Source organism: Collinsella sp. AF08-23 (assembly GCF_003479805.1).
Classification (GTDB): domain Bacteria; phylum Actinomycetota; class Coriobacteriia; order Coriobacteriales; family Coriobacteriaceae; genus Collinsella.
The window spans coordinates 67,113-124,783 of the sequence record NZ_QUHV01000004.1 but is presented as its reverse complement, the minus strand read 5'-3'; the positions used below and the strand labels follow the sequence as shown (position 1 = coordinate 124,783).

53 protein-coding genes, 1 tRNA gene and 1 pseudogene (2 of these 55 cut by a window edge) are annotated in these 57,671 nt (G+C 59.6%); 4 read left to right on the top strand and 51 right to left on the bottom strand.

Features of this window, described 5'->3' with window-relative positions; all coding sequences use genetic code 11:
• Together DWV48_RS03665 and hisS are read right to left on the bottom strand one after the other, a co-directional pair.
• Positions 1-820, bottom strand: the 5' end (the start) of a protein-coding gene (locus DWV48_RS03665; protein WP_369834775.1) for a phosphoenolpyruvate carboxylase. 1,952 nt of this gene lie to the left of the window's left edge; 820 of the gene's 2,772 nt are visible here — the first part of the coding sequence; it begins with the start codon at positions 818-820; its stop codon lies off the left edge, out of view.
• Positions 821-1,126: 306 nt separating this feature from the next.
• Positions 1,127-2,437: a histidine--tRNA ligase gene (hisS, locus tag DWV48_RS03660; protein ID WP_118653499.1), complete on the bottom strand. Its 1,311-nt coding sequence runs from the start codon at positions 2,435-2,437 to the stop codon at positions 1,127-1,129.
• A gap of 287 nt (positions 2,438-2,724) precedes the next feature.
• On the opposite strand from hisS, the gene DWV48_RS03655 reads away from it, so the two are divergent.
• Positions 2,725-3,801 carry a low specificity L-threonine aldolase gene (locus DWV48_RS03655; protein ID WP_118653498.1) on the top strand — a complete coding sequence of 359 codons (1,077 nt, stop codon included), beginning with the start codon at positions 2,725-2,727 and terminating at the stop codon, positions 3,799-3,801.
• 72 nt (positions 3,802-3,873) lie between these two features.
• On the opposite strand, the gene DWV48_RS03650 is transcribed toward DWV48_RS03655, so the two are convergent.
• Both DWV48_RS03650 and DWV48_RS03645 read right to left on the bottom strand, forming a co-directional pair.
• Positions 3,874-4,965, bottom strand: coding sequence for a DMT family transporter (locus DWV48_RS03650; protein WP_118653497.1), 1,092 nt, complete (start codon positions 4,963-4,965; stop codon positions 3,874-3,876).
• Positions 4,966-5,437: 472 nt separating this feature from the next.
• Entirely contained in the window at positions 5,438-6,025 is a 588-nt protein-coding gene (locus DWV48_RS03645; protein WP_233546111.1) for a GNAT family N-acetyltransferase, read from the bottom strand.
• Between the two features lie 437 nt (positions 6,026-6,462).
• Here DWV48_RS03645 and DWV48_RS03640 point away from each other — a divergent pair, with 437 nt between their 5' ends.
• On the top strand, positions 6,463-6,684 hold the full coding sequence (locus tag DWV48_RS03640; RefSeq protein ID WP_118653495.1) for a hypothetical protein: 222 nt from the start codon (positions 6,463-6,465) through the stop codon (positions 6,682-6,684).
• Here the strand turns inward: DWV48_RS03640 and gatB are convergent.
• From gatB to purH, 21 genes are all read right to left on the bottom strand, one after another.
• On the bottom strand, positions 6,681-8,360 hold the full coding sequence (gene gatB, locus DWV48_RS03635; protein ID WP_118653494.1) for an Asp-tRNA(Asn)/Glu-tRNA(Gln) amidotransferase subunit GatB: 1,680 nt from the start codon (positions 8,358-8,360) through the stop codon (positions 6,681-6,683). The genes DWV48_RS03640 and gatB overlap by 4 nt on opposite strands.
• Positions 8,357-9,871: an Asp-tRNA(Asn)/Glu-tRNA(Gln) amidotransferase subunit GatA gene (gene gatA / locus DWV48_RS03630; protein ID WP_118653493.1), complete on the bottom strand. Its 1,515-nt coding sequence runs from the start codon at positions 9,869-9,871 to the stop codon at positions 8,357-8,359. Before gatA ends, gatB begins: the two co-directional genes overlap by 4 nt.
• Positions 9,871-10,179, bottom strand: coding sequence for an Asp-tRNA(Asn)/Glu-tRNA(Gln) amidotransferase subunit GatC (gene gatC, locus DWV48_RS03625; RefSeq protein ID WP_118653492.1), 309 nt, complete (start codon positions 10,177-10,179; stop codon positions 9,871-9,873). Before gatC ends, gatA begins: the two co-directional genes overlap by 1 nt.
• Positions 10,180-10,303: 124 nt before the next feature.
• Complete coding sequence (locus DWV48_RS03620; protein WP_118653491.1) at positions 10,304-10,555, bottom strand: HPr family phosphocarrier protein; 252 nt, start codon at positions 10,553-10,555, stop codon at positions 10,304-10,306.
• Positions 10,556-10,695: 140 nt separating this feature from the next.
• The gene (locus DWV48_RS03615; protein ID WP_118653490.1) at positions 10,696-11,232 is read right to left on the bottom strand and encodes a PTS glucose transporter subunit IIA; all 537 of its coding nucleotides are present in this window, start codon (positions 11,230-11,232) and stop codon (positions 10,696-10,698) included.
• A gap of 59 nt (positions 11,233-11,291) precedes the next feature.
• Entirely contained in the window at positions 11,292-12,746 is a 1,455-nt protein-coding gene (locus DWV48_RS03610; RefSeq protein WP_118653489.1) for a glycoside hydrolase family 1 protein, read from the bottom strand.
• A 111-nt stretch (positions 12,747-12,857) separates the two neighbouring features.
• Positions 12,858-14,207 carry a PTS transporter subunit EIIC gene (locus DWV48_RS03605; protein WP_118653488.1) on the bottom strand — a complete coding sequence of 450 codons (1,350 nt, stop codon included), beginning with the start codon at positions 14,205-14,207 and terminating at the stop codon, positions 12,858-12,860.
• A gap of 97 nt (positions 14,208-14,304) precedes the next feature.
• Complete coding sequence (locus DWV48_RS03600; protein ID WP_118653487.1) at positions 14,305-15,138, bottom strand: PRD domain-containing protein; 834 nt, start codon at positions 15,136-15,138, stop codon at positions 14,305-14,307.
• Positions 15,139-15,344: 206 nt separating this feature from the next.
• A complete protein-coding gene (locus DWV48_RS03595) occupies positions 15,345-15,917 on the bottom strand; it encodes a histidine phosphatase family protein (RefSeq protein ID WP_118653486.1) in 573 nt (190 codons plus the stop codon).
• Positions 15,918-16,100: 183 nt separating this feature from the next.
• Positions 16,101-17,216, bottom strand: a complete 1,116-nt coding sequence (locus DWV48_RS03590) for an AAA family ATPase (RefSeq protein ID WP_118653485.1) — start codon at positions 17,214-17,216, stop codon at positions 16,101-16,103.
• A 159-nt stretch (positions 17,217-17,375) separates the two neighbouring features.
• Positions 17,376-19,346, bottom strand: coding sequence for a LuxR C-terminal-related transcriptional regulator (locus tag DWV48_RS03585; RefSeq protein WP_158574810.1), 1,971 nt, complete (start codon positions 19,344-19,346; stop codon positions 17,376-17,378).
• Entirely contained in the window at positions 19,310-19,843 is a 534-nt protein-coding gene (locus tag DWV48_RS03580) for an ATP-binding cassette domain-containing protein (protein WP_118653516.1), read from the bottom strand. The genes DWV48_RS03585 and DWV48_RS03580 overlap by 37 nt, the downstream gene beginning before the upstream one ends.
• A gap of 75 nt (positions 19,844-19,918) precedes the next feature.
• Positions 19,919-20,911, bottom strand: coding sequence for a hypothetical protein (locus DWV48_RS03575; protein ID WP_118653483.1), 993 nt, complete (start codon positions 20,909-20,911; stop codon positions 19,919-19,921).
• A gap of 9 nt (positions 20,912-20,920) precedes the next feature.
• The gene (locus DWV48_RS03570) at positions 20,921-21,787 is read right to left on the bottom strand and encodes a hypothetical protein (protein ID WP_147352837.1); all 867 of its coding nucleotides are present in this window, start codon (positions 21,785-21,787) and stop codon (positions 20,921-20,923) included.
• A 227-nt stretch (positions 21,788-22,014) separates the two neighbouring features.
• Positions 22,015-22,857 carry a Cof-type HAD-IIB family hydrolase gene (locus tag DWV48_RS03565; protein ID WP_118653481.1) on the bottom strand — a complete coding sequence of 281 codons (843 nt, stop codon included), beginning with the start codon at positions 22,855-22,857 and terminating at the stop codon, positions 22,015-22,017.
• Positions 22,857-24,293 carry a glycoside hydrolase family 1 protein gene (locus tag DWV48_RS03560; protein ID WP_118653480.1) on the bottom strand — a complete coding sequence of 479 codons (1,437 nt, stop codon included), beginning with the start codon at positions 24,291-24,293 and terminating at the stop codon, positions 22,857-22,859. Before DWV48_RS03560 ends, DWV48_RS03565 begins: the two co-directional genes overlap by 1 nt.
• A gap of 126 nt (positions 24,294-24,419) precedes the next feature.
• Positions 24,420-25,847, bottom strand: a complete 1,428-nt coding sequence (locus DWV48_RS03555) for a 6-phospho-beta-glucosidase (protein ID WP_118653479.1) — start codon at positions 25,845-25,847, stop codon at positions 24,420-24,422.
• A 230-nt stretch (positions 25,848-26,077) separates the two neighbouring features.
• The gene (locus DWV48_RS03550) at positions 26,078-27,142 is read right to left on the bottom strand and encodes a sensor histidine kinase (RefSeq protein WP_118653478.1); all 1,065 of its coding nucleotides are present in this window, start codon (positions 27,140-27,142) and stop codon (positions 26,078-26,080) included.
• Positions 27,143-27,151: 9 nt separating this feature from the next.
• Positions 27,152-27,826 carry a response regulator transcription factor gene (locus DWV48_RS03545; protein WP_118653477.1) on the bottom strand — a complete coding sequence of 225 codons (675 nt, stop codon included), beginning with the start codon at positions 27,824-27,826 and terminating at the stop codon, positions 27,152-27,154.
• A 331-nt stretch (positions 27,827-28,157) separates the two neighbouring features.
• Complete coding sequence (locus tag DWV48_RS03540) at positions 28,158-28,874, bottom strand: hypothetical protein (protein ID WP_118653476.1); 717 nt, start codon at positions 28,872-28,874, stop codon at positions 28,158-28,160.
• Between the two features lie 279 nt (positions 28,875-29,153).
• The gene (purH, locus tag DWV48_RS03535; RefSeq protein WP_118653475.1) at positions 29,154-30,791 is read right to left on the bottom strand and encodes a bifunctional phosphoribosylaminoimidazolecarboxamide formyltransferase/IMP cyclohydrolase; all 1,638 of its coding nucleotides are present in this window, start codon (positions 30,789-30,791) and stop codon (positions 29,154-29,156) included.
• 235 nt (positions 30,792-31,026) lie between these two features.
• Here purH and DWV48_RS03530 point away from each other — a divergent pair, with 235 nt between their 5' ends.
• Positions 31,027-31,662 (top strand): GNAT family N-acetyltransferase, encoded by a 636-nt coding sequence (locus DWV48_RS03530; protein WP_118653474.1) that lies wholly within the window; start codon positions 31,027-31,029, stop codon positions 31,660-31,662.
• A 320-nt stretch (positions 31,663-31,982) separates the two neighbouring features.
• Here the strand turns inward: DWV48_RS03530 and DWV48_RS03525 are convergent, their stop codons facing one another.
• Positions 31,983-33,986 carry a DUF2207 domain-containing protein gene (locus DWV48_RS03525; protein ID WP_118653473.1) on the bottom strand — a complete coding sequence of 668 codons (2,004 nt, stop codon included), beginning with the start codon at positions 33,984-33,986 and terminating at the stop codon, positions 31,983-31,985.
• 455 nt (positions 33,987-34,441) lie between these two features.
• Between DWV48_RS03525 and DWV48_RS03520 the strand changes: the two genes are divergently transcribed.
• On the top strand, positions 34,442-34,960 hold the full coding sequence (locus DWV48_RS03520) for a ferritin (RefSeq protein ID WP_118653472.1): 519 nt from the start codon (positions 34,442-34,444) through the stop codon (positions 34,958-34,960).
• Between the two features lie 363 nt (positions 34,961-35,323).
• On the opposite strand, the gene DWV48_RS03515 is transcribed toward DWV48_RS03520, so the two are convergent.
• The 25 genes and pseudogenes from DWV48_RS03515 to gluQRS form a co-directional block, all read right to left on the bottom strand.
• Positions 35,324-36,505, bottom strand: coding sequence for an ATP-binding protein (locus DWV48_RS03515; protein WP_233546106.1), 1,182 nt, complete (start codon positions 36,503-36,505; stop codon positions 35,324-35,326).
• A gap of 144 nt (positions 36,506-36,649) precedes the next feature.
• Positions 36,650-36,973: pseudogene (locus tag DWV48_RS09490) on the bottom strand (helix-turn-helix domain-containing protein); the annotation flags it as partial.
• Positions 36,974-37,120: 147 nt separating this feature from the next.
• Positions 37,121-37,321, bottom strand: coding sequence for a hypothetical protein (locus DWV48_RS03510; RefSeq protein WP_118653470.1), 201 nt, complete (start codon positions 37,319-37,321; stop codon positions 37,121-37,123).
• Between the two features lie 5 nt (positions 37,322-37,326).
• Complete coding sequence (locus DWV48_RS03505) at positions 37,327-37,716, bottom strand: hypothetical protein (RefSeq protein WP_233546103.1); 390 nt, start codon at positions 37,714-37,716, stop codon at positions 37,327-37,329.
• A 294-nt stretch (positions 37,717-38,010) separates the two neighbouring features.
• Entirely contained in the window at positions 38,011-39,444 is a 1,434-nt protein-coding gene (locus DWV48_RS03500; protein WP_118653468.1) for a lipopolysaccharide biosynthesis protein, read from the bottom strand.
• Between the two features lie 6 nt (positions 39,445-39,450).
• Positions 39,451-40,536, bottom strand: a complete 1,086-nt coding sequence (locus tag DWV48_RS03495) for an NAD-dependent epimerase/dehydratase family protein (protein WP_118653467.1) — start codon at positions 40,534-40,536, stop codon at positions 39,451-39,453.
• Positions 40,533-42,263 carry a thiamine pyrophosphate-binding protein gene (locus tag DWV48_RS03490; RefSeq protein WP_199588886.1) on the bottom strand — a complete coding sequence of 577 codons (1,731 nt, stop codon included), beginning with the start codon at positions 42,261-42,263 and terminating at the stop codon, positions 40,533-40,535. The genes DWV48_RS03495 and DWV48_RS03490 overlap by 4 nt, the downstream gene beginning before the upstream one ends.
• 44 nt (positions 42,264-42,307) lie before the next feature.
• Positions 42,308-42,859 carry a serine acetyltransferase gene (locus tag DWV48_RS03485; RefSeq protein WP_118653466.1) on the bottom strand — a complete coding sequence of 184 codons (552 nt, stop codon included), beginning with the start codon at positions 42,857-42,859 and terminating at the stop codon, positions 42,308-42,310.
• A gap of 3 nt (positions 42,860-42,862) precedes the next feature.
• On the bottom strand, positions 42,863-44,023 hold the full coding sequence (locus tag DWV48_RS03480) for a polysaccharide pyruvyl transferase family protein (RefSeq protein WP_118653465.1): 1,161 nt from the start codon (positions 44,021-44,023) through the stop codon (positions 42,863-42,865).
• Complete coding sequence (locus DWV48_RS03475; RefSeq protein ID WP_147352836.1) at positions 44,013-45,203, bottom strand: hypothetical protein; 1,191 nt, start codon at positions 45,201-45,203, stop codon at positions 44,013-44,015. The genes DWV48_RS03480 and DWV48_RS03475 overlap by 11 nt, the downstream gene beginning before the upstream one ends.
• Entirely contained in the window at positions 45,193-46,263 is a 1,071-nt protein-coding gene (locus DWV48_RS03470; protein WP_158574809.1) for a glycosyltransferase family 4 protein, read from the bottom strand. The genes DWV48_RS03475 and DWV48_RS03470 overlap by 11 nt, the downstream gene beginning before the upstream one ends.
• Complete coding sequence (locus DWV48_RS03465) at positions 46,250-46,816, bottom strand: DapH/DapD/GlmU-related protein (RefSeq protein WP_118653462.1); 567 nt, start codon at positions 46,814-46,816, stop codon at positions 46,250-46,252. The genes DWV48_RS03470 and DWV48_RS03465 overlap by 14 nt, the downstream gene beginning before the upstream one ends.
• Positions 46,803-47,999, bottom strand: coding sequence for a glycosyltransferase (locus DWV48_RS03460; protein ID WP_118653461.1), 1,197 nt, complete (start codon positions 47,997-47,999; stop codon positions 46,803-46,805). Before DWV48_RS03460 ends, DWV48_RS03465 begins: the two co-directional genes overlap by 14 nt.
• Positions 47,999-49,183 (bottom strand): UDP-N-acetyl glucosamine 2-epimerase, encoded by a 1,185-nt coding sequence (locus tag DWV48_RS03455; protein ID WP_118653460.1) that lies wholly within the window; start codon positions 49,181-49,183, stop codon positions 47,999-48,001. The genes DWV48_RS03460 and DWV48_RS03455 overlap by 1 nt, the downstream gene beginning before the upstream one ends.
• A 4-nt stretch (positions 49,184-49,187) precedes the next feature.
• Complete coding sequence (locus tag DWV48_RS03450; protein ID WP_118653459.1) at positions 49,188-50,405, bottom strand: NAD-dependent epimerase/dehydratase family protein; 1,218 nt, start codon at positions 50,403-50,405, stop codon at positions 49,188-49,190.
• 1 nt (position 50,406) lies between these two features.
• Complete coding sequence (locus DWV48_RS03445) at positions 50,407-51,456, bottom strand: polysaccharide biosynthesis protein (RefSeq protein ID WP_118653458.1); 1,050 nt, start codon at positions 51,454-51,456, stop codon at positions 50,407-50,409.
• On the bottom strand, positions 51,457-52,230 hold the full coding sequence (locus DWV48_RS03440; protein WP_118653457.1) for a WecB/TagA/CpsF family glycosyltransferase: 774 nt from the start codon (positions 52,228-52,230) through the stop codon (positions 51,457-51,459). It abuts the gene before it with no gap.
• Positions 52,231-53,055, bottom strand: coding sequence for a sugar transferase (locus DWV48_RS03435; RefSeq protein ID WP_233546101.1), 825 nt, complete (start codon positions 53,053-53,055; stop codon positions 52,231-52,233). It abuts the gene before it with no gap.
• Positions 53,056-53,155: 100 nt separating this feature from the next.
• Positions 53,156-53,668 carry a transcription termination/antitermination NusG family protein gene (locus tag DWV48_RS03430; protein ID WP_118653456.1) on the bottom strand — a complete coding sequence of 171 codons (513 nt, stop codon included), beginning with the start codon at positions 53,666-53,668 and terminating at the stop codon, positions 53,156-53,158.
• A 243-nt stretch (positions 53,669-53,911) separates the two neighbouring features.
• Entirely contained in the window at positions 53,912-54,541 is a 630-nt protein-coding gene (locus tag DWV48_RS03425) for a recombinase family protein (protein WP_233546099.1), read from the bottom strand.
• Positions 54,542-54,799: 258 nt separating this feature from the next.
• Positions 54,800-55,822 (bottom strand): hypothetical protein, encoded by a 1,023-nt coding sequence (locus DWV48_RS03420; RefSeq protein WP_118653455.1) that lies wholly within the window; start codon positions 55,820-55,822, stop codon positions 54,800-54,802.
• Positions 55,823-56,074: 252 nt separating this feature from the next.
• Positions 56,075-56,938 carry a KilA-N domain-containing protein gene (locus tag DWV48_RS03415; protein WP_118653454.1) on the bottom strand — a complete coding sequence of 288 codons (864 nt, stop codon included), beginning with the start codon at positions 56,936-56,938 and terminating at the stop codon, positions 56,075-56,077.
• Between the two features lie 27 nt (positions 56,939-56,965).
• Positions 56,966-57,157: a hypothetical protein gene (locus tag DWV48_RS09155; RefSeq protein ID WP_118653453.1), complete on the bottom strand. Its 192-nt coding sequence runs from the start codon at positions 57,155-57,157 to the stop codon at positions 56,966-56,968.
• Positions 57,158-57,452: 295 nt separating this feature from the next.
• A tRNA-Ser gene (locus DWV48_RS03405) sits at positions 57,453-57,543 on the bottom strand.
• 67 nt (positions 57,544-57,610) lie between these two features.
• Positions 57,611-57,671: the 3' portion of a tRNA glutamyl-Q(34) synthetase GluQRS gene (gene gluQRS / locus DWV48_RS03400; protein WP_118653512.1), read on the bottom strand. Its footprint extends 992 nt past the window's final position; only the last 61 of its 1,053 coding nucleotides appear in the window; its start codon lies off the right edge, out of view — the gene reads right to left on this strand; it ends in the stop codon at positions 57,611-57,613.

The window sequence follows — 57,671 nt, the reverse complement described above, 5'->3', positions numbered from 1 at the left end:
GGCGGTACACCACGGGGATGGTATCGAACAGCGTGCTGTCGAAGATGTCGATGATGGTGTCGGCTTCCTCGACGGGCGTGGGCTTCTTGAGGGCAATGGGGCTCGTGCGCACGAGCGCATCGATCTCCTGGAGCATGTGGCGCTCGTTCTCAACGAGGTCGGAGCCGCCCAGGCGCCCACGTTCCTCGAGCAGGCCGGCGATGCGGCGGATCTTACCCTCAACGGCCTTGCGGCGCGCCTCGGTAGGATGCGCGGTGAAAACCGGATGGAACTCCAGGCGAGAGAGCAGCTCGGTTGCTTTGGCTCCGCCCACCTCATCGGTGAGCTGATGGAACGCCACGGTGAGGGCGTTCGCCGGGTCGACGGCGTCCTCGGTGGAGACGCTGCGCTCACGCTCGCGCAGGATACCCACGCGATAGCTCTCCTCGGAGAGGTTCGCCAGGTGGAAAAACGCCGTGAAGGCGCGTACGATGACCTGAGCTTGGTCGATGGGCAGTGCGTCGATGAGGGAGACGGCGTCGCGGAAGGCGCGGGCGGAGGACGTCTCCCCCGCGGGCATGCCCTGCTCGTCAACATCCTCGCCATCGGCCTCGGCACCGGGATCGCCGGCGTTCGCGCGAATGACGCTCACCATGAGCTCATCGAATACATCGAGCACTTGAGCGTCGTACTCGCGCAGGATGCGGCGCTCGAGGCGCAGGAACAGCGCCAGGTTGTCGCGGAGCTCGGCGGGGATGTCGATGTCGGACAGAACCTCGACCGCCGCCTCAAGGTCGGTCAGGTCGATACGACGGGTGCCCGACATGACATCAGCGATCATGTCGCCGGTGAGCGCTTCGCTCAGGCGCTGGCCAGCTTGCGTATTCTCTGCCACACTACCTCCTTCATTGCTTAGCACGAGGCGCATAAACCTCGCAGACTGCATTATTATAGGCAGGCTCTCCCGTATCTACCACATACTTTAGTGAAGTGGAGTACATCTCCTACGTTTCAACAAATTATCGGTAGACGGCTCGCGCACTTCGGCGGGCGGCATGAGCTTCTCGGCGGGCAGCGCAGCCGCCCCAAACGGAAAGGGCGGCGGGACACTTGTTCCCACCGCCCTGGGTTTCCATCGTCGAATGCGCTACAGAGCTGCAATGATTTCAGCGGCCCCAACGCGATCGATTAAACGTTCCTCATGCGTTGCCATGTTGCGCAGCTTGACCTTGCCCGCGGCGAGCTCGTCGCCGCCGATGATCACGATGTGGGACGCGCCCAACTTATCCGCCAGCTTGAACTGGGCCTTAAGCGACTTGCCCTGGTAGTCGCACTCGGTGCGGACGCCACGGGCGCGTAGATCGAGTGCCAACGCGAACACCTCGTCGCGAAGGTCGGCACCGGCATTCGCCACGAAGACGCAGCCCTCATCGTCGCATGCCATCTCCTTGCCGAACGCCTCAAGGGCGAGCATGGCGCGCTCAAAGCCCACGGCGAATCCGACACCCGGCGTGGGCTTACCGCCCTCAAGCTCGACCAACCCATCGTAACGGCCACCGCCGCCGATGGAGCCCACGCCCGCACCCGGCGCCTCGACCTCAAAAACCGTGCGGGTGTAGTAGTCCAGGCCGCGCACGAGGGTCGGATCCTCAACATACTCGATGCCCGCCGCGTCGAGATGGCGCTTGACCTGCTCGTAATGCTCGCGGCAATCGTCGCACAGGTTGTCGCCCATAAGCGGGGCACCCTTCATGACCTCGCGACAGTGCTCGTTTTTGCAGTCGAAGGCGCGCAGCGGGTTGATCTCGGCGCGCTCGCGGCACTCATCGCACATCTCGTCGGCATGGTCGAGGATGAACTGGCGCACGGTCTCGCGATACGCGGGACGACACGCCGGGTCGCCCATGGAGTTGATGAGCAGGCGGAGCTTGGAGAGGTCGAAGCCCAGGCGCTCGTAAAAGCGCATGAGCATGATGATGCACTCGGCATCGGCGGCGGCGTCGGGAGCGCCCAGCCACTCAATGCCCACCTGGTGGAACTGACGCAGGCGGCCCTTCTGCGGGCGCTCGCCGCGGAACATCGCCTCCGCGTACCACGCCTTGAACGGAGCGGAGCCCTGGGGAACCAGGTTGTTCTCCACCACGGCGCGCACCACGCCGGCCGTGCCCTCGGGACGAAGCGCCAGGCGCTGCTTGGCCTTGAGCTTGGCGTCGGTACCCTCGGTGAGGACGCGCTCGAAATTCGCGCCGGAGAAAACGCGGAACATCTCCTTGCGCACCACGTCGGTGGATTGGCCGATGCCGTGGACGAATACGTCGAGCTGCTCGATCGCCGGAGTCTCGATGGGCTCGAACCCAAACGGGCCGAACACCTCCGCCGCGACTTCCTGCATCTTGAGCCAAGAGCGCATCTCGCGCCCGATGAGGTCCTTGGTGCCTTCGGCCTTCTGTGCCTGCATATGGTGTCTCCTTCGCGTGCGCCCACGAGCGCCGATGCGCTCCCGGGTGGTGCCGGAATTGGTGAATTCAATCAAGACAGTATACCTGCAAACAAAAGGAACCGCCCGTAAAGAGCGGCTCCGAAATACCATAGGCGGACGAGCGAGGCGGACGTCCCCGCCCATCGTAACGGTACCCCACCATGCAACGAACCTTGGCGAAGCCAAGCGGAAGCGCGTACCATTGAGGCATACTCGATCGTCCGCAGGCCCCTGACTGTCAGGGCATATTCAAAATGGAGCCGACCATGCACCAATTCCGCAACGACTATTCCGAGGGCGCTTGCCCCGAGGTCCTCGAGGCGCTCATTCAAACCAATGCCGAGCAAACGCCCGGTTACGGCACCGACGAACATTGCGAGCGAGCCGCCGCGCTGCTGCGCGAGGTTTGCGGACAGCCGGACGCCTACGTGCGCTTTATCCCCGGCGGCACCGCGGCGAATGCCGTCTGCATCTCCGCGTTCACCGACGACTTCGAGGGACCGATTCTCGCCGCCGACGCGCATCCCACCGCGCACGAGACCGGTGCCATCGAGGCCTGCGGACGCCGCATCCTCGCCACAGCCGACGCCTTCGGCGTGCTCACCCCCGCTGAGGTCGAGCGCGTGTACCACGCGTCCATCGCCGGCGGCTGCCATACCACGCGCCCCGCGATGCTCTACTTCTCCAACACCAGCGAGCTCGGGCACGTCTACACGCGCGCCGAGTTCGATTCGCTGTGCGATGTCGCCGAGAAGCTCGACCTCGCCGTGTACGTGGACGGTGCCCGCATGGCGAGCGCGCTGACCGCCGCGGACGGCGACCTCACGCTCGAGCACCTCGATTCGCGCGCCGATGCCTTCACGCTCGGCGGCACCAAAGCGGGTATGCTGTTCGGCGAAGCCCTCGTGGTGAGCCCGCGCACCGCACGTGGGCGGCGCGCAATCGAGCGCATCCCCTACCTCACCAAACGCAGCGGGCACATGACCGCCAAGGGCCGCCTCATGGGCATCCAGTATGAGGCAGTGTTTGACCCCGAGCTCCGCGACGCCGAGGGGCTTCTCCCCTACTTTACCCACGCCAAACGCTCAAACGAATGCGCCGTCATGCTCGCCAATGGCCTCGAGGCCGCCGGTTACGAGCCATATGTGCGTACAACCGGCAACCAGCAGTTCTTCTGGTTCGATTCCGATACGGCCGTCCGCATCGTCGAAGCCAGCGGTGCCGAAGTCACGCCCGCCAAGGACCCCACGGGGCGCGACCGAGTCGTCCTGCGCTTTGTGACGAGCTGGGCCTGCCAGCCCGAGCACGTCGAGGAGCTTTTGGGGTTCATCTCCGCCCTCTAGCGCACCGATGGGCCACGGACCGGAACCATACACCGCTCATAGAAAAGCGCCCTGTGACGGGCGCCTTTCCTTTTATCGTTTGGGAAACCATTTCCGCAAGAAGCTGAAGTGCGTCTCGGACAGCACAATCGACAGGAAGATCAGCGCGAATCCGAAGATCAACTTGCCGGTGAGGACCTCGCCCGCCATGAGGACGGAGAAGAGCACACCCGAGGGGCTCTCGAGCGAAAGAAGTAGCGAGCCGGTCGCCGGCGGCACGTGCGAAAGCGCCTGATTCTGCAGGAGCAGGCCGATAGTGGTGCACACTACGGCGAGAAACACAAGCTGACCGATGATCTCGGGCGTCCACTGCTCGGCAGGAACGCGCGGCTCGACCGCGATGGTCGCGATAAGCGAGAACGTGCCCACGAATAGGAACATCCACGAGGTGAGGACGCTCACGTCGCGCGTGCGGCCGATGTGGCCCACCACCGCCATGTCCACAGCGAAAAAGACTGCACCCACCAACGTCATGAGGTCGCCTATCTGGATGCTGAAGTTGTCGAGTGCAACAAAGCCCACGCCCACTAGGCACAATAGCGCCGAACCGATATGCCACTTGGTGACGCGCTCGCGGAACAGCACAAGCGCGATGAAGGGCACCAGGATGCAGTACGTGCCGGTGAGGAAGGCGTTCTTGCCGGGTGTCGTGTCCACCAAGCCGAGGGTCTGCGCGGCATACGCCGACCAGATGACGCAGCCCATGAGCACGCCGAACCCCAGGTACTCGCGGTTGAAGTGCGCCTTAATACGCTTATGGAAGACAACGAACATGATGGCAGCCGACAGAAGGAAGCGGCACGCAAGCAGCATGAACGTAGGCACGGTGTCGAGCACCGTCTTCATGGTGAGAAACGAATAACCCCAAACCAAGGCCATGGCGACGAGCATGAACTTCCAGAACAGCGGTGACCGTGCGCCGGCGCCACGAAGTTTGCCGGGCGCTCGGTCCTCTGACGGTACGGGAACGGGATCCTTGCTCGCAAAGGGATCACCGAGCTCAGTGCCGGTGGTGGCTTTGCGGCCCCCGGCCAGCACAGACTTTGCGGCAACCTTGGTCTGCCCGGCCTCTTCGGCGGCATTTGCCTGTCCGACCTCGGTCCTGCCCAGTTCCTCCTTGATCATGGCCTTCAATTAAGCCCACGCCTCGCTTTCCCCCTCGTATCGCACACCGGACCTGCAGGCGCAGGAATACTTCCGGGTGCCCCCTTTGCATGCACGTTTCATGGCGCGTACGTCCCCTATGGTGCAGACGGTATTGATGTCATCCGCACACTCGCGATCGTCGCTGGCCATTCAGGCTTCCTCGCGCACCCGAGCGTGGTGTCCGCGCCACCCGGGCGCCGCTCGGCATCACTTGTTCATCGTGTCGGCCCCCCGACGCGAAAACCTTACCATAGGGCCAACATGCAGCCAACGCACCACGCTAAAGCGCATGCTCAGCAAAAGCAAAATGTCGCATGGCGTGCGCGCCGTGCTTGCAATGCCTCAGCCTCAAGCAAATACCCGGCCGGCCTTTGGCAATCCGAAGTACACTGGGCGCATCAACTACAACAGGCACCCCGGGCACACCAGGCGCACCGGGCGCACTGGTGCGCTAGACACGCTGCTGCGCTTCAACCTGCAGAAACGGTGTCACGGGCGGCTGGTCGGGGCGGTGCTCCCCCAACATCTTCTCCATCCAGACCATGCTGTACCATCGACCGCCCTTATAGCCGCACCGCTCGAACTCGCCCACCAAACGGTATCCCAAATGGGCGTGGAACTGCTCGCTGTTGCGGGTGAGGGTCTCGTCGTCTGCACCGCATGGGACCGCAATGCACGCGTACATGTTCAGGATGCCCTGCACCTTGAGGGCTCGCGCCAATGCGTCGTGCAACGCACGGCCAATACCGCGCCCTGAGTAGCCCTGCGCCACGTAAATGGAGGTCTCGACCGCCCAGTCGTACGCGGGCCTTCCTTTGAACGTGCTTGCGTAGGCATACCCCACCGGACGACCGTCCAGCTCCGCTACCAGATAGGGAAAGAACGCGAGGGTCGCGCGCATGCGCTCGGCGAACTCCTCCGCAGTCGGCGGCTCGTACTCAAACGTGATGGCCGTCTCCAGCACATAGGGCGCGTATATCGCCGCAAGCGCCGGAGCGTCCGCCTCGGTGGCCAATCGAATGACAAGCTGATCGCTCATGGTGTCTCCCATCTTTAAGCAGTCAACCCCTTCTCGAAGGGCTGCGTCAACACTGGACAGCGTCGAACAGCATCATAATGACATGCGCCCATCTCGCCCGAGGCTTAATGATCATTTTGCAAAAACCGAGTTTGCGCACTCCTACATCGAGCGCAGATGAGCTCACACAATCGCCCCGGGCAAGGCTCCTCGAACTCGCCATCTCACTATGGCATAATCGCTTACCACCAGCTCCGAATTATCGACTCAAGGTTTTCCGAATGTTTCGTTATTGATGTTCCGAATTATCCGTTCGTGATTTTCCGAATCTTGAAACGAATATCACGGGCTCGGGAGCTGCTTGCCCATCGGCATTCTCTTCGCGCGCAGGCCTCTTGTTGTGCGGGGTCACGCTTCCACACCAAAGAACTCTCGGGTCGCGGCGATGAATTGACGAGGTGCGGCGCAATCCCCTCATCGAGGTCGTCTCGCCCGCGCAGATGGCCATGGTCAACTTCCGGTACAGCCCCGAGGGCATGGATGAGACCGCGAGGGACGCCCTCAACGCGCGCATCTGCGCCCCGCACCCGGAGGCGACCGAGCACGACATGTGGGAGACGGTGCGCCGCCTCACCGCGATCTGCCGCGAGGAGATCGAGGCGGGCGGCACGTCGAGTTAGCTCAGCGCCTGGCGCAGGAGCTCGTTGAAGAGCTTGGGGTTGCCCGTGCCGCGACTGGCCTTCATGCACTGGCCCACCAAAAAGCCGATGACCTTCTGGTTGCCGTCGCGGTACTGCTGCGCCTGGTCGGAGCAGGCGGCGAGGACCTCGTCCACGATCGGCTGGAGCGCCGACGTGTCGCTCACCTGGCGCATGCCGCGCTCGTCCACGATCTTGGCCGGGTCGTCGCCGCTTTCGGCCATCGCCTCGAAGACCTCGTGAGCTTGGTTGCTCGAGATCGCGTCCTCGGCGAGCAGCTTCGCCAGGGACGCCACCTGCGCGGGCGCGATACCGCTGGCGGCGAGCGCCACACCGACGCCCTTGAGGTAGGCAGCCAGCTCGTTCACGACGAGGTTGGCGACCGTCTGCGCCGCCTTGCCGGAAAGACCCGCCGCTGCCGCCTCGAAGAATTCGGCCGTCTCCGGGTCGCCCGCCAGCTGTTCGGCGTCGGCGCGCTTGATGCCAAAGTCCGCCTCGAAGCGATCGCGCTTGGCGTCGGGCAGCTCGGGCAGCTCGGCGCGGCAATGCTCGATGAACTCGTCAGAAAGGTCGAACGGCGCCAGATCCGGGTCGGGGAACAGGCGGTAGTCGTCGGCCGTCTCCTTCACGCGCATCACCACGGTGCGCTTGCGACTGGGCTCCCAGTGGCGCGTCTCCTGGTAGATGGTGCCGCCCTCTTCCAAGACCTCAGCTTGGCGGCAGATCTCGTATGCAAGGCCGTCGTGCAGCGCCTTGAAGGAGTTGAGGTTCTTGAGCTCGGTCTTGGTGCCCAGGCCCGTCTCGCCGCGACGGCGGATGGAGACGTTGCCGTCGCAGCGCATGGAGCCCTTCTCCATCGAGCAATCGGAAATGCCGATGGTGAGGAAGATGCGGCGGAGCTTCTCCATGAACAGGCGTGCCTCTTCGGGAGTGCGCAGGTCGGGCTCGGTCACGAGCTCGATGAGGGGCGTACCGCAGCGGTTGTAGTCGATGAGGCTCTCTGCCGCGCCGCCAATGCGACCCTCCTCGCCGCCCACATGGACCATCTTGGCGGCGTCCTCCTCCATGTGGATGCGCAGGATGCGGATGGGCACGGTATAGGAGCCGTCCTCATGGCGCTCAGCCACCGCGAGATCGGCCGTGTCGTAGGCGGCCATGCCGGCGAGCGCGCCCCCCGCCCGCTCGGGAAGCCCCTCGGCCATCTGGCGCGACAGCCCCTCGGCGTTCGCGCTGGCACTCGCCAGGCTCGCGGCCTCTCCATCGCCGAACGCACACAAGGGGCGCTCCGCGGCCCCGCGACCCGTCACCTCGAGATTCAGCTTGCCGTGCATGCAAAACGCGACCGGGCCCTGCGTGGTCTGGAAGTTCTTGGCCATGTCGGGATAGAAATAGTGCTTGCGATAGAACATCGAGTGCTTTTGGATCTCGCAGTTGGTGGCGAGACCCGCCTTGACGATGCTCTCGATGGCCCGGCGGTTGGGCACCGGCAAAGCACCCGGCATGCCCAGACACACCGGGCATACGTTGGTGTTGGGCGCGTCGTCGTGGCTGAGCTTGCAGCCGCAGAACATTTTGGTGTCGAGCGCGGTCAGCTCGGTATGGATCTCCAGACCGATGACGGCCTCCCAGTCCTTAAGGACCTCGGTTAGCTCCCTCATGCGAGCTCGCCTCCCTTCCCGGCGAAATCAGGTGCCACAACGCACCCCGGCACACCGGCGGCCTGTGCGTGGCCGCGCTCCACGGCGCGCGCGAACGTGAGCAGACGGCGGTCGTCGAATGCGCGACCCACCAACTGCACGGCAACCGGCAAGCCTGAATCCGCGCCCACACCGCACGGCACGGTGATGCCGCCGTTGCCCGCGATGTTGATGGAGATGGTGAACATGTCCGAGAGGTACATCTGCGTGGGGTCCGACAGCTCGCCGAACTTGAACGCCGTGGTGGGGCTCGCCGGCATGAGGATCACGTCCACCTGCTCGTAGGCGCGCGCGTAGTCCTCGGTGATGAGCGAGCGGGCCTTTTGCGCCGCGTAGTAATACTTGTCATACACGCCGGACGACAGCAAATAGGCACCGAGCATCTGACGGCGCTTGGCCTCCGCGCCAAAACCATGGGCACGGCTCTTGGAGCTCTGCTCGGCCAAATTGGTGCAACCGGCCTCCTGATAACCGTAACGAACGCCGTCAAAACGAGCGAGGTTGGAGAACGCCTCGGCGGGACCGATCACGTAATACGCGGCGATGGCGGCATCGAGGTGTGGCAGGTCGACCTCGACCAGCTTGGCACCTTGGGCCTCGAGCGTACGCAAAGCGCCCTCAACGGCGGCCTTGACCTCGGGGGCCAGCCCTTCTGCTTCCATGAACGCCGGGATAACGCCCACGCGCAGGCCGGCGATGTCGTCATCGATGTGCGCGGCGAACCCGCCCTCGGCCTCCTGGCTCGTACCGTCGAACGGGTCGCGCCCGCCCGCCGTGAGCGCGTCGAGCGCGAGCGCGACGTCCTCGACCGTACGGCCGAACGGACCCACCTGGTCGAGCGAGGATCCAAAGGCCACCACGCCGTAACGCGACACCACGCCGTACGTGGGCTTCATGCCAACCACGCCGCACAGGGCGGCGGGCTGGCGAATCGATCCGCCGGTATCGGAGCCCAAGGCGAGCGCTGTCATGCCCGCAGCGACCGCAGCGGCAGAACCACCGGAGGATCCGCCGGGGACGCGCTCGAGGTCCCACGGGTTATTCGTGCGATGGAAGGCGGAGGACTCCGTTGAGGAACCGAACGCGAACTCATCCATATTCGCCTTGCCCACAGGCAGGCAACCCGCATCGAGCATGCGGCGCACGCACGTCGCGGTGTACGGGGACTCGTAATTCTCGAGCATGCGCGACGCGCAGGTGGTGCGCGTGCCTGCCAGATTCATGTTGTCTTTGATTGCCAGCGGCACGCCGGCGAGCGGCGGCAGAGACTCGCCGGCCGCACGCAGGGCATCGACACGAGCGGCCGCCTCGAGGGCGAGCTCGGGAGTCACCTGCAAAAAGGCCTGGACATCGGCCTCACGCGTTTCGATTGCGGAGAGGGCGGCGCGAGCGACTTCCGTTGCCGTGAACTTGCCTGCGGCGACACCGGCGGCAATCTGAGCGGCGGTGAGTGTATCGAGCGAAATACCCATTATCGATCGCCCCCGCCCAAAATCGAGGGAACGCGGAACTGCCCATCGCGCGCGGCGCCGGCGTTCGCCAGGGCGTCCTCGGTCGCAAGTGCGCGATCCGCGTCCACGGCGTCGGAACGCATCACGTTCGACAAATCGCCGATGGGATGGAACGTAGGCTCCACATCCTCGGCGGCGTATTGGAGAATCGGCTCGAGCATCTCGACCGCGTCGTTGAGGTACGCGGTCATCTCCGTGAGCTCCGACTCATCGAGCGCGATGGTCGCGTATTCCGCGATCCCGCGCACGTCATCCTCAGTGAGTGCCATGTGGCGCCCCTTTCGATGGTGAACATGCAATTGTTCCATTATAGACACGGCGGGGCACTCCACCTTTATGGAGTGCCCCATATACACGAGATTGAAACGGCGTTCGCCGCATGCGCCGCGTGAGCTAGAACGTGAACACCTCGCGGAGCGCGGCGGCGCAAGCCTCCTCGTCTGGCCCCTCAACACGCACCGCAAGCTCGTCACCACGGCGGGCGCACAACCCCATCAGCCCCATGAGGTCGCGCGCAGAGGTCGACGCGCCCCGACATGTCACGGTCACGGAGCTCTCCCATGGGTGAACGGCGGACGCCACAAGCGCCACAGGCCGGGCATGCAACCCCTCGGCATCGGAGATGACGTGCGAAAACTCGATCATGGCACCTGCTCTCTTCCATGCCGGCGGCCGGGCGGACGACGGAGCGAACAACAAAAGCGCCGGGCGGCATGCTCACCACCCGGCGCCCTCTTTCATGTGGCGACGCAAGCACCTCACGGACATGCGCCTCGTGCGGCAACTTACTTGCGAACGACCTTGACCACGGCGGCACCGGCGGCGACGGACGCCTCGGGCTCGACGGTCATCTCGACTGCCTCGAACTCGGCACTGTTGGAAACGGCGAGCACCACACAGTCCTTGTAGCCAGCCTCGGCGATGACGGCACGGTCCATCTTGAGCACGGGCTGGCCGGCAACGACCTGGTCGCCCTGGCCAACGTAGCCGGTAAAGCCCTTGCCCTGCAGGTTGACGGTGTCGACACCCACGTGCACGAGGACCTCGATGCCGGAATCGGACATGATGCCAACGGCGTGACCCATGGTGACGGTGACCTTGCCGGAAACCGGGGCGTAGACGATATCGCCCTCAGGCCACACGGCGCAGCCCTTGCCGAGAACCTCACCGGAGAACACCGGGTCGGGCACATCGACCATCTTGATGGCCTTGCCGGAAACCGGCGCGCAAAGCACGTCGGCACCTGCCTGGGCGTCAATGGCGGCGGGAGCTGCCGGAGCAGCGGGGGCTTCCTTCTTCTTGAATATGTCGAACAGGCCCATGAGATTCTCCTTGTTGTTCCGTGCGTGCGCTCGACAGCGCTCATGCAATGTAACTTATTTTACGCCAAATCCTCGCCGTTGCTGGCGATGACCTTCTTGTACCAATGGAACGAGTCCTTGCGGCTGCGCGCAAGCGTGCCGTTGCCGTCATTGTCCTTGTCGACGTAAATGAAGCCGTAGCGCTTCTTCATCTCACCGGTCGAGGCGGACACAAGGTCAATGCAGCCCCACATGGTGTAACCCATGAGATCGACGCCGTCCGCGATGGCCTCGTCCATCTGCTCGATGTGGCGGCGCAGGTAGTCGATGCGATACGGGTCGTGAATGGAGCCGTCCGCCTCGACCTCGTCCACGGCTCCCAGCCCGTTCTCCACGATCATAAGAGGAATCTGGTAGCGGTCGTAGACCTCCTCCAGGTAATACTTGAGGCCCTCGGGGTCGATCGCCCAGCCCCAGTCGCTCTTCTCGAGGTACGGGTTGCCGGCGCCGCCGAAGATATTGCCGCCCTCGCTTGCCTTGGGGTCGGCGGAGGCGGTGGCGCTCATGTAATAACTGAAGGAGTAGAAGTCCACGGTGCCCGCCTTGAGCGTGGCGGCGTCCTCATCGCTTACCTCAATCTTCACGCCCTCGCGCTTCCACAGGGACGGCGCCCACGAGGGGTACGCGCCGCGCACCTGGACGTCGCCGCAGTAAAAGTTGTGCTCGCGCTGCTCGCGCTGGGCCTTCAGGACATCTGCGGGGTTGCAGGTGCGCGGATAGGTGGCGTTGCCGGCGATCATGCAGCCCACCTTGTTCTCAGGGTCGATCTCATGCGCCATGACCACGCACTTCGCGCTCGCCAGGAACTGGTTGTGCAGGGCGTCGAAACGCGCCTGCGGGTCGTCCCAGTCGCATGCGCCGAAGGTCATGGGCACGTCCTCGAGCCCCTCGGGCACCATGCCGCCGCCCATCACGCCGCCAAATCCGCCCATGAGCAGGCAGTTGATCTCGTTGAAGGTGAGCCAGTACTTCACCAGGCCGCGGTACTCGGTCATGACGGTGCGGGCGTAATTGAGGTAGAACTCGATGAGCGCGGGGTTCTTCCACCCGCCATAATTCTTGGAAAGGCCGTAGGGCAGCTCGTAGTGCGACAGCGTCACCATGGGCTCGATGCCCTGCTCGCGGCAGGCCTCGAATACCCGACGGTAAAACTCCACACCCGCCTGATTGGGCTCCGCCTCATCGCCCATGGGGAAGATGCGGCTCCAGTTGATGGACATGCGGTAGCACTTGAAGCCCATTTCGCCGAAGAGCTTGATGTCATCGAGGTAGTGATGGTACATGTCAACGGCCTCGTGGCTGGGGTAATGACGCCCGGGCAGGATGCCGTCGGTGATGTGGCGCGGCTCGCTCACCGTACCGCCGGTCATGATGTCCGGCACGCCGAGGCCCTTGCCGCCCTCGTTGTAACCGCCCTCGCACTGGTTGGCGGCGGTAGCGCCACCCCAGAGGAAGCCTTTCGGGAAGTTCGCCATGATGATCTCCTTTCGCATGGGCCCGGCGCGCCCGGGATGAGCCGAACGCGCCGGGCTGTTATTCGCCATTCGCTATACGGTACGTGCAGACGCACAGCCGGGAGCGGACGCCTACTTGGCGGCCTCCGGCTTATAGGTCGCGTACTCGATCACGAAGCCCACGGCGGCACCGGCGAGGGAGGCGACGATCGCCCAGACCATGTGCATGATGCCCACGGTGCTCGCAGGGTCGGTCGGGAGGAAGGACAGCCAGTTGAAGACACCCAGACCACCGGAGATGTACACCATGGCACCCGTGAGGCCGATGATGAGACCGCCCACGGCGGAGCCGATGCTCGCAACCACGAAGGCCTTCTTGTCGGGAAGGGCGACGCCGTAGATGGCGGGCTCGGTCACGCCGAAGAAGAAGGAGTGGGCGATCACGGCACCAAGAATGTAGTCATAACCCAGCGTGGTGAGGTTCACGAGCGCGATGGGCACGAGGCTCCAGTGGAATCCGAAGATCACGAGACACATCCAGAACGCGCCGACGATGGTGCAGCCGAGCACGGAGCCGATAACGGGCAGGCCAAACAGGGCGGAGAAGATCAGGGACAGAAGGTTGGTGATCAGCGTGGCGATGGGGCCGATGACCAAATAGCCGAGCACAATCGAGGCGGTCATGGTGACGAGGGGCGTGAAGAACATCTTGACGGACGCGGGCATCCACTTCTTGCACCAGTGCTCCACGGTGGAGCCGAACCAGATCATGAGGATGATCGGAATAACCGAACTCGTATAACCGGAGGCGGGCATGATGATAGGGATGCCCAGGAACGTGGCGTACCAAGAGAAGGTTCCAGCGAAGCCGAGATCGATGCTGCCCACGACCTCGCCGCCGGTAAGGGCGACCATCGTGGGATACACGAGCGCAAGGCCGATTGCCATGCCCGTGAACTCGTTCATCCTGAACTTCTTGGAGGCGGTGTACGCCAAAATGACCGGCAGGAAATAGAACATGCCGTCGGCGATGGTGTACAGAATGGTGTAAGCGCCATCGTTGGCGAACTCAGGGACGAACTGAGTGATGGCGGCAAGGATGCCCTTCATGATACCGGCGGCCGCGAAGGTGCCGAGCATGGGGGCGAAGATACCCGAGATGAGGTCAATGGCCTTGGCGGCAATTCCCTTGGGTGCGTCGTCCTCGGCGTCGATCTCCCCGCCCGCGACAAGACCGCCCACAGCGACGACGGCATCGTATACGTCCTCAACCTTATTGCCCACCACGACCTGGTACTGGCCGTTGGCCTGCATGACCTTGATTACGCCCTCGAGCTTCTCGATGGCCTCGGTGTTAGCCTTGCCCTCGTCCTTGAGCTTGAAGCGCACGCGGGTGATGCAATGCGCGACGCTGTTGACGTTCTCCTTGCCGCCCACATTCTCAAGAATGGCGCGCGCGAGGTCGTCGTACTTTCCTGCCATGTCTCAGTCCTTTCTCTCCAAAGAATCTGATCAAACCTATTTGTCCATCGCCTGGCCGGGCCCTGGCATGTGCGATATGACGACTGGATGTGCGTGATCAACCCTGTCGCAGGCGGTTGACGTGCATCATGAGGTAGAGCATCTCCTCATCGGAGCAGCTCCAGTTATATTCACGTTTGAGGTATTCGTTAAAACCCGCCGCGCAACGATAGGCGTCGGGGAAATCGCGAGCCGCCTGGCGGAACAGACCCGAGTTCTCGGTCTCCTTGCAGCTACCCCGCATAAGACGGCGGATGAGAAAGCGCAGGTGCGCCACAAAGCGCACGTACGCATAAGAGGTGCGGTCGAGCGTTTGGCCAAGCTGGCCCTCAATGATCTGCGTGGCGCGCTCGAGGATGACGGTGCTCTTCATAACGAGGTCCATGTCCTGGGCGCTGCCCATGCCGTCAACCTCGGCGTTGACAAGGTGCAAGGCGATGGAGGTCACTTCGCTCTCCGGAAGCTCCACGCCCAAGCGCTCGCGCACGACTTCAATGCCGCGACGGCCAAGCTCGGTCTCGCGCGGATACACGAAGGCGACCTCGTGGGACAGGGGATTTTCGATGGCCACACCCTCACCCGCGCGCTCGACCGCATATTGGAGATGGTCCGCGAGACTTATGACGAGATTGCCGGCGAGTTTGCAGTCGAGAGCCTTGTCCGCCAATGCGACGATGTCGGACGCAACGAGGAGGACCTCATCGGAGATGCCCTCGAACCCGTCGATTGACTTCTCGTCCACATCGCGGAAGACGCGCTGGATAACGGACTCGTCCTCAAGTTCGTAGGGCATCTCGTGGAAACCCACGCCCTTGCCGAAAACAACGACCTCTTCGCCCGCGTCGGTCGACGCGAGGGCGACGTTGTTGTTGATCTTCTTGAGGATAAGCATGAAAAAACTCCCCGAACCATCTCTGCGCACGAACGGCGACCACAAGGCCCCCGGACTTGAGTGCGCAAGTGATGCCTCCCGGAGAGTAACAACCTTGCTGCTGTTCTCCTATTGTATAAGTCACTGCTGCATAATTCTAACAGCGAGTCGCAAACGGTAGCTATTCGGCGGCAAACGGTAGACGTCAATCTCCGCCTTGCGAGCCGCTACTCGTTCGGATTGATCGCGTCGAGCAGCTCGAACCCAGAGTCGCCATCGAACTCGTAGATGAATATCCCGCAGTTGCCGATCCGCCTACCGAGCCTTTCCGTCAACTCGACGCCGAACGCACGAGGAAATTGCGCGCACGCGGCGCCGTGGCTCACCATGAGGACGCTCTCGTGGTCGGGGCGACGCATAAGCTCGGTGATGGTGGTGAACAGGCGGTTACGGAACTCCATCTCGTCCTCCCCGCCAAACTGCACGTAAAAGTCGCCGAACGGCGGCGTAAGGTTCAGGTCCTCGGTAATGCCCTCAAACTTGCCGAAGTTCCACTCCTTAAGACCCTTCACACGCTCGTAAGGCATGCCCGGCACCACGAGCTCGAGGGTATCGCACGCACGCTCCGAAGTGCTCGAATACGCATGGTCGAACGTAATCCCGCGCTCGCGCAGCTCCTCGCCCGCGCGCTTTGCCTGCTCAATCCCAAGCTCGGTGAGCGGCGAATCACACCAACCCTGCTTGCGTTTGAGCACGTTGAACAGCGTCTGTCCGTGCCTCATCATGTACAGCTTTGACATCGTCATCTCCTCCTCGCGGTTGAACGTTACCTCGTCATCCTAGGCCTTGGAGCGTACTCAAAGGCAAGTGCGGCCTTGCTATTGAGGAAGCCACGCATCGCGTGCCTCGATTGCGTAGAGCGGGATGTCGTGAATCGCCCGTCGGCCTGCAGTCGGTTGCTGCGTCCATATGGACTCACGGCATCACGACAAATACTCAGGCAGATATTCCCGCACTCCGGGAAGCGCGATACGGAGCTTGGAACGGCCTTGGAGCTCTATAATCCCCTGTTCCAAAAGACGCTTTCGATAGGTCGCGATATAGCTCGGAGATTTTCCCAAACGCTTCGCGATGTCCTCCGACGTGCTCAACTCGTCATCTTCGAGCATGGCCTCAAGAAACGCGATATCCATATCGGAGAGCTCATCGAGAGTTGGACGCAGAATGCGGTTTTCCAAATCCGCCTTTGCCATCGCAATGCCCTCTTCCACCGAATCGAGCGTCATCGCATTTGAGGCATCGCGATTTTCCCAGGAGCGGAAGCCGACGAGCTGCATCATAAAGGGGAATCCATTCGTCGCATCAACAGCGGCGAGCAGCGCGCATTCGTCCACAACTCCCCCGGCCGCCTCGACCGTTGATTTGAACGCCGTGGAGATCTCCGGGTCGGCGATTCTGCCCAACCGGTATTGGCTGGCTCGCCTGAGGAACGAAACTGACTTGTCTCTCAGCAAGGCAGAAACTTTGTAGGGCAAACCCGCCATAAGCAGACCGACGTTTCGCCCCTCACGAATGAACAGCTGATAAACCGCCGCAAGCTCAATCATTTCATCCAATTCTGGATCGACTTCGTCGACGGTGATATAGAGGCCGACATCATGAGCAGCAAGTTCTTCCAAAATGTCCGTCATGAGACTCCGCCAATTTTGAGTAGGCGGTTCCTGACGCTCCCATTCAATGCCCCCAAGCTGCCCAATAGAAATTGCACTCAGCTTTTTATCGTGTGCAGGCTCGACAAACTCAACCGTGCGGCGCTTCGTCTGTTCCAAGATGTCCTGCAGCATTCCGGGAAGGCAGGAAACGTTGACGGCAATCCATCCATGACCCTCTGCATACGATCCGAGGTGCGACAGAAGAGCGGTCTTGCCTGTTCCGCGGGGACCAACAAGGATTGACGCAAGCGCAGGGTCGCCCAACCCGCGATCGAGCGCCCGTTCAATTTCACCGGTCAGAAAAGAGCGGCCCGCTATGTACAAAGGTGCTTGACCGAAATTCGGTGTAAAGGGGTTGTTCACGATGCCTCCGATCACAATGCTCATTCGCCTACACTATACCCATTCCTTGATTTGTTTTGCGCGCTTGATTTCCTTGATTTGTTTTGCAGCTTTGATTTGCTTTGCGCCAAGACCGCAAGGACGACCCATCGCATGTTTCCATATAAGTTTTGCGAATGCGCCGAGGCCCACTATAGAAAACCACTATCGAATGTGCTCGCGCACAAGCGCAGCAACCGCGACCTCGAGCTCCGCCCTCGTATGCACCGCTAATTTCGCGTACACACTCCTCAAATGCGATCGCACCGTACTACACTCGACGCATAGCACTCCTGCCGCCTCTCGGGCAGCGAGGCCGCTACACACCAGCAGCGCTACCCGCGCCTCAGACGGCGTGAGCCCTGCCCCTATCAGGACATCAATAACTGCCTCAGAACTTGTAGAGCTCAATGCTGTCCGTTTATGCAGCGTACGCCCTGTGTCCACAAGGCCCACGAACCCCATAGCTCCCCCGGCGACAATGCATACCGTAGATATTTCCTGCGATGCAAAGGCTTTCGCCGCGTCCGCAACAACGATACCTCCACACCATATCGCCAGCCCAACGAGAAGCACCACCGGATAGGCAAATCTAAACGATTTGCAGCTATGTTGTTCCTGGAAGGACAGGAGTGCGTCAACGGACATGCCAGCGAGCACCATGCACGGAAAACCGATCATCATGTGCCCCATCGGAGAGGCATCGTTATGACAGCCCAAATACTGCAGTCCGATAATCACCATGGCCGAAGCAAACCAGATGATCGCAATAAAACTCGCCAGGAGCACTTCTCGATTCCTCACATAGCGATTCCAGATGAAGAAGAGCGCACTCGTGTACAGGAGGGTCGAACACGCAAAGAAGATCGGTGGCAAGCTTGCTATGGCATCGACGTTTAAAACAGCGACTTCGTTAATCTGGTAGAAACCCCACCCCACCATTGAAAAGCCCGCAATGATGCAAAACGCCTGCTCTCTGCGCGGAAAGAAACCGACGGTCTGAGTCATTGTCTTCGAGTCACCCGTACGCACATCCTCAGGCATCGAGGTCTCGTCGCCTCGCTTCTCAGTGCGCACAACCCACGCTAACAACGTGCACAGAATTGCCGCGGACGTTGCGATCGCAACCGTATACCACACAGCCGTTGCAGATGAAACGGAAAGAACCATGGCAGCCACCGCGGCGCATTCCACAATCCCGCAATGAGCACGTCGCGCAAGATTAACCACGCTTTCAAAACCCACCACGAGCGCGGACAACGCCAACGAGCTGAAAAGAACTGGGAGAATCCCAGTGGTAGCTATACGGCCAGACAGCGCACATGACACAGGAACAATCAGTGCGGAACACACCGCGGCATACCGAAGCATACCGCGTCGCATCTTTCTCGAATCTACTTGATTGCTGAAAATGAGATAGCAAGATGCCAGCATAAGCAGAAGCGACGGCAATGTCGACCACACCTCGTCGCACAACCACGCACGTGACCCGCTCCACGGTAGTAAGAGTGACCCAGCCAGCGCGAACCATGCCACCAAACCCAAAGCAGCGACGCTCCGACGCACTGGGCAAGGACCCCTCCCCATCACCTCGGCCGTCTGTACCGACTTGGGCGTGGTGAACTTGGCGCGCGCCTCATCAAGCGACTCGACGCCTGCCTTTGCATACGCTCGCAAACGGTACGTTCCCGCCGTTGATCGTGATACGCCGAGTTCCTTGGCTATGGAGGCCAAAGATCTACCTCGGAGGCTTTCCATCAACACGAACAGCTCGCGTTCAGACAGGTTGAAAGGACCCAATTGTTCCGCAAGCGATTCAGGGGAAACCAAAACACACTTCTCCTCGCGCGATTCTTCCACATATCGACCCCGCGTGACGAAAGCACGCAAGAACAAAGCGAGGACGGAACATCCATCCAATGCTGCAAGCAAAACAACTTCTGGCATGCCGTACGCAGAGGTTCCGTCAACCAGAAGACCGGCCATTTGCTCCCCCACAGAAGCAACGAGCGTAAGCACAGGCACCAATTCAACGCAGGCAAGCACTCGAAGCGCGCGCGGCTCATCTCCCCACACAGAGAAGACCGCCCCGATCATGTTCAGCCCAAACAGAAGCGAAAACAAAAGGGGCAACATGCCGGGCGAGCAGTCAAACGCGCAAAAAGCAATGACTGAGCCAAAGCGAGGCGCTTTCTCATTCCCTGCGAATAGGACTTGACTGGGACATTGAGCTTGGGATCCAGACCAACCGTCCTCATGCATGCATCGCAGTACTTTTGAATATCTCCGCTTGCGACGCCCCTGAGCTTCGCAAGGAGAACAAGGTTCTCCCTCCCCGTCTTCTCTTCAATGAACGGAGGGGTTTCCAGCATGATGCCAAAAGGAACATGACGATGTTCTCCCAGCGCATGACCGAGCACCTGCCCGCTTCCCTGGCGGGGAACAACAAGACCTGCCAGCACGCGCAGCATCGTGCTTTTTCCCGCGCCGTTGGGTCCCATAAACCCGATAACGTCTCCCCTTTTCGCCTCAAGAGAAGCATTGGAGAAAACAATTCGATCCCTGTACGAAACGCTCACGTTTCTCAGGGAAATCGCCGGTCCACCACCGATGACAGACGTGGAGGCCCCCATCTCTCTACCACCTCATCCCTCTATCGCCCCAATACGTTCAAAACCATCTATCTACAATTCCGCGTATGCGAGGCGTCACGCTCGCCCGTGAAGCCTTCTTTCGTGGACAAGAAGCAGCACCATCGAAATGGCCGATAGAACCGCAAGCATCGACAGCAAACTCGCCCAGTTGTTAATCGGATACGTGCCCGCTGCAACATCCGAAGCGACCGCGATATACCCCTGATATGCGCCACCGGCAAACTCCTGAAAAAATGAAGCCCCCAATCGGTAGTTCACCAGACACAGGCGATCGACAATCCAGCCTATCGTTTTGATCCAAGAGGTAATCCCCAGCAACATCCCCAAACTTGTGACCAGTGACTCGAACTGCGAGGCAATCACATAAAACAGAGCAACAACCAACGGAGCCGCGCTTGGAGATTTCAAAAAAGAGCATACCGCCATGGCAGTCCACGACAATACAGTTTCAAGCGCCCCAAAACCCAAGACAAGCGCAACAATGAGTGCGGCGTAATTCCAGCCCATGGGAATTGGCCCGTATTGAGCCCAAATACTGTCCTGCGGCCCACTCGATGCCAGCCATGCAGAAGGTTCAATCGCAATGGGGAGATCGAGCAAGAGGCATGACACCAGGATGCATGCGGCAATGAAGAGTAGTACGACGCCCTGACACACAACTGCCGCGGTAACAAGTTTTGCCGCTACATACGTCGAAGCGCCCCGCGTCTCGCACGCAATCAGAGTGCGCATCCCACCCGAATAATCTCGCGCTACAAGATCGGAGCACAGAATGCCGCACACAATCGGAAGGATAATCCCCGTTATCAACTGGTTGTTGAGGGCCAGATATGCCATATCAAAAGCAGTCGGCGAAACGCTCATGCCATCGTCGGCGAGTTGAGGCGCCGCGATCGCCATCTGCTGCAGCAAGTTGCCCCGCGCAAGCACAACCATCGCAACGAGGGAAACCATCGCCAATACCATACGGAACGGTGTCACGAACCTCCGCAGCTCGAAACTGACAAGCCGTCGGAACGCTGAAGACGCACTATGGACACTGCGCATGACCCCTCCTCATCTCATCAAATCGTTTTTTTGGGTCACACCTGCGGCTTTCACTCGGAGAGAACGCGGTGCCTTGACCGCAACCAACACCGATGCCGCAAGCACGACAAGGCAGAAGGAAATTTCGGAGCAAAGAAACACATGCAGCGCGGCGCTTGTCTCCGTATACGCCATCAGGCTATATACGGGTTTCGCCAGCCTCTCCGGCGGCATACCTAGAGTTCCCAATACTCCAGCGATAACCGTCATTGCGGGGGTATAAGACAGCGTGAGCCATATCATGGGAATAGCGAGCACCCCGGCGTGCTTCCAGCGGGCAATCAAGGCAAAGCCCATGGATGCGGCGCCGATCGCTACCACCCGAAGCATGCCGACCAAGATCGCACCGGCATAATTGATCGCCATGGAATCTGTTAGAACTCGGACCCCTGCACTCGCAAGACTCGTCATGTACGCGGCATCAAGCGTACCGCGACAGAGCAACGCGCATACCAACAGGATACATACGCTCATCGCAACAGCGGTGCATAACGAGAGGGCAGTTGCCACTAATATGAATTTCAGCGCCAGAACCTTGGCGTCTTCACCGTTCGATTGAATCATCACAACGTAGCCGTTTGCCAAGTGCTCTTCGGCATAGGCGCACACGACGAACGGCACGATGAGCCACGGGGCGGCGGAGCGCCCAAAGGCCTCCGCCGCCAGAACGAGAGGTGGCAAATCGATGCCCATGATCTCAACTTGACCTGCATTTCCGTACGCAGTCAGCATCAGCTGAACGAGCTCATAGAACAACAGCGCGAAACAGGCGAGAAACGCCCAAACCAGCTTCCGCCCTGTGCATAGGCGCAACAGCGTAAAAAAAGATCGAGACATCCTAGCATCCATCCGCTTGCCACGTGCGGCTTCCCCTTATGGAGCCATCACACCGTCGAAGACACTTCAAGTCTTAACCCGTTATGCCTGTTCTGTCTGTCGTACACCCCTGATGAAATGCATGTTTCCTGTCGTACAGCCTTACGTAAAAACGGAACGGCCCCGTACTTCGGAGCCGTTCCGCAATGCAATGTATATAGATTCGCGTGGTCTACTTTGGAGCTTTCTTAGATTAGTCCCAAGTGCACAAAGGCGTTCCACATGCCGTCGTCGTCCACATCCGTGGTGACCCAATCGGCAGCGGCCTTGGCCTCGTCGCCGCCACTGCCCATGCACACGCTCGCGCCGCAGCACGCGAACATGGGGATGTCGACCTTGGCGTCGCCCACGGCGATGGTGTCTGCCATGTTCGCGCCCAAGTGTTCCACGAGCACACGGATGGCGTGCGCCTTGTCGAGCCCCTTCACGCCCAGGTCGCCAAACAGGGCATGTTCGCCCTTGCCGCCCCAGGTGCGCGCCACCAGATCGGGGAACTCCTCGACGGAGTCCAAATGATCCTGGTAGCTCGACAGGATAAAGCTCACCTTGTTGAGGTCGTCGCGGTACAGCTCGCCACCGTAGATGAGCGCGTCCATGAACGCATGGGCCGAAGTCTCGGCATCCTCGTCGCTGGCGCCCTTGCCCTTGGCGTAGAGCCTCATGACCGGGCCGGCCTCCTCGCGAAAACGTTCGCTCGCGAACAGGCCGTTGTTGGATTCGAGGTAGAACTCGAGCCCGCGCGCATGCAGCCAGTCCACAATGTGGCGGCACTGCTCCGCCGTAATGAGCTGATGCATCACCACCTCACCCTCGGACTCCACATAGCAGCCGTTGCCGCCGATCATGCCGTCGAAGCCGATCTCCCAGATCTCGGGCGGGTTCTCGGCCTTGCTGCGGCCGGTGCACATGTACACGCGGTGCCCGTTGGCGCGGGCCGCCTTGATGGCGTCCTTCGCAGACTGCGGCACGTTGTTCTCGTAGTCGGTGATTGTGCCGTCCACATCGAGGAAGACGATCTTGGATTGCGCCATTACTCGAGCCCCTCGGCGCCGTTGGACTTGATGATCTTCTGATACGCGAAGAAGCTGTCCTTGCGGCGACGCTCGTAGGTGCCGGTGCCGTCGTCGTACTTGTCCACATGGATGAAGCCGTAGCGCTTGCGCATCTCGCCGGTGCCGGCGGAGACGAGGTCGATGGGGCCCCACCAGGTGTAGGCGATGAGGTCAACACCATCGGCGACGGCCTCGGCCATGGCCTTCACGTGGCTCTTGAGGTAGTCAATGCGGTACTGGTCGTGGATCGAACCGTCCTCCTCGACCGTATCGTAGGCGCCCATGCCGTTCTCGACCACCATCAGCGGAATCTCGTAGCGGGCGTAAATCATGTTGAGAGCGATGCGCAGACCCTCGGGGTCGATCTGCCAGCCCCAGTCGGTGCTCTTGAGGTAGGGGTTCTTGCCGCCGAAGGTCATGTTGCCTTCGGTCATCTCATGGTCGGCATGCGTGCTCACGGTGCCGGACATGTAGTAGGAGAAGGTGTAGAAGTCCACCTTGCCGGCGGCGATATCCTCGAGGTCACCGGGCTCCATCGCGAGCTCGATGTCGTTTTCGGCCCAGAAACGCTTGGCGTAGAACGGGTAGGCACCGCGCACCTGGACGTCGGAGCAGTACCAGTTCATACGGTTCATCTCGAGCTCGTTGGCGAGCACGTCGGCGGGATCGCACGTACCAGGGTAGCTCAGGATGAAGCAGTCCATATTGCCCATCTTGAACTGCGGGTACTTCTCGTGAGCGAGCTTGACCACGCGGCCATGCGCCACGAACTGATGGTGCAGGGCCTGGTAGCGCTGCTGCGGCGTGGTCTTGATGGCGGACGCCGGACCCTCAAAGCCCTGGATGAGGCCGGTCTCCATCATGGCACCCATGTCCATGGTGCCGCAGTTGATCTCGTTGAAAGTGAGCCAGAACTTCACCTTGTCCTGGTAGCGCTCGAACACAGTGGCGCAGTAGTTCACAAAGAAGCCGATGAGCTCACGGGAGGCCCAACCGTTGTATTTCTCGACCAGGTGGTAGGGCATCTCGTAGTGCGACAGGGTCACGAGCGGCTCGATGCCGTGCTCGCGGCAGCAGTCGAAGACGCGGTCGTAGAACGCGAGGCCGGCCTCGTTGGGCTCGGCGTCGTCGCCGTTGGGGAAGACGCGGCTCCAGGAGATGGACATGCGGAACATGTTGAAGCCCATCTCAGCGAACAGCGCGATGTCCTCCTCGTAATGATGGTAGAAGTCGATGCCGTCGTGATTGGGATAGAGCACGTCGGGCTTGATGTCGACCGTGATCTCACGCGGCTTCTCGTAGCTACCGCCGGTGAAGTGGTCGTCGACGGAGGGGCCTCGCCCATCGACGTTCCACGCGCCCTCGAACTGATTGGCCGCAGTGGCGCCACCCCAATAGAAATTCTTAGGGAACATTACATCCTCCTTTGTCCCGGCTTTCTCAGGTGCCCCAGATCGGCGTGAACGCAAAGGCGCGGTGTACTGGCGTACATAAGCCTTTGGGTTCGCGCCGAGGTGGGGTGCCTGGGAAAGCCGGGCGAGTTAGGAAAGGTCCTCGCCGTTGGTGGCGATAACCTTCTTGTACCAGTCGAAGCTCTTCTTCTTGGAACGGGCCAGGGTGCCGTTGCCCGCGTCATCGCGATCGACGTAGATGAAGCCGTAGCGCTTGGACATCTCGCCCGTGGAGGCCGAGACCAAGTCGATGGGGCCCCATGTGGTGTAGCCGAGCAGGTCGACACCGTCCTCAGTCACCGCATCGCGCATGGCCTCGATGTGCTGGCTCAGGTAGTCGATGCGGTAATCGTCGTTGATGGAGCCGTCTTCCTCGACCACGTCCTTGGCACCCAGGCCGTTCTCCACCACGAACAGCGGCTTCTGATAGCGGTCGTAGAGGTCGTTGAGGGTGATGCGGAACCCGAGCGGGTCGATGGCCCAGCCCCACTGGCTCTCCTTGAGGTAGGGATTCTTGGTGCCCGCGAAGGCGTTGCCCTCGGTCTTGGGGGCGTCGGAGCCCTCACCCGCGGAGCAGCGCGTGGAGTAGTAGCTAAAGGAGATGAAGTCGACCGTGTTCTCAGCCAGGATCTGCTTATCCTCGTCGGTCATGCCCACATCGATGCCCTCGTGCTCGAGCTTCTTGAGCGCGTAGGACGGATAGTACCCGCGGCTCTGGACGTCGACAAAGAAGTAGTTGTCCTGGTTGGCGAGCTGGGCGGCGCGCACGTCCTCGGGGCGGCAGCTGTAGGGGTAGTAGCTGCCCGCGGCGAGCATGCAGCCGATCTTCACGTCGGGGTCGATCTCATGCGCGATCTTGGTGGCCCAGGCGCTGGCAACCAGCTCATTATGGGCAGCCAGGTACTCGACGGCCTTCTTGTCCTCGCCCTCCTCGAACACCAGGCCGGCGCCCATGAACGGCAGGTGCAGGATCATGTTGATCTCGTTGAAGGTGAGCCAGTACTTCACCAGGCCCTTGTAGCGGGTGAACAGCACGCGGGCGAGGTTCTTGTAGAAGTCGATGAGCTTGCGGTTGCGCCAGCCACCGTACTCCTTGATGAGGTGGATGGGGCAGTCGAAGTGCGTGATGGTGACGAGCGGCTCTATGCCGTGCTTTTGGCACTCGCGGAACACGCCCTCATAGAAGGCGAGGCCGGCCTCATTGGGCTCCGTCTCGTCTCCGTTGGGGAAGATACGGGTCCAAGCGAGGCTCATGCGGAAGGTCTTGAAGCCCATCTCCGCGAACAGCGCGATGTCCTCCTTGTAGTGGTGGTAGAAGTCGATGCCGGTCTGCGCCGGATAGAAGTACCCGTCCTCGAAATCGAGCATCTTGCGGACGCCCATACCCACCGCGAAGCGATCCTTGCCGTGCGGCATCACATCGACGTTGGCCAAGCCACGGCCGTCAACGTTGTACGCGCCCTCGCACTGATTGGCAGCGGTGGCTCCACCCCACAGGAAGTCGTCACGAAAACCCATCTTGCACCCCTTCTCGCGCGCCGGGCCCGCTGCCCCATGCAGCAAGCGCTCGACGAACCATGGCCCCAGTATGCCGAGCGCAAGGACGTGCCACAATGCCCCGGGCAGATGCTGATACTTCTTTTCTATGCCGTTTTACGAACTACACAACGTGATTGATACATCCTGATACCTTTTGCGAAATCCCCAGATCGTCATCGGGACCACATGGATTCAGGCTCCGCGCACGCCTATTCGAAGTAATGCATCTTATTGGTGGGAAACCCGATGGTCACGGCGAAAAACTCCCCCGGGCGCGCGTCCGCCCGCACGGAAAGGCCCATTTTGCCGCATAGGCGCTTGACCAAGTACAAGCCGATGCCCGTGGCACGCTTGCCTGTACGTCCGTTGTCGCCCGTGAACCCACGATCAAAGACGCGCGGCAGCTCCGCTTGCTCAACCCCGCAGCCGTTGTCACGGACCTCAAGCTCCACGCGCTCCGTCGCGCGCCCCTCGTCGACCAACCTGCTGGTAAACACGATTTCGGCGCCATCACCCTGGGCGTACTTCGCGCTGTTCTGGATAAGCTGGCCCAGGATGAACGTCATCCACTTCTCGTCGGTAAACACCGTGTGGTCAAGCCCTCTACGAAACGGCGACACGTGGGCGCCGATGAGCACGCGCGCGTTCGCGCGAACTGCGTCGCCCACGAGCTTCTGGAGGTCATAGGCGCGAATGAGGTAATCGCGATCAAGAGACTCGGAGCGCGCAAAGAACAGAGCCTGTTCGATGTAGCCCTCAACGCGATCGAGCTCCTCGCCGAGCGCCTCGGTCTTAACAAGGAGCTTCTCTCCCGTCTCGTCGGCGGGCGCCGCCTCCATAAGGTTTTCCAACATCAAGTGGGAGGCGGCCAAGGGCGACTTAGCCTCATGTACCCACGTTTCGACGTACTCGCGATAATCCTGAGTCTGACGACGATACTCCGCCACGTCATCATTGGCCGCTTTGGAAACGCGGCAAAGTGCCTCGTACGCCAGGCGCCCTTCCAAAAACTCGGGTCTATCCATCATCTCGGTGATCCACAGGGGATGCTCGACATCATCGATGCATGCAGCCAAGTCGGCGTAAAATGAGCGCTTTCGGCGGTAATCGACAACGAGCGCCACCAGTGCCGACCCCACGATCAGCAAGGCCATCAGCGCACTCACTGCAAACCCCGCGCCGCCCACCGCGGAAATGAACGCGCAAAGCGCCGCCGCGATGCAGGCAGGCGCCATGTGAGGCCATGACGAAGCAAGGAACTCGGATAGCTTCATGGCGCACCCCTACACCGAGTAGCCGCGACCGCGATGCGTGGTGAGATACCCCGTGATCCCGATTTTTTCCAGCGTCGTGCGCAAACGGTTGATGTTCACGGTAAGCGTGTTGTCGTCCACAAAGGCATCGGAGTCCCATAGGTCGCGCATGATCGCCTCTCGGCTCACGATCGTTCCCGCATGAGCGATAAGCAACGAGAGGATGCGCATCTCGTTTTTGGTGAGCTCGATGGAGCGGCCGGTCTGCGTTGCGGTTGCCGTGGAGCGCGACAGATCGAGGGCCACGCCATTGTGCTCGAGCGCGCGGCTGGAATCCGATGCGCCCTTGACGCGACGCAGCAGCGCCTGCACACGCGCAACGAGCACGCGCGCACTGTAGGGCTTGGGTATGAAGTCGTCCGCGCCCATGGTCATGCTCATGACCTCGTCGACCTCGGTCACGCGCGACGTGAGCACGATGACGGGGATGTCAGACTGCTGGCGCAGCTCGCGGCAGACAAGTTGCCCGTCCGTGCCCGGCAACGTGAGGTCGAGCAGCACAAGGTCGGGGCGGGCGGCCAGGATATCCTCGACCACGTGATCGAAGGTAAGGCAGTACGAAGCCTCGTAGCCCTGACGCTCGAGCACTTCGATGACCTCGTTGCGAATGGGGGCGTCATCCTCGACCACGAATATGCGCGCCATGCCACCACTTCCCTTCCACCGCCTCGTGCGCGAGGGCGTGTTCGCCGCGCGCGTGCAGCCGATTGACGTTTTGTCGTGCTTTCATTATGCCCCGCCTAGCCTCGCAACGAGAACGGCAAGCAAAGAGCTTTCATCAATGTAAGGAGCCGGCACAGGCGCGCGGGTGGGCGATTGCCTCCGCATGAGGGGCAACTTCTTCCGCGAGAGTTAACTTTCGCGGAACGATACACACGAATCGCGGCAAAACGGGCTGCGAGAGTTAACTTTCGCGGCAGGAATGCGGCTGAGGGAGACCGGCGGCGCGGGTAAGGGCCCGGTTGCGCGTAGCACATCAGGCAAAGAGCTTGCGGACGTCAGCCGAGAGCTGCGCCGCGTCACCGCTGGTCGCTCCGCGCTCGACCACCACGCCGTGCTCGTCGGAGATGAGGAACACGGCATCGCCCTCACCCGCAGCGCCCGCAACCTGCTCGGCCGTCACGCCGTCCACCAGCGAGCGTTCAACCGCATGACCGCGAACAGCGGCAAGCTGCTCTACCAGCGTTGCGGCACCGCAAAGAGCCTCGCCGGGCGTAGCGGCGAGCAACACACGGCCATCGGCGGTAAGCACGCCAAGAAGTTCGGGCGCCACCCCGGTGCCCGCCGCCTCCGCACGCGCGATGGAGGCACGGGACACAAGCGCGGCACGCGACGTATCCGCCAGCGGCTCATACGGCCCAACGCTCATAAGGGCATCGCCGTTCACATCGATCACCAGCATGAGCACGCCGTTCGGATCCTCATACTCCCCTGCCGCAAGCGACCATTCGACATGTTGTTTGGCCCATGAAAGCATGTTCGTGGTGAGGGGCGCACCGTTGACCACGCGCTGCGACAACGCTCGAATGTGGCGGTTGATGAGCGGAACCTGTCGGCGGTTCATGCGCCAACGGCACACCAAGGCGGGGTCGGCCAGCTCGAACTTCTCAAGACCGCGCTCCTGCTCGGCGCAAAACATCTCGTACGCGGCGCATTCCTCAGCCGAATTGAAGAACGGTTCGATGTCGCTCACGGCGAATCCTCCTAAGCAAAAACGTACCGGGAAAACAATTCCCCGGCACGTTCAAATCACATACAACACCCTCGGGCAAAGGAAAGTCGAGGTACACCACCCAGCTCGATCCAGGTCGGCGAGGTCTTTCCAGGTTCCCTAAAAACCCTCCAAACCGGCGAGGGCTTTCCAGGTACCGCAGATTGGGGTGAAAGAGGAGGGCGCACGCCTAACGTACGGCGCCCGACGATTGAACCCCAAGGTGCGGTGTCTGGGAAGCCCGCAGCAGCCCGTTGCTGCTTAGTGACGGAAGTGACGGGTGCCGGTGAACACCATCGCGATGCCATGCTCGTTGCAGGCGTCGATGGACTCCTCGTCACGCACGGAGCCGCCAGGCTGGATGATGGCGGTCACGCCGTGCGCAGCCAACGTGTCCACGTTGTCGCGGAACGGGAAGAAGGCGTCGGACGCGCACGCGTAGCCGCCGGCCTCCCAGCCCAGGCGCTCGCAAACCTCTTCGGCGCGCTGGCAGGCCAGCAGCGCGGAATCGACGCGGTTGGGCTGACCGGGGCCCATGCCGATACCCATCTCGTCCTTGGCGATGAGAATGGCGTTGGACTTGACGGTCTTGCAGACCTTCCAGGCAAACATGAGGTCGCGCATCTCGGCATCCGTGGGCTTGCGCTCCGTGGGGAACGTGAAGGTGGCCGGGTCCTCGTCGACCGTGTCGACGCGCTGGACGAGCATGCCGCCGTCGACGGTGCGCATCTCGAGCTTGGCATGGCCGGAGGCCGCACCCGTGGCGAGGACGCGCAGGTTGGGGCGCTTGGCAAGACGCTCGAGGGCCTCAGGCGTAAAGCTCGGGGCAATGAGAACCTCGACGAACAGCTTGTCGCGGTCGGCAAAGTGCTCGACGAGCGACAGCGGCACCTCGCGGTTGACGGCAACGATGCCGCCGAAGGCGCTCTTGGGGTCGCACGCGAAGGCGCGGTCGTAGGCCTCGGTCACGTCGCCCGCCACGGCGGAGCCGCAGGGGTTCTGATGCTTGAGGATGATCACGCCGGGCTCGTCGAACTCGCGGACGGCGTTCCAAGCCGCCTCGGCGTCGAGGAAGTTGTTGTAGGAGAGCGGCTTGCCCTGGAGCTGCTCGGCGCCCACGAGGGGGGCGTCGGAGGAGAAGAGCGGGGCGTTGGCGGCGTCGAAACGGTAGACCGCGGCGGCCTGCTGCGGGTTCTCGCCGTAGCGCAGGTCCTGGGCCTTCTCGAGCTTCATGCCCATGGACGCGGGGGCGGCGAACTCGCCCTCGGCGGTGAGCGGCGCGGCGGTGGCACCCTCGACCTGGGCGGCGAGCCAAGTGGAGATGGCGGTGTCGTACGCGGCGGTGGTGGTGTAGACCTTGACCTGCAGGCGGCGGCGCGTCTCGAGCGTGGTGGCGCCGTCATTGGCGCGCATCTCGGCAAGGACGGCGTCGTAATCGGCGGGGTCGGACACCACGGTCACGGCGGCAGCGTTCTTCGCGGCGGAGCGCAGCATGGAGGGGCCGCCGATGTCGATGTGCTCGATGGCGTCGGCAAAGGTGACATCCGGCTTGGCCACGGTCTTCTCGAACTCGTAGAGGTTCACGCAGACGAGGTCGATCATGCCGATGCCGTGCTCGGCCGCCTCGGCCATGTGCTGCTCGGAATCGCGGCGGGCAAGCAGGCCACCGTGAACCTTGGGGTGCAGCGTCTTGACGCGGCCCTCCATCATCTCGGGGAACCCGGTGTACTCCTCAATCGGGACGACGGGGACGCCGGCCTCGACGAGAACCTTGGCGGTGCCGCCGGTGGAGATGATCTCGACACCGAACTCCTCTGCCAGCGCCTTCGCGAACTCAACCACGCCGGTCTTGTCCGTAACCGAAATCAACGCGCGCGAAACCTTTCCAAGGTCTGCCATGTGCCCTCCTTCGCAGGGGTGACGCGCCGCAAGCAGCGTGCGCATCTCTATCCAACATGCACCTACTGTACCGCAGGCGGCAAACACTCACATCGCTCAACGCGCGCGATTTGGAGAACTTGCCGAGAAACCATGGCGTTTGCGCGAAAAATATGAGGTGAACGACGGGTTCCACGAACGCACCACAACACGTGCACGCTGCGGTGGTAGAAACGAGAGGACGACAGGAGGATCCATGGTCTCGCGCGTAACGTATAGGCCTTTTGACGAAGGCGACTTCGAGGATATTGCCGCCATCATTCAGGAGGCGTGGCACACCGAAGTCCCCTCGCCCGAATACGGATTTCTCGAGGCCTGCAACGACCTCTCATACTCGCTCTCCATTTCCCCCTTCTCGCAGGTGGCCCTTATCGACGATAAGCCGTGCGGCATTGTGCTCGCTTGCCCGAGCGCCACACGCGTCCGCGCCCACAAGCGCTGGTTCGTCATGTCCAAAGACTACTTCCGCCGCATGCGCGAACTTGAGCCCGAGGCTGCCGCCAATTACTGGAAGGGCGTCCAGCTCACCGAGTCTAAGAATGACAAGCTGCTGAGCGACAGCGGTTTTGCCGGGTCGACGGAGATCACCCTGCTCGCGGTGGGCGAATCGGCGCGCGGCATGGGCATTGGCAGCGTGCTTATCGATGCGGCGACCACGTATTTGGCCGAAGAGGGCGCACAGCGGGCGTTCCTCTACACCGACACCGACTGCACCTGGCAGTTCTATGAACACCACGGTTTCAAACGCGCCGGCACGTATCGCAGCACGCGCGAAGAGCGTCGCCTGCTCCCCAAAGAGATGTACGTGTACGGACTGGACCTCTCCGCTTAGAATCGACGCCGCTGTCCTGTAGCCCTCGCATGCATCACGGGATCCCTCGGACTTCGCGCCGCGCAAAGCCGATTCATCGCACAAAACATCCCCTGCATGCCGCGAATCGGGCGTTTTTGTAACGAGTTCTCGGACGAGGCGAGTAGCAGGGAAATCCGGTCGGCATTTCCGCAGGTCACAACTGTTCGATGATGGCGTCTACTCGAGCCGTTCTGATTTTCGTTACAAAATCGCCCGATTTGCGGCATGCACTTGAGCTTGTGGGGCGCGAGAGGCGCCCAACAAGCGAAAGATGCGGCTTGTCGCCACCAGAATGCGCGTTAGAAGCTGCCGCCGCCTCCGCCGCCAACGCCCCCGCCGCCTCCACCGGAGAAGCCGCCACCAAAACCACCGCCCGAGCTGCTGGAGCTCGAGGAAAGTTCCGCGACCGTGGCCTGGTACGCATCGTGCATCTCGCTCATGGGCGAATGCAGGCTACCGTGACCGTAGTACCACCAATAGCTGGGATAGTAATACATGCCGTTCTCGTCCTCGCGCAGCTCGTGCGGCACGGCGTCGGCAAGCTGACGCAGAACCTCGTCGCTTATGCCGAACGCCACGGCGAGTACGAGCATCTTGTTCCACAGGATGAGGTCGTTGGGCACCGCCTCGTCCAGATTGGTGAAGTCCTCGAGCCAGCGCTCGAGCGCCTGGCAGCGGTTGAGCAGCTCGACAGCTTCGGATGAGTACATCTTCGCAGTCGCGGCGATGATCGCCGCCGTGACGGACATGCCGATACCCAACAGCACGAACGGCAGATTCGCTGCGTCCGTGTAGAGAATGAAGAGGACGGCAACGATCATCAGGATGATTCCGATGCCCCCCATACCGAATTTGAACCCGGCGGGAACGAGGTTGACAAGGTTCCGGCGCTCGAGCTCCCCACTCACCTGGTCCTTAAACTCCTGCATGAGATCGCCCGCGTCCTCGCCGTCTTTGAGCGCATCGAAACTAGCCTCGTCGCCGTTTTTCGCGCTCGGCCCGAAATACAGGTTGATCGCGGCCAGATCGATGGGGTCGTCCACGCGCTCGCGCGCGACGAGTTTGAGCGAGTACTCCTCGACGGTTTTCTCGCCCAGGCCGAGGAAACGGCTCTCGGTGCGGGACTCATGGTCGATCGCGATGACGTGGTCGTCGGTGAGCTTCATGAGCGTTGCCACGAAGGCGCAATCCTGCACCGCACCGCCGTACACGAGCGCGGAGAGCACGGCGGGATGGTCGTTGGACGGCACATCGCGGAAATAAGTCTCCTCGAAGACGGGCTTAGGGCTGGTGTACTTGGTTTTGCGCAGGTAGAGCGTTATTGCGAGAAGTACGGCGGGCAACGCCGTTAAGGCGACCGTGCCCGCCGTGGCGATGAAGCGGGCGCGCTCGCGCTGGGCGTTCGCCTCGTCCGCCCACACGGCCTCCTCGGAAAGCATGGTGTCCAGGCGCGCGTCACCCATCGCCTCCAGTCCGGGCACCCAATCCGTCGGGAACGCAACGCGAACCTCGGCAAATTGGCCCGCATGGACACGCGGGGCAGTTAGGGTCACCACGGGGTTGGCGACATCCCCATCATCGAGCACCACGCTTCCATCAAGCGGACCGTGGCCCCATGCGCGGAAATTGGCATCATCGGTGCCAGTGGTCGCCGGCGTGCCCTCAGAAGCCCCCGCGAACATCACGTTCAACTCGACGTCCTCGGCATCCTCCTCCCACTCGGGACCGATGAATTGCCAATAGAGCTCGGCGGTGTCGGGCCACGCCATCACGGCGCCCGCAATCGTGTACGAAACCCACAGGGTCACCTCGTCACCATCCTCACGGGGCGCGAAGACCTTGAGCTCGAGGGCATTGCCTACGTTCTCCACTGTGTACACGTGCTGGTCGCCCGGCTCTGCCGAAGCAACCTCTTGCATGGGCTGAGACGCACGACGAGCGTCCGCCTCTGCCCCCTCACCGACCGAACCGTCGTACTCATACACGCTGGAGACCGTTACGGATGAGGTCTGGCCCTGCTCGTTTTGCGCAAAGGGAATGCTCCAGTACACGCCGTTGACGGTGTCCTCGAACGAGAACGTGCGCTCCTCGGTGACATTAAGGTCGCCGTTCTCCATAACCTGCGCCTGAATGTTCACGCGTGGAAGCGAGTACGTGTCCGCATGGGCAGTCGCCGGGGCAACAAGCGCGAAGACGAGCGCGAGGACGAGGCCGCAGAACGTGGCAAAAAGGCGCGGCGGGCATGAAGCGCGGCGCTGGCAAATGGCGCGGACAGGAGATGAGGAATGCGGGCGTGCGAGCATGGGACGCACCTTTCTCTATGTATACGTGCGCCCATTGTACCCGTGCGGGATTCGGTTCTGCCTCGCGGTGCCCCGTGACCCCGCAAACGGCATGCGCCGGAACGGGAGCTCGACCAAAGCTGGCACGGAAAGCAGTTCAAAGATCGTTTAATCTATCGTGGCCTTGCATTTCCACGTGCGCACAGACGGCCCTTGACAAGATGGAAATCGCCTAGGCCAACCTCTGAGTTTCCCATGGCAAGGCGGGAGATTGCCTATGGAGGGCGGGAATTGTCTATGCGGGTCGCAAGATTACCTATGGGCTTCTGCCGTCTGGAGCTGTTGAACGGAGGAAACACATAGGCAATTGCGGGCGGCCACGGGCAATCCCCGGACGGTCATAGGCAATTTGCCACGCCTTGCGGCGGTATACTCAGATTGCGCACGCATGCGCAGGATCGACCGAAGGAGTGCATATGGCCATGAACGAAAGCGTTGCAAAGGTGCTTGAGGAGCAGATTAACAAGGAGTTCTACTCTGCATACCTGTACCTCACGTTTGCCGACTATTACGAGGACCGTGGCCTCAAGGGCTTCGCGAACTGGTACGAGATCCAGGTCAAGGAGGAGGTCGACCACGCCATGGCCATGCGTCGCTACCTGCTTGACAACGACCACAAGCCCACGATGCTTGCTATCGAGCAGCCCAGCATGCGCTTCAAAAACGACCTAGACCCGCTCGAAGCCGGCTTGGCACACGAGGAGTACGTGACGAGCCTCATCCACCACTGCTACGAAGTGGCACACGAGGCCCATGACATCCGCGCGCTGCGCATGCTCGACTTTTTTGTTAAAGAGCAGGGCGAGGAAGAGGCCAACGCTCGCGACATGGTCACCAAGATGAAGCTGTTCGGCAGCGATCCCAAGGGCCTGTACGACCTGGACCGCGAGTACCAGGCCCGCGTGTACACACAGATGACCGCGTTGCCGCTGTAAGGTCGACCGGAAAACTTGCCAAGCTCCGAGGCGTCTCATTGGAAACAAGTGAGACGCCTCTTTCTCATAAGAGGATGATAAGGTCTTAAACTGTGCACGTGCTAGGCGCGGTCGAGAAGGGCGAGGCACCTCGCAATCAATACGCAACGCCTTAACATCCTTCCACCTCTTAAGCCTTCATCTCACGCCCCCAGCGGCCGTTCGACTTCCGATCTCTCATTGATATGGCAGGCATCTAGGAAAGACTAGAACAGCTCCGGAACGTCCATCTGCTCGACATCTACTGTAACCGTTTAACCGGACGGCGGAACCGCCCATCTTGCTCTACTGCCATCTAGGTCAAATATAGGCGTTCGATATCTATCAGACACATGGCACGTAATAGGCATCAGGCCCGCGCTTTGCAGCCAGAAGATCGCCGCTCTTAACGAGCTTTCTAATCTCGTAGTATGCAGTATCGGGGCCGACGTGCAACAACTCAGCTACATCCCTCTTGGATACCTGCCCCTGCTTTCGGGCAAGCCTCATGATGAGCTCCGGATAGCGTATCGAATCGATGTCCGCCTGTCGGACATACTCCTTGATTTGTCCCGAGCGCTTATAGACCTTCGAGCTCAGACGGTATTCCCTGTGGGCCGCCGACCCGACTGCCTCAACCAGACCCGACTCGACCAGCAGCTCAACCACCTGAACAAGCTGGCTCTTCCTCACGTCGACAGTTCTCGACAGCACCTCAATGGTTGCGCGGCGCTGGCGTTTGAGTGCATCGAGCACGAGCAGCGTTTGGAGCGGGAGCGGGGCAGACCTCTTCTCCGACTCTTCCGCGATGAGTCTGATGAATTCTTGGTCGGGCTCACTTCGGGCGATAAAAAGATTTACAGACGTCGGCCCCGATTCAGAATAGTCTGGGAGCGGTTTCCCCACCAGCAAAGACCCCTCATAGATTCGATCGATCCCGCGTCCCGTTCTCTCGGCAAGGCCCACGCGCTTGAGCGCGTCCATAAGGCACGGATTCCTGCCATGGGGATCGGCGGTCAGGAGGTTGTCGATTGATATGCCCTCGATAAACCCACCGGGATTGGAGATCGTGAGGCCCATATCGTCAATCAAGACGCGGACCCTTCCGAGCATCGAGTAGTCCCTGTGACCAAACGCATTTACCAGCGCCTCGCGTATGGCACGGCCGTTAAACGTCTCAACTGGGCTAGTAAACAACCCAAGAGAAACTTCTGTGACGGGATTCCATGGCTTAATCGCATGGGCGATGTCTTCGATAGTGCGCAGCAGAGAGCCCTTGTACGTGAGGTTGACCTTGACATCCGTGCCCACAAGGACCTGAAGAGCCGCCTCCGAAGTTGGAACCGCCTTTGCGAGAACATCCTCGCGACCGATCATGAGCAGGCCCGTCAACGTCGGCATGATTCGACCTGCAACGGTCGTGGTGAACCCCAGCGCCTTCTCGATCTCCTCATCATTGAGCTCCAAGAGCGTTTTGTCGCTGTTGTTGTATTTCCCAACTATATTTCGCAGGTTCTCCCGTGCCACGGGATCAAAATCCTCACGAGTGGTATCGGGGACGGGCTGGGCGGAATAATCAAGACGGCCCAAATCAGACAACCGCGTTGAAATCTCATATGGATACATGGGAATGCTCTCTGGCTCCCCATTCGCCTTGAGGCGGCGGCGCAAGATGCGCCCCTGAGCCGAGGCGACAACGCTTGCCGATCGCGGGACCTCGATGCGAACGACGGGCTTTCCGCTCTCCGTCAAGATGGTTGTCCGCACGGAAACGGATGGTACCGTTTTGTTTGCGATCATAGCGTTCATCTGCAGAGGGTCTCGATGCTGAGGCTGGGCGCCAGTGGGAACGCCATCGTCCTCGACGCCTATGTATAGCTCGCCTCCATCAGTGTTGGAAAGGGCAACCACCTCGTCGACAATGACGCCCTCCGCGATTGTCTTGCGGTCACTTTTAAACTCGATTGACAAGGTCTCGCGTTCCGGAATGCCCATACTCAGCCCTCCTTATATCTGAATCTATATCTGAAATTATATCTGAGTTCAGATATATCCCGCTATTTTCAGATATAGATTCCGATATAGAGTTCTATGGGGTCGATAGCCAAACTTTTGATTGGAACTGGACGGGAATCAGGGCTGCTAGCAACTCTCCTCAGCCCCTTCCCCGCGCACAGTCGAGTTCGTCCGCACGGCTTCGATGGGCACGGAACTGCCCACGGCATGCTCGAACTCTTCAACCTTGTAATCGACGGCAATGGAGTCGATTCTCGCATACTCGAGAGCAATAGCGGCGCTCGCCACCACTGTGAGAATAAAGGTTGCTATCATGATCCACAGCATCTGAATCACACCTCTTCGGCCACGAACGAATAATAGGAGCGCATCTCTCCATACAGCCGCTTTCCAACCGTAGCGTTCTCCAAAAGATAATACAGAGACGCGAGGCTCAAGAGATTGAACGACCCTTCCGCAGCCGTAAAACGAAAGCATCGATAAAGGGTCATGGGATATGAATCTTCATTAGGAACGGTCTTTGGCACTGCGATGCCCTCTTGCAGCAGCTTGTTCCGTGCAGCCCCGATTTTTTGATACTCGTCGTGGTCCGCAATCCCCGCATGTATTCTGTCTGAATGGTACTGAACAAGAAAAGAAACCATGGTTGAACAAGCGAGCGTGAAGGCAAGCCGCTCATTTGCATAATAGGACTTCTCGGTTGCCAAGGCCGAATCAACCATGAGGGGCTCAGCCACAAGCACTGCATAGGTTAGGCAAGCCGCAATCTGATGCCTATCAATCAGGGCGGCATCGTCTTGATAGTAGGCCGATCTGCAATACTGTTGAAATATAGATAGGCGGCGTATATTCTGTCCCTTGCGGCCGCCAAATCATCGCACCTAACGCCCCCTTCCCTCACACTTACAATATATAACACCTCATAGCCACCAATACACAATGCAGAGCTGATGCTCCTCATGCGGCACGATCTTTGAATGCGCGTTGGCAATGAGGATGCAGTCTCCCCCTAGATCCTATCTTTTTAGAAACCCTTTCAACAAAGAGAGCGACTTGCGGTTTGCAATGCAAAAGAAGGCAAGGCAAACAAGCGAAAGCAGGCTAATCTCTACAAGCGAAGAAGCAGCCGATGCCGCCAACGAAGAAATAATGACAGCGACGGCACAGGCAGTGAGCTTCCACCAGTCGACGCGTAGGGAACAGTACTTGTCAGTTTGCCTCAGACGAATGACGAGGATGGTCGCATTTCCGATAAGGTTGCCCAATGCGGCACCCATAAGGCCACTTGTCGGAACAAGGACAAGCGACAAGACGATATTGACGAGAGCCCCCGCCAATGTTGTAGTTGCAGCGCCCTTGGTATCCCTCGCACACATATAGAGAACGCCGGCAAAGGCCGAAAGCGCGTTAAGAACAGCCCCAAGATAGAGAAGGGCGACGACATCAAAGCAAGAATGGTATGCAGAATCCATGGCAATCTGCACAAACAGCTTTGTCAACGGCACTCCAGGAATAAGAAGAGTGACAAGCAGCAAGGCATATTGATTGAAAACCTTGGAAAAATAAGCGTCCTTATCCTTCCTGCTAAACAGCATGACGGCTTGCTCTTGCCACGCAGGAGTAAAGACATTTGACACCATCGATAACGCAGATGGGAATTTCATCGCGACAGAGAAAACACCATTTGCCGAGTAACCCATAAAGCCGACGATGATTAGTCTGCCAAGCATGGTCATCGCCCACCAGCTCAACTGATTTGGCAACAGAAAAAGCGAATAGCGGAGCATTTCCCATGCAGCGCGTACATCGACACCAGAAAAAGCGAAGGTTCTAAGCTCCCTTTGCGGGATAACGAGAAAAAGGGAGGCGACGCATGTTGCGGCCAGCATCGCATAGAGCAGACCTTGGTATCCCACCTGAAGCCTAGCGACAAGAAGATAGCATCCCAAGCAGTAAACAAGCGAATAAATGACGCCAGAGATAGCAAACAGTTTGTTGTTATGGAGACCACGTGTTCCATACTGGAAGCTCTGGAAGAGACATCCCAATACAACGAGGGCATACATCAAGGGCGCATCGGAGAATCTGAAAACGACCCAACAAAGCCAATAAATTGCAGAGAAAGACGCTGTTAAGCCCACAAACAAGCCAAGCCACGTTGAGTAGATGCTTTTCTTATCGGCATGATCATCGATAATCCAGCGGAATAATGATTCTGGAATCGCGAGGACTGCAATCGGCTGTAAGAGCGCCACAACGGTATATACCATATCGTACACGCCCATGTCGCCCGTGGCGATGTAATGCGTGCAGAGCGGGATGATCAGCAACGTCAGAATCTTCGATCCGAACGTGCCTATGGCGAAGATACCGGTGTTTTTCAGCAGATTCTTCGCATGTGACTGTGGCTCTTGCTCCGTAGTCGCCCCATTTTTAACATCAAAACTCAAATTTGATTACACCAACCCAAACTTGCCTGCAAAGTACTTTGCCGAACCCACTATTCCAAACTCATTAAGAGCATCGCGAGTCCGCAAAGAGGAGCGTGCGATGCGATCGAGGCGGCCCTGCACAGCAGGAGCTGTGGATAAACGAGGGTTTCGAGCGAGAAAACTGGACAACTCCCGAGGCAGGGCATCGCGAACATCAGCAAGGTCGCCATCGCAGAGTCCGGTATATGCGAGCACCTTTGCGTTGTCGAGAACCCTATCGACCATGCGGTCATAACGCACCTGTGGAATATAGCCATATTCCTTAAGAGCGGGCCCACAGTGAGACTCGTATAACTCCAATGTCACCTCGCGAGTTTCAACGGGAAGTACCAAACGGTACAAGTCAAGGACATCGGCCCAAGCTTGATGCTGGGATGTCGCAGCGTTGAAGTCTTCACCCGCGGCATCGGGATTTTGAATCAACAGCGCAATCATCCACGCTACATCCTTCGCCCAAGTAAGAGCGCACTGCTTTTTCATCATCTCGGGAACGACCGGAACAGGAAGCCCCCTCATGGCACGCCAGAGCCAGAGGCCGCATTCATACGTACCCAACTGAAATCTGCCCACACCACCGCCGGAAAACGTGATTGCAGGCCGAATGATGGTCCAGTTATTAGTTGGCGAACCACGCAGGACATCCTCTTCCAACGCCTTGATGATTGCGTATTCGCCCCCGGAGCGGTACTTCTTGTCGGGACAAGACTCGAGAAGCCGAGGACTGCTCTCGTTGATAACAGGGAAATCAGCAAAGACGCGATAAGAAGAAAGGAATACGTAGCGCCCCGTCGAGCCAAGCAGAGAAGGTAATATTCTGCGAAAGGCATCGGGCGTCCACGTCATAAAGTCCACGATGGCATCATAAGAACTGTCCTTGAGCACGACGTCCAGAAAGCTTGGGTCTTTGGCGTTGCCCTGAAGGTAAGTTATAGCCCCCTCTGACCTTCTGGCGCTGCGAGAAGTAACGAAGACCTCCCAGCCCAGCGAGACAAGCCCCTTTTGGAGGTAGCCGCCCATGGCACCCGTACCGCCAAGCAGCAATGCCCTCATCGGATAAGCCCCTTCAACGCACGGACGCCTTTCTCGCCAAGAGCGGATTTGATGGCAGCCTTTGCATTGCCCATCGCACTTTCTTCGATGCCATAAAGAAGCCTGAGCGCCTCGGTATCATCTTCGGGCCGAACGAAGGCTTCGACCAACACAGGTCGCACGCGCGGCTCGGGCGAAGTCAGCATGTCAATCACCGAAAGGTACTCTTCTTTGTTCTCAACCCCCCGATACTCAAAGCCAAGATCCTCGGCGAAGTGCCGAACAAGATCACGAGATTGATGCCCATAGTGTCCGCGCGCACTCACATAAGCGTCCGCCTCTTCGCCAAGGGGATATGCACGGTTGATATGGTTCTTAAATTCAACGCCACAACCATTATTGACAATGAGAATACGCAGGTTGTTCCCCACATGGCGGTTTCCAAGCGCATTCATGTCATAGAAAAACGCGAGGTCGCCAAACACCCCAAAGCAAGGGGCGTCGGTGCCAAGCGAAGCACCCAAAAGGCTCGATACGCCACCATCGATGCCAAAACCACCGGTGTTGCAGTAGCCACGGATGCTATTGCCCTCAAAAAGGCTCCAAGTGCGAAGCGAATTGTAGATACCCATATGCACGATGGACTCTTCGGGGAAAAGCGGCATGGTTTGCTGCGCCATCCATGCGTTGGAAAATGGGAGGTCGGGAATCTTCTCCATGATCGCATCGACTTCACACATGCACTCATCGCGGAAGTTCGACACCCTCTCGCCACCCATACCGGCATATGTTTCGAAGAACCGCTGCTCGGACATTTCAAAGACATTCTTCAGGCACCCAAACGTGTCACGCACCTCACCGTCGAGATTGACGCGCCATGTCTCCTTTATTCGCCTGGGCACAGAGCCTCCGGAGGTATGACCGATATGGATGAGGATGTCGATATTCTCAGCAGAGGCAATAGCCTTTCCTTGGGAGAAGAGGAGGGACGGATTAACTCGATACTTTCCCCAGTAGTTGCTCGTCTGATCGCAAAGCACGCATGCACCATATGTCTCACAAAACGCGTCGACACTTGCAGTGAGCTCGCTATCCCAACGGCTGTGAGCGCCCACGTACACGGCAACGCGCGAACCGCGCGGAATTACTGGGAAATCATCATCCGGCGTATAGCGGAGAATGGCACGGCTCTGTTGAAGCTCGTCTGTATCGTAAACCTTGGTATAAGTGGTAGTTAGATTGATGTGAACGGGACCGCCGCCATCGCGACGAAGCTCTAGAAGTGCCCTGTTAATGGCTATGTTCGAATATGCAGCATCTTCGGCACTCTGTATGATGGGCACCTGTACGCTCAATTTAACGGTATCGACAGGCTGGACGGTCCGGTCGATAGCTTGTTGGATGTTCTGCCCAATACGAACAGCGTGTTGGGTCGATGTTACGGCGAGCACGGGAAGCTTACGATAGTACGCCTCGGTAAGTCCAGGAAAATAGTTTCTTGAGGCCGTCGCCTGCGTGCAGCTGAGTGCGACTGGCTCGCCTGTCTCCTCGGCCAATCCGCATGCAATATAGGCTGCCGAACGTTCGTCAACAGATGAATAGACCTGGAAGAACGGATCTCTTTGAAGGCTGACCACGAACGATATATTCGTGGCCCCAGGTGAGGCGACGACTTTTCGCACCCCATGCTGCTTCATGAGGCTCATGAGCATCTGGGCATTCTTCTCTTCTGTATACTTCGCACCCATACTGGGCTCCTTTCCCTTAGTTGTTCAGAAATGCTTCGAGGTCATTAGTAACCGCTAACTCGTCTAACTATGTAGCCCTCAGTTGCGTTTTCGCGGGGAATGATCCGACAGGGGTTGCCAACAGCAATGGAGTGCGCCGGAACATCTTGGTTCACGTAAGCCCCAGGAGCAATGAGCACATCGTCCCCAATGCTCACACCACCGACAACCGTGGCATTCACGCCAACAAAGACACAATTGCCCAATGTCGGCACCCCTTTGCGCTGCCCGCGGTTTTCTGCGCCAATGGTGCAGCCTTTCGAAAGGTTAACGTTCGTGCCGAGCGTCGCGTTCCCGTTGACGGTTATGGCCCACGGATGCCCAAGATACAGCCCCCCACCGCATTTGACACAGGGACCAATCTCGATACCGCAATGGTTAGATAGATGTTTGCGAGGTATTGCGAACAGCAGTTTTCTTATGCCTCCCGCTTGACATTGACGCAGGTAGAAAACATAGCGGTATCCAAGGTCCTTTGCCAGAAGCGAAAGGCTCGTTCGTTTGCTTCCGTAGGTATGGAAGGAATCAAGGGCGAATATCCTTGGCGATAATCCCATGTCCTACTCCCTTTCTTCGCCAAGTAACGACGCGAGGGCACCCCGCAAATACCGCAAGGACTGTTCCCGAAGAGCTGCGACACGCTTCGAGGAAGCGGCGTAATCGATGCTGCAGGCAATGTCGTCCGCATCCGAGACACCCCGCCGCAGGAGTCGATGCTCAAGACCGGCCATGCGAAGGAAGTTCTCGATTCGGACATTCTGAGAAGCGGAGCTTCCCGCCTTGAAACGTTCGAAAACTGAAAAGTCTCGCTCGAAAATAGACGAGAACACAAGCCCGTGGAAGGAATCCGTACACACATAGGATGCCCGGTCGATAAGGCTGAGGAACTCAAGCGGTCCAACGCCAGAAAGCGCCAATCCATCCCTACGGACATCTCCGTTGAAAACTGGAACCATTACGAGCTTGAGCCCCAAAGTCTTCGCAATCCCGCGAGCACGCTCCCAATTCTCCTCGGAACGACCGAGAAAATAACAAAGGCAATACTCATCCGAGACGAGATGCCCATCTCTGCGAGAAATGGAACGCCAGTCGTCGGCCTCGAGCAAAACAACCGGATCGCACACCACTTGGCACTCCCCGTCGCAAAGCTCCTCCACCATTCTTGCGCCCTCAGCTTCACGAGCGCTCAACGCATCAAACTTGCGAACAAGCGGCGCCATTGCAGCAGAAGCCTCAGCGGGCAGCTTGTCGCAACCAAAACTCGGCGCATAGGCAATCCTGAGCCTGTCATCGGCAACGAAGTCGAGAAAATAGCGGGGATCGTAGCATCGAGGTGACCACACCTGATCACTCCCGCATACAAACGCATCGAAATGGGAGTTCAGAATTGAGAAATCCTCAAACAAGGAGACGGGCTCAGTCTCGCGTATATATTTGGATGCAAACGCATGAAAGGCAGCATCCTTCTCATCAGATACATATGGAGCAGCACCCATTAGGCGCTGCTGGCATACACGGGCCGCCCTAAAGGGCTTGCTTTTGCGTAGCGAAGATTGATTACGCTGCTGCCAGGGTGCAGGATCGTAGTTCACGAGCCTCGCATCCGCGCCCATGTTCCGTAGCGTACGCTGCAATGCATACGCCTGAAGCACACTGCCGTAGTTCTGAGACTGATACCAGGTCATCTGCGCGATTCGAGCAATCGGTTTGCTAGAGTTCATCTACCACTCCCTTCTCTGCATTTCTCAAGCCTTCGGCAAGAAGGATGAGAGGAACGCAGACTACCGCGTTCATTGCATGCCACTCAGTGAAACCGAAGATGAAGGTGGTCAGTAACGCCGCGACATAAATTGGCTCACGAACTCCGCCCCAAGCGAAGAATCGTTTGACAAGAACAAGAATCCATGCGAAGCCCGCAATTCCGATATTGAATAGAAACGAGGCATACATGCCGTCTACGGTATGAATGTCGTGTATCGTCCCCCTGATAAGCACGATGCCCTCAAACGCATGGTGACCAAAGATGCTCAACCCAGAATAATTCCATTGAGCCCACCACAAAGCTGGCCTACCAGTTAGGAAATCACTTGCCGTTTGACTAAAGGCTGGACCAGTAAACCAAATTGCGCTAATCCAGTAAGTCAATAAAAAGAGCATTAGAGGAATTCCAAGAGTAAACCTAGGAGCCCATTTGGAGAAGCTCCTACACGAACGTCTTTTCCACACTTTTAAGATGAAAACAAACATGAAAAAAAGCAGCAAGGACACGGCCGAGGTACGGGAGCCGGCGATATAGAAAATAACCGAAGTGGCAATGCCGCCAACAAGTATCTTGACCTCAAGTCCAACATCAAATCGGCACCACATTGCCATAGCCCAGACAAAAAAGACGGCAGCACAATAGTTTGGGTGAACAAAGAGGAGCGCTCCACGGCTGGAAGAGATTCCACCAATGTTGAGCCAGGTTTTTCCAACGGATTCGCCCAGCACCCCAGCAACCACATATATGCACAGCATTGAAACGAGAATGACCGTTACGGCTCGCGCCCAAGATCGGATAATCGCCTGAAAATCGATCTCGTAAGCGGCTGACAGAATAAGCGAAGTCGTCAGCAGCACAGACTCACCGGACAATAGATAAGATAGAATTCCCAGACAAACGCCCACCAAGCCCAATCCGCTCGACGAGCCCTTTATCACGAGTACAACGGTTCTGAGCAAAAGGAAGGCGCAGCCGAACAGCTGAAAGACCTTAAGAAGCGCCTCAAACGATTCAAAAAGAATAATGGACTCTAAGAAGAACTTAACGAATAGAGACCAGAATCCCAGCCAGAAGAGCACACTGCTCATATCCATCGGCGAACGTCCCTTAGTCTGTTCAACACAAGAACTATTCACCATGTGCAAGAACCTTCCAGTACTTCTCTGCAACGTCATCCCAGGTGTATAAAGAAGCGATTCTGTATGACCGCTTAGCGACATCCCGATAAAGATTGCCGTCGTCACAGAGTTCAATAAGACGCGCAACAGCCTTATCCACCCAACAATCGCTATCGATCTCGCATCGTATGGCGCTTGAATCGTCGAACAGCGCTGCCGCGCCACAAGACCCAGAGACAATGGGCACGCAGAAGGAGGCTGCTCCCTCTAGAACGGACACATTGAAGGTGTCAAATCTGCTGAGCCCGGCATAGAAATCTGCGTTCTGGTAGAGATTCACCAGCTCATGCTTATCGGTGATCTCCCCTCGATATTCGAGCTCAACATTGCCATTCCTCGCAATCTGCTCGCAAAGAGCGCGATTGGAGCCAACGGCATCGGTATCACGTCCGCAGACAATGAGCTTAGGTCTAGTCCCTGTCCTTTCGGCATACTGGGAGAGAACGAGGAGCGCAAGGTCACAGGCCTTGCGCTCCTCGTATCCCCCGGTCGTTATAACGACCGGGGGATACGAGGAGCGCTTTTTCGAAAGCAGGCTCTTCGAATCAATCTCTCGATCCACATCAACGCCATTGCCGATGACGGTCATGTTCTTTTTGCGCCCATAAAGCCTTCCGAGCACCTTCTTCTCGAACTCGGAGACGCATATGAGATTTGGATACTCCCTAATTAGTTTCGGCTCGATCCGTAAATCTCGATCCAAAACAGGGCGGTATTTCTGCTCTTCGGCAGCAATCCCATGTACGACGAGATAATATGTGTTGCGATGATCGATCTTGGACAGCAGGCATAAGATCAGGGGAATCCTGAACCCGTTTTGATGAACGCAAATCGAATACCCCTTATAAGCAAAAGGTATCTTCGCAACCAGTCTGAGAACGTCCACAAAGGTGGAAACCTCCTCAATTTGGCAATTATGCTTTTTTGCAAGACGGGTATGCACCGCCCTCGCAACACCAAGAGGCCCCCTTGTCCCGTCGAGTCGGCCGATGAGGAGGACTTTTCCGCTAGGAACGCTCATAAACGATATCCTCTTTTTGCTCGTGCCTTGCGAGGAATTCATCTATATCCCCCACAACGCGCGCCGGATTCCCACAGATAATCGAACCGTCCGGGAAATCTCCCTTGACGATCGACCCCCCCCCGATAATGCAATCGTTCCCAATGGTGGTTCCTGGTAGAATCATGGAATTAGCCCCAATAAAGCAATTCTTGCCAATTGAAACGGGCTTAAGGAACTTGCCGTGCTCGCTACGACGGGAAAACAGCGCTTTGTCGATGCTATAATCATGGACGAGAATCGAGGTGCCATAGGATATGGTCACGCCGTCCCCAAGGGTTATCAAGTTGTAACCGGCGGCATCAAAACGACATTCGGGACTTATCCATGGGTCGCCATACTCAGAGAATTGCTTCGAGATATTGACTCCCAACCACGCCAAATAACGTGGATATAGCCGCTTGTATGTCTTGTTTGACAGCTTGTTGAGTGCCACAAGTAGGAGCTTAATCGGCATCTTTGCGAAGCGTTTATACCCCTGAGAGCCAATAGCGGCAAGATCAGCTTGCTGCATGGTTTTCCTTTCCCTTAAGCAGTTCCACTGCCTGTGAATATCCCTCTACCACGTGCGAGCGCACGTCAGCGATCGTCTCCCTGCAGCCGCCTGTGTCATACGTGATGACCGGGGTTCCGCAGGCCTCAGCCTCCAAGTTCACCGTCGGGTAGTTGTCCTCGACTGTCGGGTTGAAGAAGACGTCCGCGGTCGTGTAGATCCCGGCGAGCTCCTGCGGGGAATCCGTCCTCGTGAGACCGATGATCTCCTCCGGGAGCGATTTGATCTGCTTTGCGGAGAGACCCACGAGCACGATGGCATATCTATCGGAATCCAGCTCCCCGGCCAACCGCACGAAGTCTCCCAGACCCTTGCGCTCAGTCCAGGGGCTCGCGACGCCCAGGATCATGAAGCGGTCGCCGATGCCATGACGCTCGCGAAAATCACTCGGAGTGGGCTTGAACACTGAATTGTCGATGGTGTTGTGGCGCACCTCAATGGGATAGTCCTTCAAGAAGCTCTTCCTCACCAAATCGGCCAGCCACTGCGAAGGGCAGATGAGCGTCAAGCGCTCCGGTGGAACGCTGGTAAAGATGCGCCTCTTATCTTCGAAATTCCTCGCGCAGTTCGATTTGCAGATTGTCCTGGGATAGGCATCCGGCTGCGGGCAGCCCTCCGAGTACGCACAATGAGTCATCCATTGTGCGCACTTCACATATGTGAAGTGCGCACAATGGCCGGTGAAGGCCCAGCAATCGTGCAGGGTCCACCTCACTTGACAATGGTGGCCCGCTAGCCAGGCGAACAGCATCTCGATGTTCACGTAGTAGCCGTGAATGTTGTGCAAGTGGACGACGTCGGGGTCGATCTCGTCCAACCGAGCGAGAAGCCTCTCGGTGTCGCGTTTGGAGTAGAAGCCCATCCGGTCTCGAAGACGCGTCATCGCGCCGTGCAGATACACCTCGGGCTTGGATGCGCAGCATGCCATGTGCTCGTCGATGGTTTCATGCCTCCTGCCCCACAGGCAATAAGAGTCAACACCGGAATTCGATAGCTGGGCGTGAAGGCCGCGCATAATGGAGCCGGTCGACCCGTTGTAGAAACTATTAAGCTGAACGTAGCGCAGCGGCCTACTAAGCCCCTCTCCCAGCGTCAACGCCTCGCCGACAAGCGCTTCAGCAGTTTTAGTGTCACTCGAGGCCATTACAGACGCTTCCTCCACACCATCTTGTCCACGATGCCGGTGTAGGATTGGATGATCTTGACCACCTTGGTGGACACGTTCTCGTCGGCGTAGTCTGGCACGGGGGCCTGGGGGAGCGACCCCTCCGCGTCCAGTGCCACGGCGGTGCGGACCGCGTTCAGCAGGCCGCGCTCGTCGACGCCGGCGAGGGTGAAGCAGGCCTTGTCGAGCGCCTCGGGGCGCTCGGTGGAGGTTCGGATGCACACAGCGGGGAACGGCTTTCCGATGCTCGCGAAGAACGAGCTCTCCTCGGGCAGCGTGCCGGAGTCGGAGACCACGCAGAACGCGTCCATCTGCAGGCGGTTATAGTCGTGGAAGCCCATGGGCTCGTGCATGCGCACCAGCGGGTGCAGCTCGAAGCCGGTCTCCTCCAGGCGCTTGCGGCTGCGCGGGTGGCAGGAGTACTGGATGGGCATCTGGTACTCCTCGGCGAGCCTGTTGATGGCGCCGAAAAGCGACAGGAAGTTCGCCTCGGTGTCGATGTTCTCCTCGCGGTGCGCGGAGAGCAGCATGTACCTCCTCGGCTCGAGCCCCAGGCGCGCGTGGGTGTCGGACGCCTCGATCTTGGGGAGGTTGGCGCGCAGCACCTCGGCCATGGGCGAGCCCGTGACGTAGGTGCGCTCCGGCGCGCACCCCGTCTCCTTGAGGTAGCGGCGCGCGTGCTCGGAGTAGGCGAGGTTCACATCGGAGATCACGTCGACGATCCGGCGGTTGGTCTCCTCGGGCAGGCACTCGTCCTTGCAGCGGTTGCCGGCTTCCATGTGGAAGATCGGGATGTGCAGGCGCTTGGCCGCGATGGCCGAGAGGCAGGAGTTGGTGTCGCCGAGCACGAGCAGGGCCTCGGGCTCCACCTCCCGCATCAGGTCGTAGGAGCGGGCGATGATGTTGCCCATGGTCTCCCCCAGCCCGTCGCCCACGGCGTCCAGGTAGATGTCCGGGTCCGCCAGCTCGAGGTCGCGGAAGAAGATGCCGTTGAGAGTGTAGTCGTAGTTCTGCCCGGTGTGCGCCAGAAGGCAGTCGAAGTGCCGGCGGCACTTCTTGATGACCTCGGACAGGCGGATAACCTCGGGGCGCGTGCCAACGATGACAAGGAGTCGAAGACGACCGTCATTGGCAAAAGAGACGTTGGAGTAGTCGGCTGCCATAGGGCTAGACCTCCTCGTAATACGTGTCGGGGTTCTCGGGGTCGAAGGGCTCGTTGGCCCACATTACGGTTACGAGATCCTTGGTATCAGAAAGGTTCTCGATGCAGTGCGTGGTGCCGGGCGCCATCTCGACCACCACGGGGTCGTCGCCGGAGACGCGGTACTCGTCCACGGGGAACGGGCGGCCGTCGGCGTCCAGGCCGACGCGGCGCAGGCGGATGGACGCCTCGCCGGAGACCACCAGGAAGCGCTCCCACTTGGAGTGGTGCCAGTGGTTGCCCTTCGTGACGCCTGGCCCGGAGACGTTGACGGAGACCTGGCCGCGCTCCGGGGTGCGCAGGAACTCGGTGAAGGAGCCGCGCTCGTCGCGGTTGGCCTTGAGCGCGTAGGCCCGCGAGCCCTCGTCGTAGTAGCTCTCGAACGTGCTCCACAGCTTCTTGGAGAACGAGCCATCCGCGAGGTCGGGCACCGAGAGGTCGGCGCGGCTCGCCCTGAACGACTCGAGCAGGTCGACGATCTCGCCCAGCGTGGCGCGGTCGGTGGGACGGCACGCGCAGAAGTCGTCGCCCTCGATCTCCGCAAGCCCGTCGTAGCCGCAGTGGCGCTCCTCCCCCAGCAGGGCGGAGAGCATCTCGGCGACCAGGTCGTCGATGTAGAGGAGCTCCAGCTCGACCGAAGGGTCGTTGACCGTGTATTCGCGGTCATTTGCTATAGCATCGCAGAAGGTCGCGACGGCGGAGTTGTAGTTGGGGCAGCACCACTTGCCGTAGAGGTTGGGGAACCGGTAGATGAGCACCGGCGCGCCCGTGCGATCTGAATACGAGCGGAACAGCTCCTCCCCCGCCAGCTTGGACTCGCCGTACGCCGATCCCGCGTAGCGCCCGACCAGGCTCGCCTGGACGGAGCTCGCGAGCATCACGGGGCACGCGTTGCCATGGCGCTCGAGCGCCGCGAGCAGGTCGGAGGCGAACCCGAAGTTGCCCGCCATGAACTCCGCCGGGTCCTCGGGGCGGTTTACGCCCGCGAGGTTGAACACGAAGTCGGCACGGGCGCACATCGCGTCCAGCTCCTCCGCCGTGGTCCCGAGGTCGCACTCCATGACCTCGAGCGGCAGGAGCGCCCGGAAGCGCTCGCGACGGTCCTTGCCGTCGCGGATGGCCTTCAGGGCCTCGCAGAGGTTGCGGCCGACGAACCCCTTCGCGCCGGTGACCAGGACGCGCATCCTACTGCACCGCCTCGTGCTCGCGGCCCTCGAGGGCCAACTGGACGTACTCGGCGGTCTTGATCTTGGCGATGGTGCCCTCCACGTCGAGCCTCTCGGTGTTGTGGGAGGTGTAGGCCTCGTCGGCCTGCGTCTTGACCTCCCCCTCGACGAAGAACTTGTCGTAGTTGAGGTCGCGGGAGTCGCAGGCGACGCGGTAGTAGCCGCCCATGTCCTCGGCCCTCAGGCGCTCCTCGCGGGTCATGAGGGTCTCGTAGAGCTTCTCGCCGTGGCGGGTGCCGATCACCTTGGTGCCCACGTGCCCGAACACCTCCTGGACCGCCTCGGCCAGGTCTCCGATCGTGGAGGCCGGGGCCTTCTGGACGAACAGGTCGCCGGGGTCGGCGTGCTCGAAGGCGAACTGCACGAGGTCGACCGCCTCGTCGAGGTTCATGAGGAAGCGGGTCATGCTGGGGTCGGTCACGGTGAGCGGCTCGCCGCGGCGGATGCGGTCGATGAACAGCGGGATGACGCTGCCGCGCGAGCACATCACGTTGCCGTAGCGCGTGCAGCAGATGGTGGTGCGGCCCGCGCCGTTGCGGGCGTTGGCGTAGATGATCGACTCCATCATGGCCTTCGACTTGCCCATGGCGTTGATGGGGTAGGCGGCCTTGTCGGTGGACAGGCACACGACCTTCTCCACTCCCTCGGCGATGGCGGCGTGCAGCACGTTGTCGGTGCCGATGACGTTGGTGCGCACGGCCTCCATGGGGAAGAACTCGCATGAGGGCACCTGCTTGAGCGCCGCCGCGTGGAAGACGTGGTCCACGCCGCGCATCGCGTCGCGCACGGACTGGGCGTCGCGCACGTCGCCGATGAAGAACCGCACCTTGGAGGCGAGCTCGGGGCTCCGCTCCTGGAGCCGGTGGCGCATGTCGTCCTGCTTCTTCTCGTCGCGGGAGAAGATGCGGATCTCCCCGAGGTCCGTGTCGACGAAGTGCTTGAGCACGGTGTTGCCGAAGCTGCCCGTGCCGCCCGTGATCATGAGGGTCTTGCCTGCGAACGAAGCCATCTATTTGTTCTCCTTCTTCCTCTTGCTACCGGTGACCTGGTAGAACATGAATTTCGAATTGGTGACGAAATAGCGCCCGAACAGGCGCTTTGGCTCCTGGATAAGGCGGTAGAGCCACTCCAGGCTGAGGTTTTGCATCCACACGGGCGCCTCGGGCGTGATGCCGGCCAGGATGTTGAACGCTCCGCCGACTCCGACCATGAGGCCGTCGATGCTGCCGCGCATCCTATGGCAGAAGCACTCCTGGCGCGGTGCGCCCAGCGCGACCCAGACGAAGTCCGGCTCGGTGCGGTTGATGCGCCCCGCCAGCTCAGCCTCCTCCAAGGGAGTCATATCCCTGAACACGGAGGGCTCGGCGCCGCAGATGTCGATGCCGGGGTAGTCGCGCTCAAGCGCCTCCACGAGGGCGTCGAGGTTCTCCCGCGTGTTGCCGTAGAGGTAATGGCGGTACCCGCGCTCCGCAGAGACCTCGAAGACCTCCCGCATGAGGTCCGGGCCGGTGACGCGGCTCATCGTGGGGACCGCCTTTCTTCCCACAACGGAGAGCGGCTTACCATCGGGAACCGACATGAGGGACTCGGTCTGGACGCGGTAGTACGCCGGATCGTCGTGGGCCATCACGGTCGTGTGCGCATTCGACACGCAGATGTACTCTCCCTTGATCTCCGTAAGATGCTCGGAGATGAAAGCGAGGGCGTCGCCCATGTTCGTGGCGGTGATGGGGACGTCGATGATCGGCGTTCGGGCGAGCCGCGGGTCGGACGGGCCGTGCATCTACGCCGCCCCCTTCCCGGTGAAGACCACGGCGACGGTCTGCAGGATGAGCTTCAGATCCGTCATCACGCCGCGGCGCGCGATGTAGCCAAGGTCCAGCCGCACCATGTCGTCGAAGTCCACGTCCGAGCGGCCGCCCACCTGCCAGGGGCCGGTGAGGCCCGGCTTCACGGCCAGGCGCTGCATGGCCCACTCGTCGTACTGCGCGACCTCGCGCGGAAGCGGCGGGCGCGGGCCCACCACGGACATGTCGCCCATGAACACGTTGAGGAACTGCGGGAACTCGTCGATGGAGTGCCTGCGGATGAAGCGGCCGATGCGCGTGACGCGCGGGTCGTCCCTCATCTTGAACATGGGGCCCTCGACCTCGTTCTCGGCCAATAGGGCGTCCTTCATCTGGTCGGCGCCCTTCACCATGGAGCGGAACTTCCACATGGTGAACTCGCGCGGCCTGCCGTCCGCGCCGATGCGCCCCACGCGCCTCTGGCGGTACAGCGGGCATCCCGGGCTCTCGACGGCGATCGCGGCGCACAGCACCGCGGACGGCACGATCGCCGCGGCGATCACGCACGCGGAGAAGGCGATGTCGAACGCGCGCTTCACGAAGCGGTAGCCCAGGCGCTCGCGGTCGAAGGCCTCGGCGTTGCGCATGAGCGATAACAAACGCACGGAGCATTCGCCCTCTTGGACAGACTCACGGGTGTCAACAACGGGAACCTTCACATCGGCGGGGACAGCAACGTTGCCCAAAGTTGCGGCGGGCTTTATCGACACGCCCTCGTCCTCCGCATGCCCCCGCCATGTCTTCTGCGTCTCATTGGTCACTTTTGAACGCCCCCCCCCCCCGGACTTTTTTCATTGCCGGGGAGGTTCCTCCCCTCATGTACGTGCGTCTTTGCTGTGATGACTTACTCTTTGGGTGCTCCTATGTCTTGATTGGGATGTCCAGCGGAAGCGTCTCCAAAAAGCCCCGTCCGGGCTCTCCCACGCGCACCCAGCAGCGGCGCTTGTGCCGGTCGACCTTGGTAATGAGGGCTTCGCAACCAACCAAAGGACCGTCCGTGACGCTCAGCTCGCCATGGAGGATCACCGCGGTGCTGCTGCGGATCACGCGCTCACTGCCCGCAACCCTCTCAAAAAAGGCACGTGCATCTTCCGAAAGCGGCATGATCGAGCGCTCTGTGGCCCCCACCAAGTCCACGTGGAAACTCAGCTTTTGCAGCGCGCTATTCAGGCCGTGAGCATCGCTGGATACGACAAATAGGTACTCGGGGTACATCTGCACACGACGGATTGACCACACTCCGTTGCGCTTTTCCCAGCGCTCCTTTGAAAGCGTGAAGGCATCCGCGAGCAGGTTTTTCGGGATGAGCTTGAGCAGCTTGTCAGCTGTGGCATGCTCCATACTCATGGGCGTATGGACCAGGTACCAACGCATATTCCCACGCGGCACGCGACGCCCCGCGGGCAAACCCGCAGGTGTCAAGCTCAGTTGTGGCGAAGCGGCTCGCATGGCCCTCCCCGATGGTGCAGCCCCGCACGCACGCGACGCGCAAAAGTGCACCTTTTCAAAGCCTTTTAAAACGTACCCATTTTACCAATGATTCCGAAATAAAACCCAGCAATCGACAACTTCATATCTTGTCATCGAGTTGAGTAACCCCTCTCTAAAAAGGTGCACTTATTCACACCTCAGCCCGTTGTCTTTTTTGACCCCATCTTCCCTCAGCCATTTATCAAAAGTCGAAACCGATATCTCGAGACGTCGCGCTGCCTCGGCGCGAGTGACGCGCCCGTCCAGATACCCTTCTTTCGTGACCCCATACGCTGCCGGGCGTTGTTTTTTGGGCCTGCCAAAGCGCACACCCCGAGCCTTGGCGGCGACTATGCCCTCACGTTGGCGCTGCCGAATGCTCTCCCGCTCAACTTGGGCAACGTAGGACAGCAGCTGTAGCACGATATCGGAGATCAGCATGCCCGTCACGCCATCGCACTCGTTCCGGGAGTCGAGCAGAGGCATATCCAACACAACGACATCCGCGCGCAGGTTTTTTATAAGGGCGCGCCATTGGTCTATGATCTCCTCGTAGTTCCTGCCGAGTCGGTCGATGCTCTTTACCACCAATACGTCGCCCTCACGCAACACGTTCACGAGACGTGTCCACTCCGGCCGGTCGAAATTCTTGCCACTCGCCTTGTCGGCGAAGATATGCTCCCGCCGAACACCAAACTCCTCAAGCGCCCTCAACTGGCGATCGAGATTCTGCTCGCGAGTGCTCACGCGCGCGTAACCGTATATGGTGCCCATCATGAACCTCCTTCATATCGGGGGCTGAAAACAAGCCCTCTTCCCGCTCATAACCGATATGAGCTTCGAAGTGAAGGTTATCGATAGGCGTTAAGCCCCTCTTCCGACGCGGCTTTTCCATGCCGCGGGAGGGCGGGCTCCACTCGCATTTTTTCGCATTCCAGCGCGTGATTCGCACTTACCTTGCCTTCCGATGTATTCGGTTGGTGCTACACACGGCCTCGCGCAGGGTTGCCGCCCATATGCGCGGGACCTATTTCGTCACTCCTCCGATTCCTTCGAAGACCTGACCTCTTCGCTCTTGTCGAGAAAGTCGGCAAACGTCTCCTGCTTTGAAACTCTCAATGGCCTGTAATCAGCAACGCTCAGAATCCTGTATCGGGGATTCTTCATCTTCCCGCTCCTAGTTCGCCTCTCGGTTACCTCAAGGTCAACCTGAATTAGATCTCCAGCGTTGAAGCGAACGGTGCCGTCTGCAAGATCATCCAAAAAACTCTTGTCTTCGATGCGCACGCTTTTGTACGTAAGGACGTCGCTGCCCGATCCAAATTGAAAGGTATATCCCTTCTCGGCTCCGCCATATGAGCCGGCGAGCGGCCTCAACCATATCCCCCTATTTATGTACGACGTCTCGCTGACCTCGAGCTCATCCGCCGACGAGGCGGTCCTAGCATACGCGTTGAGGTCGCTTGCGTCATCCCTTGAAAAAGAGGAGCCTTCAGCAAGGCCATCGTCCTCCTCCTTGGGATTGCGCATGTAGATATTCACCTGTTGGACCGTGCCGTTAAACTCCGCGACAGGACCGACCGCCACATCCCTGTATAGCTCAGCAATCGTAGGATTCTGCACCGCCCGATGTGTGGCCTCATCAACCGTCACGGCATTGTCGCCTTTTCCGTAAGTGTAGGACCCGTCGCCATTGTCCACGAATCGGTCGATCGCCCCTCGCACCTTCCGGACAATCCACGGAATGCCTTTCGCTCCGCCATAGCAGAAACCGAGTATCTCGATCGCGTTGAGCACGGCGTCGACGTTCTGGCTCGTCAGCAAATCTACGATGCCGCTTTCGACAATGAACTCGGTGATAAAGGAGCCCTCTTTGAATGGGCGCACCCTGATCTTGAGCTCACCGTCGTATCCTGCCTCTCGGACAGTCAGGCGCACGAGGTCGTCGAACTTATTAAGGTATTTGATTAAATCGTAAACATCGACCCCTTCATCCGGGTCGACGCCTCCAAGTCTATAAACGACTTCCCTGCGTTCCACAACGAACCTCCCGAACATGCGGCACCTCCAGGCCCGAGCGTATTGTTCTGCCCGAACAAGATAGCGTGCCTGTCTATTCCGTCTTCAGACCGGATCTGAAACATCAGTCACTTCTGACGGACAACAGGGTTTGTCCGTCAAATTTCGATATTTCTGACGGACAAATCCGGTTTTCCGTCAAATGCGCCCGACTAGGAGAGGCGAACCCCTTCGGTAATTTCCAGAAGCTCCGTGAACTCAAGGAGGGCAGGCTGGCTTCCACGGTGAGGCCTATTCCTCCGCAGCGGGAGGAAGGACGGCTCCGTCAAGTGCCCTGATAGTCGGATTCTCTCTCAGTGCGTCAAGCTGTTGGGAAGCCATTTCCCTCAGGTAGACAACCCTCTCCTCTCTGGAATGCCCCTCCTTGATGAGCTGTGCATTCATGCTCTCAAGGTTTGCGAGCACAATGAGCTGATGCAGCGTCGCGCCATCCCTGACGTTCCCCTTTTCAGCAGGATTGGCATCGCGCCACTGTCTTGCCGTCATTCCGAACAAGGCGACGTTCAGCACATCGGCCTCATTGGCATAGACGAACTGCTTCGCCTTGCCCCGGGCAATCGGCTCCAGGTGCTCCTTCACCGCATCGGTATGAATGCGATAGTTGATCTTCGTGAACAGCCTCTTCTCATTCCAGTCGAGCGACAAACGGCTGTTCTCATCACTTTTCAGACGTTGATAGTCCTGGATCACATAGAGCTTGAACTCCGGGGACACCCACGACGCGAATTCGAAGGCAATGTCGACGTGAGCGAACGTTCCGCTGCCGTACCTGCCCCTTTTGCTCTTTATCCCGATAGCTCCAGTCGATCGTATCCACTTGGTCGGGGACATGGTGAAGGCGTTGCGGCCAGACTCCAACCTAAAGAGGTCGAATTCGACCTCTTTAAAATCGGGGTTGTGAAGACGTTCCCAGACGCCGAGAAATTCAATGGTCTCCCTGCTCCGCATCCAGTTCTTCACGACATCACCGGGTTCATCGCTGCGATATCTTGCGATATCCGTCAGCGAGATATAGTCGTCTCGATCTCCTGTTGATGAGACCGATATATCAACCCCGAGCGCAGTTATCTTCCCGCTTATCTCCTTCGGCGGCATTTCAAACTCCTCTCTCCGACCATTTCCCTACTCCATCTCCTCGGCGGGCTGGAACCAGACCACGGTGCCGACGTACTCGACCGTGCGCTCCCCCTCCCCCGTTATGACTATGTCCTCGTACGAGTCGTCCCACGAGTCCGGGGACAGCACGATGATGCGCCCCGTGTTGCACAGGCGGCGCATCACGTAGTCCGCGCCGTCGATGGAGACCGCCGCCACCGAGCCGTTGCGAGGCTTTCGGGTTTCAGATCGAACTTTACCAGCAAGGCATCAATGTTCTCGGGTATGCCCATCTTGCCTCCTTACGTTGTATTCAATTTTACATAGTGATATTTCATTCTTCGTAATTGTCTTTTCGGTTTATATAGCGTACGGTTCTCCAAAGACTTCCGACTCTCTTTTCCATGCGCGGGGCGATTGCCAAATAGTTGCCATTCGGGCATGCGGCAGGAAGATACAGGAAAAAGAAAACGTCCCCTGAGCTGCGATAACTCAGGGGACGCATCATTCACACTGGCGGAGAGCTGGGGATTCGAACCCCAGATGGGCTTGTGGCCCATACTCGCTTAGCAGGCGAGCACCTTCGGCCTCTCGGTCAGCTCTCCGGAACAGCTAGTCGATGATAACGCACTTCCCAGGGCTTGAACAGGGCATAGGGGCAATAATTCAAAACTAGCCCAAGAAACCGGGACCGACCACGAGGCTCTCGCGATGGTCGCGCACCCAATCCCAG

Coding starts and splice junctions, on each gene's coding strand:
- DWV48_RS03470 (WP_158574809.1), bottom strand. CDS start 46,263: ATGAGCGTTCCTAGCGGAAAAGTCCTCCTCATCGGCCGACTCGACGGG.
- DWV48_RS03480 (WP_118653465.1), bottom strand. CDS start 44,023: ATGAACTCTAGCAAACCGATTGCTCGAATCGCGCAGATGACCTGGTAT.
- DWV48_RS03520 (WP_118653472.1), top strand. CDS start 34,442: ATGGCCATGAACGAAAGCGTTGCAAAGGTGCTTGAGGAGCAGATTAAC.
- DWV48_RS03570 (WP_147352837.1), bottom strand. CDS start 21,787: ATGTCTCGATCTTTTTTTACGCTGTTGCGCCTATGCACAGGGCGGAAG.
- DWV48_RS03590 (WP_118653485.1), bottom strand. CDS start 17,216: ATGAGCATTGTGATCGGAGGCATCGTGAACAACCCCTTTACACCGAAT.
- DWV48_RS03580 (WP_118653516.1), bottom strand. CDS start 19,843: ATGGGGGCCTCCACGTCTGTCATCGGTGGTGGACCGGCGATTTCCCTG.
- DWV48_RS03545 (WP_118653477.1), bottom strand. CDS start 27,826: ATGGCGCGCATATTCGTGGTCGAGGATGACGCCCCCATTCGCAACGAG.
- DWV48_RS03510 (WP_118653470.1), bottom strand. CDS start 37,321: ATGCTGTGGATCATGATAGCAACCTTTATTCTCACAGTGGTGGCGAGC.
- DWV48_RS03585 (WP_158574810.1), bottom strand. CDS start 19,346: ATGTTGCCCCTTTTGTTTTCGCTTCTGTTTGGGCTGAACATGATCGGG.
- DWV48_RS03420 (WP_118653455.1), bottom strand. CDS start 55,822: ATGTTCGGGAGGTTCGTTGTGGAACGCAGGGAAGTCGTTTATAGACTT.
- DWV48_RS03565 (WP_118653481.1), bottom strand. CDS start 22,857: ATGGCGCAATCCAAGATCGTCTTCCTCGATGTGGACGGCACAATCACC.
- DWV48_RS03560 (WP_118653480.1), bottom strand. CDS start 24,293: ATGTTCCCTAAGAATTTCTATTGGGGTGGCGCCACTGCGGCCAATCAG.
- DWV48_RS03465 (WP_118653462.1), bottom strand. CDS start 46,816: ATGCAGCAAGCTGATCTTGCCGCTATTGGCTCTCAGGGGTATAAACGC.
- DWV48_RS03450 (WP_118653459.1), bottom strand. CDS start 50,405: ATGCGCGTCCTGGTCACCGGCGCGAAGGGGTTCGTCGGCCGCAACCTC.
- DWV48_RS03460 (WP_118653461.1), bottom strand. CDS start 47,999: ATGGCCTCGAGTGACACTAAAACTGCTGAAGCGCTTGTCGGCGAGGCG.
- DWV48_RS03575 (WP_118653483.1), bottom strand. CDS start 20,911: ATGCGCAGTGTCCATAGTGCGTCTTCAGCGTTCCGACGGCTTGTCAGT.
- DWV48_RS03610 (WP_118653489.1), bottom strand. CDS start 12,746: ATGGCGAACTTCCCGAAAGGCTTCCTCTGGGGTGGCGCTACCGCCGCC.
- DWV48_RS03525 (WP_118653473.1), bottom strand. CDS start 33,986: ATGCTCGCACGCCCGCATTCCTCATCTCCTGTCCGCGCCATTTGCCAG.
- DWV48_RS03530 (WP_118653474.1), top strand. CDS start 31,027: ATGGTCTCGCGCGTAACGTATAGGCCTTTTGACGAAGGCGACTTCGAG.
- DWV48_RS03490 (WP_199588886.1), bottom strand. CDS start 42,263: ATGGGTGCGAAGTATACAGAAGAGAAGAATGCCCAGATGCTCATGAGC.
- DWV48_RS03595 (WP_118653486.1), bottom strand. CDS start 15,917: ATGTCAAAGCTGTACATGATGAGGCACGGACAGACGCTGTTCAACGTG.
- DWV48_RS03415 (WP_118653454.1), bottom strand. CDS start 56,938: ATGCCGCCGAAGGAGATAAGCGGGAAGATAACTGCGCTCGGGGTTGAT.
- DWV48_RS03475 (WP_147352836.1), bottom strand. CDS start 45,203: ATGGTGAATAGTTCTTGTGTTGAACAGACTAAGGGACGTTCGCCGATG.
- DWV48_RS03555 (WP_118653479.1), bottom strand. CDS start 25,847: ATGGGTTTTCGTGACGACTTCCTGTGGGGTGGAGCCACCGCTGCCAAT.
- DWV48_RS03600 (WP_118653487.1), bottom strand. CDS start 15,138: ATGCTTATCCTCAAGAAGATCAACAACAACGTCGCCCTCGCGTCGACC.
- DWV48_RS03505 (WP_233546103.1), bottom strand. CDS start 37,716: ATGGTTGATTCGGCCTTGGCAACCGAGAAGTCCTATTATGCAAATGAG.
- DWV48_RS03655 (WP_118653498.1), top strand. CDS start 2,725: ATGCACCAATTCCGCAACGACTATTCCGAGGGCGCTTGCCCCGAGGTC.
- gatA (WP_118653493.1), bottom strand. CDS start 9,871: ATGGGTATTTCGCTCGATACACTCACCGCCGCTCAGATTGCCGCCGGT.
- DWV48_RS03425 (WP_233546099.1), bottom strand. CDS start 54,541: ATGATGGGCACCATATACGGTTACGCGCGCGTGAGCACTCGCGAGCAG.
- DWV48_RS03455 (WP_118653460.1), bottom strand. CDS start 49,183: ATGGCAGCCGACTACTCCAACGTCTCTTTTGCCAATGACGGTCGTCTT.
- DWV48_RS03445 (WP_118653458.1), bottom strand. CDS start 51,456: ATGGCTTCGTTCGCAGGCAAGACCCTCATGATCACGGGCGGCACGGGC.
- DWV48_RS03495 (WP_118653467.1), bottom strand. CDS start 40,536: ATGAGGGCATTGCTGCTTGGCGGTACGGGTGCCATGGGCGGCTACCTC.
- DWV48_RS03430 (WP_118653456.1), bottom strand. CDS start 53,668: ATGCGTTGGTACCTGGTCCATACGCCCATGAGTATGGAGCATGCCACA.
- DWV48_RS03440 (WP_118653457.1), bottom strand. CDS start 52,230: ATGCACGGCCCGTCCGACCCGCGGCTCGCCCGAACGCCGATCATCGAC.
- DWV48_RS03485 (WP_118653466.1), bottom strand. CDS start 42,859: ATGGGATTATCGCCAAGGATATTCGCCCTTGATTCCTTCCATACCTAC.
- DWV48_RS03605 (WP_118653488.1), bottom strand. CDS start 14,207: ATGGCAGGAAAGTACGACGACCTCGCGCGCGCCATTCTTGAGAATGTG.
- DWV48_RS03550 (WP_118653478.1), bottom strand. CDS start 27,142: ATGAAGCTATCCGAGTTCCTTGCTTCGTCATGGCCTCACATGGCGCCT.
- DWV48_RS03615 (WP_118653490.1), bottom strand. CDS start 11,232: ATGGGCCTGTTCGACATATTCAAGAAGAAGGAAGCCCCCGCTGCTCCG.
- hisS (WP_118653499.1), bottom strand. CDS start 2,437: ATGCAGGCACAGAAGGCCGAAGGCACCAAGGACCTCATCGGGCGCGAG.
- DWV48_RS03620 (WP_118653491.1), bottom strand. CDS start 10,555: ATGATCGAGTTTTCGCACGTCATCTCCGATGCCGAGGGGTTGCATGCC.
- purH (WP_118653475.1), bottom strand. CDS start 30,791: ATGGCAGACCTTGGAAAGGTTTCGCGCGCGTTGATTTCGGTTACGGAC.
- gatB (WP_118653494.1), bottom strand. CDS start 8,360: ATGAGGGAGCTAACCGAGGTCCTTAAGGACTGGGAGGCCGTCATCGGT.
- DWV48_RS03645 (WP_233546111.1), bottom strand. CDS start 6,025: ATGAGCGATCAGCTTGTCATTCGATTGGCCACCGAGGCGGACGCTCCG.
- gatC (WP_118653492.1), bottom strand. CDS start 10,179: ATGGCACTCACTGAGGATGACGTGCGCGGGATCGCGGAATACGCGACC.
- DWV48_RS03650 (WP_118653497.1), bottom strand. CDS start 4,965: ATGATCAAGGAGGAACTGGGCAGGACCGAGGTCGGACAGGCAAATGCC.